The sequence below is a fragment of the Salinispora oceanensis genome, from assembly GCF_000383575.1.
GTDB classification, from domain to species: domain Bacteria; phylum Actinomycetota; class Actinomycetes; order Mycobacteriales; family Micromonosporaceae; genus Micromonospora; species Micromonospora oceanensis.
Map to the genome: position 1 here is coordinate 1,274,983 of NZ_KB911579.1, position 54,322 is coordinate 1,329,304.

The window sequence follows — 54,322 nt, forward strand, 5'->3', positions numbered from 1 at the left end:
ATCGAGGAAGAACATACGAGGCATCGACGGGCGACGTTCCGACTCGTCCGGTGCCTCGAAGGCGATGTGCTCGGCGAGAAGCGCGTGCCCGCTGCGGTTCCACGCCAGCACGTCCCCACGGCGCCCCAGGACAATCGCCGGCGTGGCCTCGCCGAGAGACTCCAGGAGCGCGAGGACACGCTCGTGGGGTTCCTCCGCCGGGGGTTCGGCGAGCCGTGGCGTGGCCGAGTGCCGAGCGAGATTGTGCAGGTGCGCCGTCTCGGTCGAGTCGAGCAGCAACGCCCGGGCGAGCGCGTCGAGTACCTGCTCCGACGCCGTCTCGGCCTGCCCCTGTTCCAGCCGCGTGTAGTAGCCCGCGCTCACTCCGGCGAGCTGGGCGAGCTCCTCCCGTCGCAGCCCGGGAACGCGGCGCCCCGTGCCATAGGTGCGCAGCCCGATCACTTCCGGGGTGACCCGGTCACGGCGACTCTTCAAGAACGTTCCGAGGCTCCCCACGTCGGCCAGCGTAAGCCGATCGTGAGTGCCACTGGGTATACCTGCCAGGTGTACCCACAGCAGGGGGGTGGCTGTCGACAGGCGATTGCCGACGATCGAGGCATGTCGGAAGAGCGCACACACAACTCACCCGGCCTGCGCGCGTGGCTGGGACTGCTGGTCGTACTCGGGCCGGTCCTGCTGGTTTCCATGGACGGGTCGATCCTGTTCCTGGCGATGCCGCGAGTCAGTCAGGACCTCACCCCCACCGCTGATCAGGCCCTGTGGATCCTGGACATCTACGGCTTCGCGGTCGGCTCGCTGCTGATCGCGTTCGGCAACCTCGGGGACCGGTACGGTCGGCTGAAGTTGCTGATGATCGGGGCGACCGTCTTCGGCCTGGCCTCCGCGGCATCCGCCTTCGCGCCCAACGCGGAACTTCTCGTCGCGTCCCGCGCCCTGATGGGTGTGGCCGGCGCGACTCTCCTGCCGTCGGCCCTGGCTGTGCTGAGCGAGCTGTTCAGCGACCCCAAGCGGCGCGCGCAGGCCATCGGTATCTTCGCCGCGGCCTTCGCGGCAGGGTTCGCCATCGGCCCCGTCGCGGGTGGCGTCCTGTTGGAACGCTTCTGGTGGGGCTCGGTCTTCCTGATCAACCTGCCCGTCATCGCCCTGTTCCTCGTCTTCGCGCCCATCCTGCTGCGTGAAGTGAGTACGACCCGACCCGGCCGCATTGACGGCCTCAGCCTCGTGGCCTCGGCGGCCGGCCTTCTGGGTGCCGTGTACGCCCTCAAGCACGCGGCCGCCGAAGGATTCTCCACGCTCTCCGTCGTCGTGGGACTGGGCGGCCTCGTGCTCTTGGCCTTGTTCGTGCGTCGGCAGCGGCACCTCGAGTACCCGTTGATGGACTTCTCCCTCTTCCGGGACCGGGTCTTCACCGTCGCGATCATCACCGGCCTGCTGCCGCTGGCGGCCTGGTCGGCGGCCGCCTACCTGTCGGGTGTCTACCTCCAGTCCGTCCTGGACCTTCCTGTCCTGCAGGCAGCCCTCCTGGCACTGCCCGGCGCGGTGGTCCTCATCGTCACCTGCGTCGTCACACCCACGGTGGTCGACCGCATCGGTAAGCGGACGGTCCTGATCATCTGTCACTTCTCCATCGCGACCGGACTGCTGTTCCTGCTGCCCACCACCATCACCGACGGGGTCGGCTGGTACATCGCGTCCACGTCCATCGCGGGTCTTGGCTACGGCATCTCCTTCAGCGTCGTCGCCGACACCGCGGTCGGCGCGGTGCCCGCCGAACGAGCCGGGTCAGCCGGGGCCATCGCCGAGACCAGCAACGAGATCGGCAACGCCCTCGGTATCGCGCTCATCGGCTCCCTCGCCGCGCTGCTCTTCCGGCTACAAGGGCCTGATCTCGCTCCCACGCTCGACGAGACCCTGCACCTGCCCGGTCTCACGTCCGCGGTGATCACGGACGCGAAGTCGGCCTTCGTCACCGGCCTGCACGCGGCGGTAGCGGTGACCAGCCTCCTGCACGTCGCACTCGGCGTCCTGGCACTTCGCTGGCTGCCCAAGGCCGCGACTGAGCAGCCGGCCTCGGACTCCCTGTCCGAGGAGAAGGCCGATCGCGTGGAGAGCACGCCTCGTTGACGACACCGGCTCCGGCGTCACCCGACGGGGACGGCTCACCCCGACGCCGTCCACTAGGAAGAGGTCAACTCCTGGACGGCGAGATCCCCCTCGGCGTACCGGGACCGGACCGCCTTCTTGTCGAACTTACCCACGCTGGTCTTCGGCACAGCGTCGATGACCGCCCAACGCTCGGGGAGCTGCCAGCGGGCCACCGACTCGGCGAGGAAGCCCCGCAGCTCCGCAACCCCGGCCTTCGCCCCCTCCCGGAACACCACGGTCGCCAACGGCCGCTCGCCCCACCGCCGGTCCGGGACCCCTACCACGCAGGCCTCGACCACATCCGGGTGGGCCATCAGCGCGTTCTCCAGCTCCACCGAGGAGATCCACTCACCGCCGGACTTGATGACGTCCTTCGCCCGGTCGGTCAACGTCAGGTAGCCATCCGGGGAGAGGGTGCCGACATCACCCGTACGCAGCCAGCCATCCCGGAACGTCTCCTCGTCCGGGGCCTCGTCGCCGACGTACCGCCCGGTCACCCACGGCCCGCGGACCTCCAGCTCCCCCACGGACGTGCCGTCGGCGGGCAGCCGCTTGCCCTGCGGGCCAACGATCCGGGCCTCGACCCCGGCCGGGACCCGCCCCTGGGTGTAGCGGTACTGCCACGCCTTGGCCTCGTCAACGCCGGCCGGCGGGCGGGCCACCGAACCGAGCGGAGAGGTTTCGGTCATGCCCCAGGCGTGAATGATCCGGATGTCGTGCCGCTCCTCAAAGGCGTGCATCAGCGCCGGCGGGCACGCCGACCCACCCACGATCACCTCTCCCAGGGAGCTGGTGTCAACCTCGTGACTGTCCAGGTGGGCGAGCAGATCGGTCCAGATGGTGGGGACGGCACCGGCGATGGTCGGCCGCTCCGCGGCGATCATCTCGGCGATCGGGGGCGCCTGGAGAAACCGGTCCGGCAGGAGCAGCGACGCGCCGCAGAGGAACGCCGCGTAGGGCAGCCCCCAGGACATCGCGTGGAACATCGGCACGATGCCCAGGACCCGGTCCTGCGGCCCGAGGCTGAACGACTCCGGTAGGCATACCTGGAGCGAGTGCAGGTAGATCGAGCGGTGTGAGTAGGCCACCCCCCTGGGGTTGCCGGTGGTCCCGGAGGTGTAGCAGAGCGCGGCGGCGGAGCGCTCGTCCACGTCCGGCCAGTCGTAGGTGTCCGGCCTGCCGGCCAGCAGGGCATCCCAGTGATGCACGGAGATCCGGTCGCCGGCCGCCGCGACCAGCGGGGCGGGGTCACCACCGCCGACCACCACCACGTGCCGGACGGTGGTCATGTCGCCGATGACCTTCGCCAGCAGCGGGATCAGGGTCGTGTCGACGAGCACCACCCGGTCCTGCGCGTGGTTGGCGATGTAGGCGATCTGGTCCGGGAGGAGGCGGATGTTGAGCGTGTGCAGCACCGCGCCCATGCTCGGCACCGCGAAGTAGGCCACCAGGTGCTCGGTGTTGTTCCACAGGAAGGTGGCGACGCGCTCGTCCCCGGTCACACCGCACTCGTCTCGCAGCGCGTGCGCCAGCTGGGCGGCCGAGCGCGCCACGTCGGCGTAGCTCATCCGACGCGGCTCGGCACCGGTCCAGGTGACCACCGTGGCCGCGCTGTGCACGGTGGCGCCGTGGTCAAGAATCCGGGAGACCTGGAGGGGGGCATCCATCATCGTGCTCCGCATGAGCAACAAAGTAGTGTCGCCGATCACATCTGGGAACCCCGGATCTCCATCTCGCCTCGGCGGCGGTGCGTAAATTAGCCGGGGTGAGCATTTCCTGGGCAGATTCCTACGTCGGACAGCTCCGTGCCCTCGCTGGTGACCGGACGCTGATGTTCGTCGGTGCGCGCGCGGTGGTGCGGGACAGCGCGAGCCGGATCCTGCTGATCCAACGCGCCGACAACGGGCACTGGGCCATGCCGGCGGGGGCGATGGAGCTGGGTGAGTCGATCGCCGACTGCGCGGTACGGGAGGTTCGGGAGGAGACCGGGCTGCGCGCCCTGCGGGTCAGTGCCTTCGCCCTCTACACCGGGCCGGATCGCACCCACACCAACATGTACGGGCACACGTACCAGATCTTCACCACCGCGTTCCGGGTGGAGGAGTGGGAGGGGGACCTCACCCGGATCACCGATGAGACCACCGATGCCGCCTTCTTCGACCGTGGCCAACTGCCCAGCCCGCTGTCGGCCAGCGTCCCGGAGACTCTTGCCGACCTGGATGTCTTCGAGCAGACGAACCGCCTGATCCTCAAATAGCCCGCCGCCGCTCCCGCACCGCCAGGTTTGGCCCGGCGGACCGGCGGGGACCCGGAGGGACATGGCAGGAGCAGCAGCGGAACAGCACCGACTGGCCGCCGTGGTGGAGAGCTGGCTGGGACGCCCCGTCCTGGTCGTCGGGGACGCGATGCTCGACGAGTGGCGATTCGCCGACTCGGATCGACTCTGCCGGGAGGCGCCAGCCCCGATCCTCACCCTGCGCCGACGGATCTCCGCTGCGGGCGGTGCGGCGAACACCGCCGTCAACATCGCCGCGCTCGGTGGACGGGCCGCGCTGGTCGCGCCGATCGGCGCGGACGTGGCCGGCGACGAGGTGCACGACTGCCTGGACCGGGCCGGCGTGTGGGACCGCACGGTCAGCCAACCGAGCCGCCCGACCCCGGTCAAACGGCGGATGCTCGCCGGCAGCCAGATCCTGCTGCGGGAGGACTCCGGTGGTCCCGTGGAGCCCCTGGACGACGCGGGAGTGGCGCGACTGCTCGACGCCCTGGCCTGCGCGACCACGGAGCTGTGCGCGGCAGGCGGTGCGGCGCCGACCCTGGTGGTCTGCGACTACGCGCTGGGGGCCCTGCCCGCGCCGGTGCGGGCGTGGCTGGTGGCAAACCGAGAGCGGTACGCCACGGTCGCGTTGGATGCGCATGACCTCGCCGACTGGCGTGGGCTCGCCCCGACCGTGGTCACGCCGAGCTTCGCCGAGGCGAGCCGACTCCTCGCCCACACCGCGGCCCGGCCCGGGGGCGGGGGCCTGCACCTGAACCACCCGGACCGCGCCCGCTCCGACGGCCCCTCCGAGCTGACCGTGGGTGTCGCACCCGGCGATGGTCGACCCGCCGACGGGGAGATCGAACCGGGAGCGCGCGGGGACGCCGTGGGACCAGACCGGGCGATACTCGCCGAGTCCCGCCTGGCGGAACTGCGGCAACACACCGGGGCGGACGTCGTGGCGGTGACGCTGGACACCGAGGGCGCGGTCGTCGCCGGCCCGGACGGCGAGCCCAGCCGCAGCCACAGCAACCCGATGCCGGCCAGCCACACGGTCGGGGCCGGAGACGCGTACCTGGCGGCGATGACCCTCGCCCTGGCCGCCGACGCCCCCCTACCGACCGCCGCGCAGCTCGCCCAGCTCGCGGCCACCATCACCGTCTCCGACACCGGCACCTGTGTCTGCCGGCGGGAGGACCTGCTCACCGCGCTCGACCGTGCCGAGGGCGGCGACCAGCCGACCCTCGTCAGCGCCGAGGAGCTGGCGACGATCGCCGGGGCACACCGCCGCGCGGGCCGCTCGGTCGTCTTCACCAACGGCTGCTTCGATGTCCTGCATCCCGGGCACGTCCGCTACCTGGAGCAGGCCCGTGCCCTCGGCGACCTGCTCGTGGTGGCGGTCAACGCCGACGGTAGTGTCCGCCGGCTCAAGGGCGCCGACCGGCCGGTCAACCCGGTCGAGGACCGGGTGGCCCTGCTGGCGGCGCTGACCCACGTTGACCATGTGGTGGTCTTTGAGGAGGACTCGCCCGCCCGGCTCATCGAGGCCATCCGGCCGGACATCTACGTCAAGGGCGGGGACTATCCGCCGGAGCTGGTGCCGGAGGCACCCCTGGTACGGCGGCTCGGCGGCCAGGTCCGCACCCTCGGCTACGTGCCGGACCGCTCCACCTCGGCGATCATCGACCGGATCCGCGCGTACGGCGGTGGCGCACCGGTGGCGGGGCAGGCGTGAGCCGACCCCTCGAACACGGCACCTCCGACGAGTTCCGCGCCGAGCGACACCTCGACGTGCTGGTCCCCACCCGGAACCGCCCCGCCGAACTGGCGGTCACCCTCTCCGGGCTCGCCGCCCAGGAAGGCGTGCCCGACTTCGGGGTGGTGGTCAGCGACCAGTCCGACCACGCCCCCGCGTACGCGCACCCGGCCGTGGCCGCGATGGTCCGGGTCCTGCGCCACCGGGGACACCCGGTCCTGCTGACCCGCCGGCTGCCCCGGCGGGGGATGGCCGAGCACCGGGCAGCGCTGCTCGCCGCCTCGACCGCCCGCTACGTGCTCTGCCTCGACGACGACGTGTGGTTGGCGCCGGGAGCCCTGCACCGGCTGGTCACCGCGATTGCGGAGCTGGGCTGCGGATTCGTCGGCAACGCCGTACACGGCCTGTCGTACCGGCAGGACATCCGCCCGGAGACGCACCGGCACTACGAGGAGTGGGACGGGCCGCCGGTGCCGGAGCGGATCCGCCCGGGCACCCCGCAGTGGGAGCGCGCACTGCTGCACCCGGCCGCGAACCTGCTCCACGTCACCGAGCGGCTGCGCCTGCCGCCGGGCTCCTGGCGGGCGTACAAGGTGTCCTGGATCGGTGGTTGCGTGCTGTACGACCGGGAAAAGCTGGTTGACGCGGGTGGCTTCGACTTCTGGCGACGGGTGCCGGAGCGGCACCAGGGGGAGGATGTCGCCGCTCAGCTCGCCGTGTTGGAGCGCCACGGCGGCGCCGGCGTCCTGCCCAGCGGAGCATTCCACCTGGAGTCACCGACCACCGTCACCGAACGTGAGGTTGAGGCGTGGGAGGTGCTCCTCGAACAGGCGTGACCGGTGGGCGGTAGACCACGGTCTTGCCCGCACCTCGGGGGCGGAGCCCGGCCCCGGATCAGGGCGTCGAGGCCGGCTGCGCTCCATCGGCGAGCAGGTCGCGGGCGGCTTCGAGGACCTCGATCACCGGGACCTCGGCCACGAACGAGTCACGGTGCGGGCACTCGCCGTCGCCGGGCCGGTGCGGATAGCTGCCCGGGGTGCAGTCGACCCCACAGACCGGGCAGTGCACCGTCCAGGACGTGATCGGGCGGTGCCGGCCCCGCAGCGGGCTCGCCGTGGTGATCAGGTTGCCGACCCAGAAGACACCCACCGTGGGAGTACCGACCGCGGCCGCCAGGTGCAGCGGCCCGGTGTCGTTGGCGACCACCAGCGCGCAGTCGGCGTAGCAGCCGGCCAGCCCCCCGAGGCTAAGCGTGCCGACCTGCGGCCGCAGGGGCACCCCGGCCGCCGCCACCACCCGCTCCACCACCTCCTGCTCCACCGGTGTGCCGGTGACCAGCACCTCGTACCCGTCCCGGTGCAGCTGCCGGGCGACGGCCGCGAAGTGTTCGACCGGCCAGCGTCGACGGGTGTCGGTGGCGCCCGGGTGCAGCGCCACCCGCGGCCGGTCGGGCGGGCCGAGCACCTCGGCCGCCTCGGCCCGGTCGGCGTCGGTGACCGCCAGGGTGGGGACGACCGTGGTTGCCGGGGCCCCCACCAGGGCCGCCACCTCCAGGTAACGAATCACCTCATGCTGGTAGTAGACGTACCGCAGCCAGCGGTCCAGCGGCGGCGCGTCCTCGGCCCGCAGACCGGCCGTCACCCGGGCACCGAGGCCGGCCACCACCGGGTTGGAGTTGGCCCCGCCGCCATGCACCTGCAGCGCCAGGTCGAAGCGCTCCGCACGGGCCCGGGCGAGGAAGTCCGCCAGCCCGGACTCCGGCTCGCCCGGCTCCGGGTGACGGATTCCGGGAGCCGGCGGGACCACCAGGACCCGGTCCACCGGACCCGACCGATCGCGCCAGAGCTTCGCGTGCCACGGCGCGCCGAGCAGAACGATCTCCGCCGCGGGGTACGCGGCCCGCAACGCGGCCAGCGCCGGCAGGACGAAAATGAAGTCACCGAGCGCGTTGGCCCGCAGCACGGCGATCCGCTCCACCTCGGGTATGCGCTGCGCGGCCGGACCGAGCAGGTGCGGGGCGACCATCGACGCGCTACGGCCGGTCGGTCTCGACGTTCGGGTGGTGCAGCTCCCGGCTGACGGCGGGGTCAGCCGGAAACGGAGGGTCACCGTCGGCGCCGCGCGCACCGCTGCGCCCGACAGTGATGGTGCGGGGCTCAGGTCGGGCAGTCCGGGGCAGCCGAATCCGGAGCAGACCGTGATCCATCACCGCGTCGATGGCCTCCGGGTCCACCCGGGACGGCAGCTCCACCCGGTACACGAACGCCCGGGCCTCGGAGCCGTCGAGGATCCCGTAGTCGGCGTTGACCTCGGCCTCCGACCGGGCCCGTACGCAGAGCTCCCGCTCGTCCAGCTCGACCGCCACCTCGTCGGGGGCCACGCCGGGCAGCCGGACGATCACCTCCCAGCCGTCCTCGGTCTCGTCCAGTTGGAGGTCCGTCGAGTCCGACCGACCCCCGACCAGCCGACCCAGTTCGGCGCGGAGCGAATGCCACTCGCCCGCCGGGTCCCACCCCTGCTGTCGGCCGCGCCTGCCCTGGCCGATCCCGCCGCCGGGTTCACTCATCACACTTCTCCTATTCACTGGGGTTTGCCGAGGGCCGCAGGGAGCTGGGCGCGTCCAAGTCGGCGTCCCGGTCGACGCCGACGCCGAGCCGGTCCACCAGTTCTCCGCCGAGCCACGCGCTGACCCCGAGGATGGCCAGGGCGACGATCTCGATCGCGACGAGCGCGCCGCCGGCAGCCCGGGAGTCGGCGTTGAGCCGGACCGCCCAGACCGCGGCGAAGAGCAGGATCAGCGCCACGTTCGCGGCGGCGTGGGTGAGCGCGACCCGCTTGGCGCGGGTGCCGGTCGGGATGGCGAGCAGGTCAACCATCCCCGCCGCCGCGGCCAGCAGGCCACCGACCAGGCCGACGGTGAGGTTCCAGTAGGCGACCTCACCGAGGAAGTCGGGCCCACCCACGATGTCGACCACGTCGAAGAGCACGGCGGTGGCGAGCAGGGCGACCGGGAACATCACCAGCATCGGGTGGAGGGGGTGACCCAGCACTTTGAGTCGGCTCTCCATACCCGGGCCTCCACTGTTCGGCAATTCTCGCCCCCGGCCGATGCCACCTAGGCTGTCGATGACGCACCGCCGCCATGGTCAACGGATGAGGGAGGGGCACGTGACGGTAGATATCACCACTCACGAGGAGTTGCGGGAGTTACTGGGCGTACCGACGGCTCGGGCTGCCACGAAGGAGCGAACGCACCTGCACGAGCGGGACCGGCAGTGGCTGGCCGCCTCCCCGTTCTGTCTGGTGGCGACGGCCGGCGCGGACGGCACCTGCGATGTCTCGCCGAAGGGGGACCCACCCGGCTTCGCCCTGCCGATCGACGACACCACCGTCGCCATCCCGGAGCGCCCCGGCAACCGACGGGCCGACGGCTTTCACAACATCCTGGACAATCCACACGTCGGGCTGATCTTCCTGATTCCCGGGCGCAGCGATACGTTGCGGATCAACGGCCGGGCACGGCTGGTGCGGGAGGCGCCCTTCTTCGACTCGATGACGGTCAAGGGCCATCGGCCGACCCTGGCGCTGGTGGTAGCGATCGAGGAGATCTTCTACCACTGCGCGAAGGCGTTCCTCCGGTCGCAGTTGTGGAGCCCGCAGACCTGGACGCCGGAGGTGCTGCCGTCGCGGGCCCGCCTGGTCAAGGAGGTCGAGGCCCGCACGGAGAGCCTGGCCGAGCTGCAGAGTCACTACGGCCCGGAGTACGCGCGCCGCCTCTACGCCTGAGCCACCCGCGGCGGGTCAGCCCACTTTCGGCGTGGCGCGGTCGATGATCGCGGCGAGGTCGATCCCGGCGGGGAGCGTGCCGTACGCGTAGCCGTGCGCGCCGCCCAGCCGGGACGCGCAGAACGCCTCAGCGACCGCCGGGTGGCCGTGTCGCACCAGCAGCGCCCCCTGCAGGACGAGGGCGAGCCGCTCCACCAGGTGCCGCGCCCGCAACTGAGCGTCGGTCGGGTCCGCCAGGCTCGCCCGCAGGCGCCGGACCGCGGCGTCGAGCCGGGCATCCGCACCGGCGGCGGCGTCCACCTCGGCCTCGAAGGCGGCCAGCACCCGCGGCTGGCGGGTCAGCGCCCGCAGCACGTCCAGGGCAGCGACGTTGCCGGAGCCCTCCCAGATCGAGTTCAGCGGCGACTCCCGGAACAGCCGGGGCATGCCGGACTCCTCCACGTACCCGTTGCCACCCAGACACTCCAGGGCCTCGGCGGCGTGGCCCGGCCACCGCTTGCAGACCCAGTACTTGCCGACCGCGACGCCGAGCCGCCGGAACGCGGCCTCGTCGGCGTCACCCCGGGCCGAGCGGTCCGTCGCACCGGCGAGCCGCAGCATCAGGACGGTCGCGGCCTCCGACTCCACTGCCAGGTCGGCGAGGACGTTGCGCATCAACGGCTGGTCGGCCAACGGGCGTCCGAACGCCCGCCGATGGTGGGTGTGGTGGATGGCGGTGACGACTCCCTGGCGCATCCCGGCGGCGGCCCCGATCAGACAGTCGAGCCGGGTGAGGTTGACCATGTCGATGATGGTGCGGACGCCGCGCCCCTCGTCGCCGACCCGCCAGGCCACCGCGTGCTCGTACTCGATCTCCGCGGAGGCGTTCGACCGGTTGCCCAGCTTCTCCTTGAGCCGCATCAACCGGAGCGGGTTGCGCGTGCCGTCGGGCAACACCCGAGGCACCAAAAAGCAGGTCAGCCCGCCCGGCGCCTGACCGAGAGTCAGGAAGAGGTCGCACATCGGTGCGGAGGTGAACCACTTGTGCCCGACCAGCCGGTAACTGCCGTCCGCCGCCGGCTGGGCGAGGGTGGTGTTGGCGCGTACGTCCGAACCGCCCTGCTTCTCGGTCATCGACATGCCCGCCAGCAGCCCGTGCTTGCCGAGGGCCGGACGCAACCCCGGGTCGTACGTGGTGGCGGTCAGCAGCGGCTCGTACTGGGCGGCCAACTCGGGGGCGTGCCGCAGCGCCGGCACCGCCGCGTAGGTCATCGAGATGGGGCAGCCGTGCCCGGCGTCCGGCCGCCAGGTGTAGAACTTCGCGGCCCGGGCGACGTGCGATCCGGGCCGGTCGTCGGCCCACGGCGCGGCGTGCAGGCCGTAGGTCACCGCGGTCCGCATCAGCTCGTGCCAGGACGGGTGGAACTCCACCTCGTCCACCCGGTGCCCGTAGCGGTCGTGGCTGCGCAGTACGGGCGGGTGCTCGTTGGCCAACCGGCCGTGCTCGACCGCCGCCTCCGCGCCGCCGAGCCGGCCGAGTTCGCACAGCTCGGCGCTGGCCCAGCCGGCTCCCTCCCGGGCCAGCCCGGAGCGGAGTGCCGGGTCGTCTGACACGTCGTAGTCGACCAGGGGTGGCACCTGGTTGAACACCTCGTGCGTGGACACAGTGGCCCTCCCCACCCGGGTCAGCTCAACCCGCTCGACACGGCTCGCACGTGGCCACGGTGGTGGCCGGTGCGGCTGCTCCGCATTCACTGTCGCTGAGGCGGAGGGGCAGCGGAAGGGGGGTCGGGGCCTCGGTGTCCCGGAGTCACCGCCCGTCGCGTCGCCGGCCGGCCTCCCCGATGCCCAGCCACCCACCCCGGCCGCGAATCCCTTTTAGGCATCTTTCTTCGTATTCATGTTTATTTGAGAGCAATGTCGGTTTAGGTTGCGGGTGGCTGCTACCGCCGGTTGGTAGCCGAGGAGCCGTCCGCTGCCCGGTGCGGTGGTGGGTCCTTGTCACTCACGGGGGGAAGGACATCGAGTTCACGATGAGGTACCAGGACCACACCCAGGGGCCGGTACGGCCGGGCGGGGGTCGGGCGAGGTCGCGGTGGTGGGCGGTGGGGCTGGCCGGGGTAACCGGTCTGGCCCTGAGCACCGTCGGCGTCGCCGCCAGCCCGGCCGCGGACGCGGTCGGGCGCACCCTGACCGCCGCCGACGATCACAGCGACGACCGCGGCAAGCACGACGACAAGGCCAAGTACGACGAGAAGGCCAAGGGCGGCGAGAAGGGCAAGTACGACGAGAAGGCCAAGGGCGGTGAGAAGGGCAAGCATGGGGAGAAGGGCAAGCGGGACGACAAGGGCAAGGGCTCGGAGAAGAAGCCGACCGGTATCCCGGTCCCGTGTGACGCCGACGCGTTGATCGCCGCGATCACCCTGGCCAACGCCCGCGGCGGCGCCGTACTCGACCTGGCCAAGGACTGCACCTACCTACTCACCGCCGACATCGACGGCGCAGGTCTGCCGATGATCGTCACCCCGATCACCCTCAACGGCGACAAACACACCACCATCGAACGAGCCGCCGCCGTCGACCAGTTCCGGATCTTCACCGTCGACGTCGGCGGCGACCTCACCCTCAACAAACTCACCATCACCGGCGGACAGACCGACGACGAGGACGGCGGCGGAATCCTCGTCAACGCCGGCGGAGCGCTGACCACCAACCACAGCACCATCACCCGCAACATCGCCAGCGGCGGCCTCAACTCCGGCGGCGGCATCGCCAACTTCGGCACCACCCGGATCAACCACTCCGCAGTCGTTCGAAACACCGCCAGCTTCCAGGGTGGCGGCATCTACAGCGCTGGCCTGCTGGAGATCGTCAAGTCCCACATCGACAACAACACCAGTGGCGACAACGGTGGCGGCATCTTCTCGACCAACAGCACCGTCACCGTCAAGGGCGGCAGCATCTCCGGCAACCAGGCATCCAACGGGGCAGCGATGTTCCTGTCCACCTCGATCAGCACGGTCACCGGCACCAAAATCACCGGGAACACCGCCAGCGGCAGCACCGGTGGTATCCGGGCCAGCATCGCGAGCCAGCTGACGATGCGGCATGTCAGTCTCGCTGACAACAACGCATCGGGCCTGGCCGGCGGCTTGTTCGTCTCCGCCGCCGGAGAGGGGGAAAGCTTCGCGACCGTCGAGGACAGCGTGATCAAGAACAATGTGACCTCGCTTATCGGCGGAGGAATCTTCAACGGGGGGCAGACGGTGCTGCGACACACCAAGGTGATCGGCAACCAGGCGAGCCAGGGTGGCGGCATCCAGAACGACGGTACGATCAGCCTCTACTCCACGAAGGTGGTCGAGAACATCGCCACCACCGACGGCGGGGGCATCTACAACAACGGCACGGTGAACCTCAACACCGCCACCGGCACCGTCGTGATCAAAAACCGACCCAACAACTGCGTCAACGTCCCCGGCTGCGCCGGGTAGCGATCAGCGGATTCCAGAGGGCCCGTTCCGCCGTCAACCGGCCGGAACGGGCCCTCCCCCAATCGCCGACTCGAGAGCGAACTTTCCCGGTACCCAGCAAAATCCATCGTGGCTGGTTGACGCCCCGGAGTCGCCTGCGAAAATTCGTCCGTGACTCGGAACCACACCTACGAGGTCTCCACCACCTGGACCGGCGACCGTGGGCACGGCACGACGGGCTACCGCTCGTACGACAGGTCGTACGACACGGCGAGCCCCGGCCGACCGCTCCTCGCCGGCTCCGCCGACGCGGCATTTCGCGGCGACCCACGACAGTGGAACCCCGAGTTACTCCTCGTCGCCTCGCTCAGCCAGTGCCACCTGCTGTGGTACCTACACCTGTGCGCGGTCAACGACATCGTGGTCGTCGGCTACCACGACGCCGCCCACGGCACGATGCACGAGGACGACACCGGGGCCGCCCGCTTCACCGACGTCCTGCTCCGCCCGCAGGTAACCGTCACCCACGCTGACATGGTCGAACGGGCGACCGCGCTGCACGTTGACGCGAACGCCCGCTGCTTCATCGCCGCCTCAGTGTCCTTCCCGGTACGGCACGAGCCACGCACCGTCGTCCGGTTACCACCACCAGAACCGGCCAGGTAGCAGCATCGATCTCGACGCTCGTTCCGTCGAAACTGGGTTCCTCCCAACGAGCCCGTCCTCAGTTCGAGGGCAATGAGGAGTTGTTCCCATGTCCGATCGGAATAGCCCACACCGCCGCCCGGCGGTGTTCTCGACCCGGCGACGCGTGCTGGCCGCTGTGACGTCCTTTGCCCTCGTCGGCGGCCTCGCCCTCAGTGGGGCCGTCCCCGCGGCGAGCGCCGATGCCGTCCGCCACCGCGACGGCGTGCAGGCCGACCTCGACCGCCTTGTGAGCGAGGAGAAGTTCCCGGCCGCCCTGGCCGCCGTTCGCACCTCCGACGGCCGGAACCGTAACTACACCGCCGGGGTGGCCGAACTCGGCACCAAGCGAAGGCCACCGGTCGACGGGCGGGTGCGCATCGGCAGCAACACCAAGACCTTCGTCGCCACCGTGGTCCTGCAACTCGTCGGCGAGGGCAGGGTCGATCTGGACGAGCCGATCGAGACATACCTGCCCGACCTGATCCGCGGCGACGGCATCGACGGCCGGCAGATCACCGTACGGCAGGTGCTGCAGCACACCAGTGGCCTTCCCCGCTATGTCGACGACATCGCCCCCGACTTCTTCCGCCTCCAGCACACCTATTTCGAGCCGCGCGACCTGCTCGACCTGGCCCTCGCGAACAAGGCGAGCTTCACACCCGGCACGAAGTGGGAGTACAGCAACACCAACTACCTCGTCGCCGGGCTGCTCATCCAGAAAGTCACCGGCCGTCCGGTGGCCGAGGAGATCACCAACCGGATCATCGTCCCCCTCAAGCTGCGCGACACCTACTTCCCGAACGTCGGCGAACAGGGCATCCGGGGCCGGCACCCACATGGCTACTACACCGACGACCCGGACAAGCCGCTGCAGGACGTCACGAAGATGGACCCGTCCTGGGGCTGGGCGGCCGGCGCGATGATCTCCAGTCCCAGCGACACGAACCGCTTCTTCGCCGCCCTGCTCGCCGGCGACCTGCTCCGGCCCGCCGAACTCGACCAGATGCGCACCACCGTCCCCGCCTTTGCCGGCCGCGGTTATGGCCTCGGCCTGATGAGCTGGGATCTGCCCTGCGGCGACCGTGCCTGGGGCCACGGTGGTGACACCCCCGGCTTCACGACCCGCGGCGGCGCCACCGAGGACGGCCGCGCCGTCACCCTCGCCGTCACCTCGACGCCGACAACCGAGACCAGCGCCAACCAGGTGGATGCGGCCACGAACGCGGCTCTCTGCGAGTAGTCCCTACCAAAGCTGCCGCGCCTCGGTCGCCGGAAGTTCCGTGCCTCGCTCCCTGGAGCGGGGCACGGAACTTCCGGCCGGGGCATCTACCCGACATCCTGCAGATCCTCCCGGGTACGGGTTCCAGCGTTGGGCCCAGCCGGCCGTCCCGCGGCCCCGGCGCCCAGGTCCGTCCAGGTGGCATCCCCGAGTCGGTCCGGCCCTGGCCGGGCGTACGTGTCCTGACGGATCAGGACCAGGCAGACGATCGTGAACACCACGAGCACGGCGACACTGCCAATGGCCAGGGCAGGAGTGAACGGCACCAGTAGGAGGGTGCTGACCAGCTCCGCGAAGATCAACACGAACAGCACCCCACGGATCGTCAGGGGCGTCAGCCGGGTACAGATCCAGGCCCCCAGCGGGGCTCCCACGGCCACCACCGGTGCGGCGGTGATCCAGTAGTCAACCACAAACCCGGTGAAATCACGGACGACGAAGACATGCGTCAGAAATGCCGCGATCGACACCAGCGTCATCATGACCACCGTGGTCGGAGTTGCCACCTTCTCCGAAACCCGAAAGAGCAACACGAGCAGCAAAAACATGACGCAGTTCTCACCCACCCCGGCCACGCCGCTGAGCAGTCCGCCAGCGAAGCCGGCACCCAGGACCAGATTACGCTCCCGGGCGCTCCACATCGGCACCACGAAATTTCGCCGATATCCACGCTGACGCAGTTGCACGAGTAGCGCTACCGCGAGCGCAACGAGCAGCATCGTGAACAACACCCGTACCAGCTTCAGCGGCACATGTGGAGCGATCATCGTCACGCTGAGTACCACGCCGAGCATTCCGGCGGCCGAGCCGTACAACACCACCCGTCGCTCTATCGGCACCCGGCACAGCAGGATTGACAGCGAAGCCGCGGTCATGCCGATCGACTGGATGGCAAAGGTAAAAATACGCGCCTGATCCGGCGGCACGGTCAGTACTTTTGTCATCACCGGAAAGGCGATCGCACCACCGCCCTCGCTGGTCCCACCGCCAACCAGTGATCCGAACACCATGGTGAGCGCCACCGGCCAGTGCTCGTCAAGTCGGGTAAAGTAGCTCCACCCCCACACTTTTGCCCAGATCAGCCACACGATCGCCGCGAGGATGGCGTTGACCAACAAAACTCGGGGCACTCGCACCATTTCCGCCGTCCCGCCTTCCACAGTATTCCCTGAATCATCTGCCACGGTCTAGTCGCTCACAGCCCCCGATGTTCGGCAAGGGCCAAAAAGAGCAAAACAAAAGAATTGAGCGGTGGGACGGTGCGGGCACAACTCGAGTTACGCACGGTGCCCTTCTCCGGCTGAGCTGGGCTGGACTGACCGACAGGGCCGGGAAGCCGCACACCGGCCCTTGGCGGACCGGGGCTCCGACCCTGGCGCAGCGGACGGCACAGCACGGCACTGACCCCACCGGGGCCACCACGAACGCGTGACCGTTTCAGGCATGTTTTTCGTGTTCATGCATTTATGGGGTCTGTGCCGGTTTAGGTTTCGGGTGGTTGCTGCCGCCGTCCGGTAGCCGAGGGCGATCCCCCGTTGGTGCGGGTGGTGGGTCCTTGTCGTTCGCGGGGGAAGGGCGTCGAGTTGACGATGAGGTATCAGGACCACACCCAGGGGCCGGTGCGGCCGGGCTGGGGTCGGGCGAGGTCGCGGTGGTGGGCGGTGGGGCTGGCCGGGGTGACTGGTCTGGCCCTGGGTGCCGCCGGTGTCGCTGTCGGCCCGGCCGTGGGGGCGCTCGGGCGTCCGCTGGCCTCCGCCGATGACCGCGGCGGTGACCTCGGTAGGCAGGAAGCGGGCAAGCACGACGAGGCCAAGGGCGGCGACACGGGCAAGGGCAGCGACGAGGCCAAGGCGGGCGACAAGGGCAAGGGCGGCGACACGGGTAAGCGGGGCAGCACGGGTAAGCGGGATGACGGGGGTAGGGGTTCGGAGAAGAAGCCGAGCGGTGTCCCGGTCCCGTGTGACGCCGACGCGTTGATCGCCGCGATCACCCTGGCCAACGCCCGCGGCGGCGCCGTACTCGACCTGGCCAAGGACTGCACCTACCTACTCACCGCCGACATCGACGGCGCAGGTCTGCCGATGATCGTCACCCCGATCACCCTCAACGGCGACAAACACACCACCATCGAACGAGCCGCCGCCGTCGACCAGTTCCGGATCTTCACCGTCGACGTCGGCGGCGACCTCACCCTCAACAAACTCACCATCACCGGCGGACAGACCGACGACGAGGACGGCGGCGGAATCCTCGTCAACGCCGGCGGAGCGCTGACCACCAACCACAGCACCATCACCCGCAACATCGCCGGCGGCTCGGGCGGTGGCATCGCCAACCTCGGCACCACCCGCGTCAAGTACTCCACAGTCGACCGCAACACCGCCGCCGAAGCAGGTGGCGGCATCTACAGCACCGGCCTTCTGGAGATCGTGAAGTCCCATATCGACAACAACACCAGTGGCGACGGTGGTGGCGGCATCTTCTCGACCAACAGCACCGTCACCATCAAGGGCGGCAGCATCTCCGGCAACCAGGCATCCAACGGGGCAGCGATGTTCCTGTCCACCTCCATCGGCACGGTCACCGGCACCAAAATCACCGGGAACACCAGCAGCGGTAGCGGTGGTGGTATCCGAGCCGGCATCGGGAGCCAGCTGACGATGCGAAAGGCCGAACTGGCGGACAACACCGCAACCATCCTCGCCGGCGGCTTGTTCGTCTCCGGAACCGAGGAAGGGGAAAGCTTCGCCACCATCGAGTACAGCGTCATCAAAAACAACGTGACCTCGGCTTCCGGTGGAGGAATCTTCAACGCTGGGCAGACGGTGCTGCGACACACCAAGGTGATCGGCAACCAGGCGAGCCAGGGTGGCGGCATCCAGAACGACGGTACGATCAGCCTCTACTCCACAAAGGTGGTCGAGAACATCGCCACCACCGACGGCGGAGGCATCTACAACAACACCGGCACGGTGAACCTCAACACCGCCACCGGCACCATCGTGATCAAAAACCGACCCAACAACTGCGTCGACGTCCCCGGCTGCGCCGGCTAGCGATCAGCGGATTCCAGAGGGCCCGTTCCCACCGTCAACCGGTCGGGACGGGCCCTCTTCTGTGCGCCAATTCGAGATCGAGGACGTGCCAAATCCGTCCCCGCTGCGGCATCACCGATGACGGCGCGTCGGCGTGGACGCCGCGCGCCACCGGAGCGCCACCAGAGAAACCGCCCGTTTCAGGCATTTTATTCATGTTCATGTTCTTTTGAGTGCCGTGTCGGTTTAGGTTGCGGGTGGTTGCTACCGCCGTCCGGTAGCCGAGGGCGATCCCCCGTTGGTGCGGGTGGTGGGTCCTTGTCGTTCGCGGGGGAAGGGCGTCGAGTTGACGATGAGGTATCAGGACCACACCCAGGGGCCGGTGCGGCCGGGCTGGGGTCGGGCGAGGTCGCGGTGGTGGGCGGTGGGGCTGGCCGGGGTGACTGGTCTGGCCCTGGGTGCCGCCGGTGTCGCTGTCGGCCCGGCCGTGGGGGCGCTCGGGCGTCCGCTGGCCTCCGCCGATGACCGCGGCGGTGACCTCGGTAGGCAGGAAGCGGGCAAGCACGACGAGGCCAAGGGCGGCGACACGGGCAAGGGCAGCGACGAGGCCAAGGCGGGCGACAAGGGCAAGGGCGGCGACACGGGTAAGCGGGGCAGCACGGGTAAGCGGGATGACGGGGGTAGGGGTTCGGAGAAGAAGCCGAGCGGTGTCCCGGTCCCGTGTGACGCCGACGCGTTGATCGCCGCGATCACCCTGGCCAACGCCCGCGGCGGCGCCGTACTCGACCTGGCCAAGGACTGCACCTACCTACTCACCGCCGACATCGACGGCGCAGGTCTGCCGATGATCGTCACCCCGATCACCCTCAACGGCGACAAACACACCACCATCGAACGAGCCGCCGCCGTCGACCAGTTCCGGATCTTCACCGTCGACGTCGGCGGCGACCTCACCCTCAACAAACTCACCATCACCGGCGGACAGACCGACGACGAGGACGGCGGCGGAATCCTCGTCAACGCCGGCGGAGCGCTGACCACCAACCACAGCACCATCACCCGCAACATCGCCAGCGGCGGCCTCAACTCCGGCGGCGGCATCGCCAACTTCGGCACCACCCGGATCAACCACTCCGCAGTCGTTCGAAACACCGCCAGCTTCCAGGGTGGCGGCATCTACAGCGCTGGCCTGCTGGAAATCGTCAAGTCCCACATCGACAACAACACCAGTGACGACAACGGTGGCGGCATCCTCTCGACCAACAGCACCGTCACCATCAAGGGCGGCAGCATCTCCGGCAACCAGGCATCCAACGGGGGAGGGATACTCCTGTTCAGCTCCATTGGCACGGTCATCGGCAGCCGAATCGCCGGGAACACCGGCGGTCAGGGTGGCGGTATCCGAGCCGACTCCGTGAGCCATCTGACGATGCGAAAGGTTGAGCTGGCGGACAACACCGCAACCGTTATCGGCGGCAGTTTGTTCGTCTCCGGAACCGGGGAAGGGGAAAGCTTCGCGACCATCGAGTACAGCGTCATCAGAAACAACGTGGCTTCGACGTCCGGCGGAGGAATCTTCAACCTGGGGCAGACGGTGCTGCGGCACACCAAGGTGGTCGGAAACCAGGCCGACCTGGACGGCGGCATCTACAACGAAGGCACGACCAGCCTCTTCACCACGAAGGTGGTCAAGAACATCGCCACCACCGACACCGGGGGCATCTACAACGACAACGGCACGGTGAACCTCAACACCGCCACCGGCACCGTCGTGATCAAAAACCGACCCAACAACTGCGTCAACGTACCCGGCTGCGCCGGCTAGCGATCAGCGGATTCACGAGGGCCCGTTCCCACCGCCAGTCGGTGAGAACGGGCCCCGCTGCTGGGCGGCCCGCCTCCGGCCTCGCACCACAAACCCGCCGTGGCGAGCCAGGCCGTGCGGAAGGAGAAGATTGGGCGGTTGGGGTGTTGGGGGCCCCTACCTGGGTACGGTCAAGGGATGGTGTATATGCCGTCGCTGCCGCAACCACAGCGGTTGCTCCTGGCTGAGCTGGCCGGCATAGCCAACCGGTACAGCATCGGGGAGGGCCGGGGCCTTCCGCCGGAGGTGGCTATCGCCGCGGTACGGGCGATCACCGACGACCCGGTGCTGCTGGGCATCCAGGCCGGGGTGGCGATGGCGGATCCGTACGGGGTCAGCCAGCCGACGGTGGAGCTACTTCAGGCCGCCGGTGCTGACATGACCATCGCACGGCAGCACGCGACCGAGGTGCGGGAACGCCTGGAGCGGATCGGAATCGCCAGTTCGTCCGCGGGTGGCGTAGCCGAGGGCCGGCCCGGCGAGCATGGGGACGGGCGGCCGGACGGCGAGCGTGGGTAGACTCCTGGCTCCGCTCCGTCGTCCCGGCCGACAAATCCGGTGTCGCGGCAGCGACGCGGTCGCTACCGTCCTACCCCGTGGCGAGCACGAACCTCCGCACCGAACGCCTCGAGCTTCGGCCGGTACGCGACGACGACGTCGACCGCATTCTGGAGTACCGCAACCTGCCGGAGGTCAGCCGCTGGCTCCTGCGCACCGAGGTCGATCCGGTCGCCTTCCGGGCGCGCTGGCGCCGCTCGGCGAAAGACCCGAACGACCACAGCGTGGCGGTGACCCTCGATGGCACCGTAATCGGGACGGTCTCGCTCGACGTACACGACAGCATGGGACAGCCCGGCACTCCGCCGAACACGGAGGCCCAGATCGGCTACATCTTCGACCCGGGGTACGGCGGCCACGGCTACGCGACCGAGGCGGTCACCGCGATGGTCGCGTACTCCTTTGACCGGTTGGGCGTACGCCGGATCACCGCTGGCTGCTTCGCGGACAACCTCCCCTCGGTGCGCCTCCTCGAGAAGATCGGCATGCGGCGGGAGCAGCACGGGGTCGGCGACTCCTGGCACGCCGAGTTGGGTTGGGTGGACGGCTACACGTACGCCCTGCTCGCCGAGGAGTGGCGCCAGCAGCCGTAGATCCCTACCCCACCGGCTGTCCGGGGGTCTGCCGAATCGTCAGCGGCACCGCACCGCGACGGTAGTGGACGACCGCGAACGGCCACCCGTCTCGCAGCCACGCCCCCACGATCTCGGTCAGCGGAGTGTCCAGCTCCGCTCGCGCGGGCGGTCACCCACGACGAGGCAGCCACCTCCTGCTCCCCCGTCGGCGACGGCTCAAAATAGACGCAGCCGATCACGTCCCCGGTGGCGATCTCGATGACCGAGTACGCGAAGTCCACCCGCTGCCGTGACCGCTGCGCATGCCCCACCAGGTCCTCGCGGTTCTGGGCGAGCGTCATCCCGGCCGCCGGTGGCCAGCCCTGGTCGAAGCCCGGCGTTGACCGGATGTGCGCGATGCTCGACATCCAGGCGGCGTGATCCGCCTCGTTGTGCTGCGGCCCGAGCAACTCAAGCCTCAACCCGTGGGCGACAAGCGTCTCCGGCACCACGAACGCGTCCTCAACCAGCGGCAGTTCGGTCATGCCGGGAGCCTAACGGCTCCGACGTCGCGGTTTCGGGCCACAAGGGTCGAGCCAATCCCTGCCCCGCAGGCATGAATGGTGGGAAAAGCGGAGGTCCCGAACCGCCGCACTCGGCAGGAACGGGACCCCCCCAGGTCCAATGCGCTCGGATCGCTACCCGGCGCAGCCGGGAACGTCGACGCAGTTGTTGGGTCGGTTCTTGACCACGATGGTGCCAGTAGCGGTGTTCAACTCGACCGTGCCGCCCATCGCGTTGAAGATACCCCCGCCGTCCACCACGGCCGTGTTTTTGACAATCTGCGTATCGAACAGGCTGACTATGCCCCCGGCGTTGTAGATCCCGCCACCCTGGTTGGCCAGGTTGTCGATAATTTTCGTCTCCCGGATCACCAGTTCTCCGACGTTGTGCACCCCGCCGCCGGTGTCTGCCGAGAAGTTGCCCCTTATGAAGCTCTTCTCGATCACAACAGCGGATCCGGCCGTGACGAAGAGCCCACCTGCCTCATCAATCGTGGAGGCGTTATCCACGAGTTTCACCCTGCGCAGGGTAGCTTGCCCGTCAGCGTATATTCCGCCATATGCGGTTGCGGTATTCCCGCTGATCTCAGTATCGGAAACCACGCCAATACCGTCGCCCAGGATCAGCAGCCCACCGGCCCGGCCAGTTGCGTCATTCTCCACAAGCCGGCTCCCCGCCACCGTCACCACGGCAGCAGGTCCGGTGCTGGACACGGCCCCACCACTACTGGCGACATTCGCCCTCAACTCTGACTTGAAGATCTTCAAGTTTCCGTCGAAATTGAAGACACCGCCGCCGCCACCGTCGGAAATGTTACGACTAACGGTAGCGTGTTCGAGAACCGTGACACCGAAGCTGGCGATTCCACCGCCATCCCCCTCAGCGATGTTGCGGGTGATGGCGCTGTGCCTCGCGGTGAGTTGGCCGCCGGCGTTCACCAGGATGCCGCCACCACTGTCGTCGGTCTGTCCGCCGGTGATGGTGAGTTTGTTGAGGGTGAGGTCGCCGCCGACGTCGACGGTGAGGATGCGGAACTGGTCGACGGCGGCGGCTCGTTCGATGGTGGTGTGTTTGTCGCCGTTGAGGGTGATCGGGGTGACGATCATCGGCAGACCTGCGCCGTCGATGTCGGCGGTGAGTAGGTAGGTGCAGTCCTTGGCCAGGTCGAGTACGGCGCCGCCGCGGGCGTTGGCCAGGGTGATCGCGGCGATCAACGCGTCGGCGTCACACGGGACCGGGACACCGCTCGGCTTCTTCTCCGAACCCCTACCCCCGTCATCCCGCTTACCCGTGCTGCCCCGCTTACCCGTGTCGCCGCCCTTGCCCTTGTCGCCCGCCTTGGCCTCGTCGCTGCCCTTGCCCGTGTCGCCGCCCTTGGCCTCGTCGTGCTTGCCCGCTTCCTGCCTACCGAGGTCACCGCCGCGGTCATCGGCGGAGGCCAGCGGACGCCCGAGCGCCCCCACGGCCGGGCCGACAGCGACACCGGCGGCACCCAGGGCCAGACCAGTCACCCCGGCCAGCCCCACCGCCCACCACCGCGACCTCGCCCGACCCCAGCCCGGCCGCACCGGCCCCTGGGTGTGGTCCTGATACCTCATCGTCAACTCGACGCCCTTCCCCCGCGAACGACAAGGACCCACCACCCGCACCAACGGGGGATCGCCCTCGGCTACCGGACGGCGGCAGCAACCACCCGCAACCTAAACCGACACTACGTCGAAATGAACATGAACCCGAAGAATGCGCTCAAACCGGACGCTGGGCCAGCGGCCGGCCCGGCACCAGGGGTCGACGCAGCGGCCCTCCGAAGGGCGTGGCGGCACCCAGCGGACCCCGCGGCAGGTCAGTCCGCCCGGGCCCCGCCCACCTGTCGGGCCAGTAGTGCACGGTGGAGGGTCAGCCGGCGCAGGACGGAACGTTCACGCAGTTGTCTGGTCGATTCTTGGCGACAGTGGTGCCGGTAGCAGTGGAGAGATCGACCGTGCCGCCCACCTCGTTGAAGATGCCGCCACCGTCGACGCCGGCGACGTTCTCGGTGACCTTCGTGCGCAGCAGGGTGAGCGCGCCACTCGCTCCATTGAAGATTCCGCCACCCGACTCGGTAGCCTGATTACCGGTGACCTTCGTATGCAGTAGTGTCAACATGCCGAGGTTGTGCACGCCACCACCGTCCACTCCGACATTGTTCTTGATGACGCTGTCCTCAACGAGTACGGCTCCACCTAGCAGAAACACCGCACCCTGACCACCGCCGGTTGCGGTGTTGTTGGCGACGGTAACCCGGGACACCGTGAGCTGGAAAGGTGCACCGGCGATGGCGGAGCCGCCCAAGCCAGTCGTCGTGTTCCTTTCAATGCGCGTGTCGCCGATGGTGCCGGTCGACGCGCCAAGGATGAAGATGGCTCCACCCTCGGCGGCCTGGTGACCGACCAACTCGCTCCGGGTAACCGTCAGGTGACCACTGACGGTCAGGGCTCCGCCAGTCAGCGCGGTATTGGCGTCGAACCGTGACTTGTCGATGGAGATTGCGCCGATACTGAAGATCCCGCCACCGATATTCGCTGCGGTATTTCTACTGACGACCGAGTGCTCTATGCGCAGCGCGCCGCCAATATTGCCAATCCCGCCGGCATCACCCTCACTGGAGACATTTTCGACAATCCTGCTCTTCTTGATTGTGGCGCCGCCACCCGGGTTGATGAGGATCCCGCCGCCGTCAGTGTCGCCGGATATCCTCCCACCGGTGACCGTAAGGTGGTTCAGAGTGAGTCGACCGTTGGCCTCGACGGTGAGGATTCTGAATTCGTCGGCTGCGGCGGAGCGTTTGAGGGTGGTGTTCTTACCGCCGTTGAGGGTGATGGGAGTGGTGATCGCGGGCAGACCGGCACCGTCGAGGTCAGCGGTAAGCAGGTAGGTACAGCCCGCGGCGAGGTCGAGGACGGCACCGCCCTGGGCGTTGGCTCGGGTGATCTCGGCGATCAGCCGACCCGTGTCACAGGGCACCTGCGCACCCTTCGACTTTCCGAGCCGGTCATCGGCGACGGCGCGGCCGACAGCGTCCACGCCGGGAACGGTGATGCCGGTGGCGGCGGCGGTGGTGAGCGCTAGACCGGCCGCTCCGGCCAACCCGACTGCCCGCCACCGTGACCTCACCCGGCCTTCATTGGGATGCTCCGAGTCGGCTCCGGTCGTATGGCGCTGATGGTTCATCGCGGTCTCGATGCCCTTCCCCGTGAACGACGAGGAGCCCGATGGCCCGGGCCTTCCTCGGCTACCAGGCCGGCGGTAGCAGCCACCCGCACGCTAGACCGACACCAACCTCACACACGCATGATTCTGAAAAAGCTACTCAAATCGGTTGAATAGGTATCCTACGGACATAGAGCTACCGCGCACATTCGTCGGGCTGGAATGCAGACGGAACCACGCGGCGATGGTCAGCGGCATCAGGAGGTAGCCGAACCGGGTGGCGGGGGCCAGGCAGATGGCCACCGCGAGGGCGAAGGCGAGCCGGTCGGCGGCGGCGAGCAGCGTCCGTGGTGGTCTCGTCACCAGTGCGACGGCGATGGCCACCGCGGCCCAGGCGAGCAGTACCAGGGCGAGCGGGCGCCCGCCCGGCAGCAGCGTGGCGATGAGGTGCCCGGGCAACGGACTCGCGGCGGGCGAGGCGACCTGGCCCGCTCCCAGCGGATAGCGCAGAACATGTTCAACGAAGGCCCCCGGCGAGGCGAGGAAGCTCGGAACCGTCAGAACAACGAGGACCACGGCGGCCACGGCGCCCGCACCCGACGCGGCCCGTCCGCCCCGGCGTACCGCGAGCAATACCAACGCCACCACCAGTACGGGCCAGGCCGTCCACTTCATCGCTGCCGCCGCGCCGGCGGCCAGCCCGGTCTTCGCGGGACGGCCCACGGCGGCGGTCGCGAGGGCGAGGCACATCAGCGCCGTGACCGGCAGGTCGATGCCCCCGCTGGCCAGCGGCAGGGCCAACAGTGGAAATGCGGCCAGGAGTGCGAGGGCCCGGGGAGCACAGTGACCGACGGCGACCCGGGCGGCCACCGCCAGGGCGAGCCCGAAGACCAGCGCGAACCCCCAGCGCGCATCGGCCACGGGGCTATCACCGAGCAGGGCGTACGGCAGCCCGAACAGCGCCATCGCCGGCAGGTACGGGTTGTAGTCCTCGAGCTGGGATGGCTCGGGCAGGTACGGGCTGCCGGTCTGCAGCAGCAGCACGCCGGAGTGGTGCACGACATCGACCTCAAGCTGCCCCTGCCGGTGCACGACCAGCCACATCATGGGTACGACGGCGGCACCCACGGCCGCGACGAACGGCGCGGCTCGGCGCAGCCGACTCGACGGACCGGCGGCCAAGATCGTGGCCACCGCGTAGCCGATGGTCGCGCAGAGCCCCCAGATCCGGTGCGGCCCCTCGTCAGTCACGGCGGCCATAAGCGCCGCCGCCACGGCGCTCCCCGCCCAGAGCAGCGGCCACGGCGTGGTGCGGGCAGGGCTGAGGGACCGCCGCCGGGCTGCGGGCACGGCAAGCGGCTGACGTAGTAGCGGAGTCCTGGTCATTTACGGCGCCTTCCATATTGGATAAACGCCAGTGTCGGAAGGCGACGGGCCCCGATCGTCACCCCAGAGTACGAACTTCGGCGTCAACCCGGAGTGTGACACCGGCACAATAGATCAGGCCCGGCGGTGATACGTCCAGTGGGACGGCTCCAGGGACACTCGGCACCTGCTCCGACTGCGCCGCCCCGCCGCCCTGTGCCGGGCAGACACACCACATGAGCCCTGACATCCGGCCCTGAACGCAAGCGTGGTCGCCGCGCTGCTCAGCTTCCTCGTTCAGCCCGAGCTGCTGCTCCGCACCGGCCGGACCGGGCCACCTACGCCTGCCGCGGCGATGCTGCGATCTGCTCAACCGCTTCCTCACCGATCACCTGGGCCGCGCCCCAGAGCGCTCTGCCAGCACTCGAGAGCCGAGGAACAACGCACCACTCAGTCATGAACCAACCGAGTGCGGCTAGGTCGACTGTCGAGGTGGCGCTGGATTTCCGCACGGTAGGGAACGAGCTGGCTGGTGTGGTTGGCGGTGAGCGCGCCGACGAGTGCGCCGTTCCGGTGGTAGGCCACGATGAGGCGGTGTGCGGCGGGGTCGTGGTCGACCACCTCGCTGGAGTCGGCAAGGTGCGGCAGCCCGACCGAGCGGATTCGCGTCCCGTACAGGTCTGACCAGAACGACGGCACGGGCCGGTAAGCGGGGGCTGTGCCGGGCTTCAGCAGAGTCTGCGCTGCGGCGGTGGCCTGCTCGACGCTGTTGCTCCAGTGGCCGGGTGAGATCAGCTCATTTCCCGCCAGCGGATGCGGCCACTGGGTCACATCGCCGGCGGCAACCGCATCCGGCGCGGGCAATCGGTCGTCCCGGAGCGGCTGGCAGTGCTCGTCGCAGACCAGCCCCCTGTCGGTGACCAGGCCGGACCCGGCGAGCCATTCGATGTTCGGCGTGGCGCCGAGCGCTAGGACTGCCAGGTCCGCTTCGACGTGGGTTCCGTCGGTCAGCTCGGCTCCGGTCAGCTCGTCCCGCCCGTTGCTGGTGAAACCTTGCACCCTCGAGCCGAGGTGTAGGTCGACGCCGTTGGCTCGGTGCAGGGCGGCCACGAACCGCCCGACGTGCGGCCCGGTTGGCGCGAGCAGCGGAAGTTCCTGGGGCTCGACGAGTGTCACCGCGACGCCGAGGGCTCTGGCCGCCGCGGCCACCTCGCCGCCGAGAAAGCCGGCACCGACGATGAGTAGTCGGCGGGTGCGGGACAGCGCCTCGGCCACCGCCGCCGCGTCGTCGAGCCCCCGGATGGTGTGCACTCCGGCGGGTGTCAGGTGGCCGGGCCAGGGCCGAGCGCGAGCGCCGGTGGCGAGGACCACCCCGTCGTAGTGGAGCAGCGAACCGTCAGCGAGCCGCACCGCGTGGTCGGCCACGTCGAGTCCGCTGGCGGGTACGCCCAGCCGCCACGTGATGTCGAGCCCCGGTGCAATGGGCAGCGCGATCTGCTCGGGTCGCCACCCATCATTGAGGAACTGCTTGGTGAGCGGCGGTCGGTCGTACGGCAGGTGTGGCTCGTCGCCGACCAGCACGAGTTCACCCGCGTGGCCGTGTCGGCGCAGCGCCTCGGCGGCGCGCAGCCCGGCGAGTGAGGCACCGACCACCACCACCCGGCGAAGGGGGCTCATGGCTCACTCACCAGGATGGCGCGGACGGGGCAGGCGGCGACGGCGGCGCGCACCCTGTCGTGTTGCGACTCCGGAGGCTCCGGTTGGTACGTCAGGTTTTCCTCCTCGTCGAAGGCGAACACCTCGGGTGCGGCGTACACGCACTGTCCGTGGCTTTGGCACAGGTTGAGGTCGACGATCACGGTCATGGCTTGTCCGCCTGCGGGTCGAGGGTGGGGTTGAAGCGTGAGTACTTCGGCGCGCTCCAGGTAAAGGGGCTGTTGTTGTCGATCTGGACAACTCGTTCCACGTAGAAGTCGACCGTCCGCCGTGCACCGGGCATCGGGATAGCCGGGTCCCAGTCGACCTCGGCGGTGCCGGTGAGCTGCAACGTCGTAGCGGAGTACCAGTCGACCAGCAGCACGCCGGCGGCCGGGTCCTGCTGGAGATTGCCCAGCGTCATCAACATCGCGTTGCCGCCGTAGTCCGGCCAGCGCAACCGGTCGGGTGAGAGCACGTGCGTGAAGCCGGGGTTGCCGCCTCGGTGCGAGGCGTCGCATGCGCCCGATGCGGATCGGGTGGCCACGAAGAAGGTGTCGGCCCGCCGGACGATCTCCTGCTGTCTCGGCGTGAGCGTCTTGCTGATGACCGGTGGCGTGGGTGGTCGGGTGTGAGTGGCGCACTGCGGGGTCCGCTGCTGGATGTATTTGGGGCAGTTGGCATAGACCTGCTCGGCCCGGACCCGGAGCCCACCGGGCTTCGGGTGGCTGACCCCGTTGAGCCGCATCCGACGCCGCGTGCCGGGCTCAATGGCGATTGAGCCGACCTCCGTCGGGTGGGCGAGCACTGGGGCGAGCGGATCGCCAGGCACCGGCCGGACGCCGATGTCGATGCTCCGCTCGTCGGAGGCGCTGATGAAACCGGGCGGCCCGGTGAGCAGGCTCGCCCACATGCGCCCACCGGCGTCCGCCGCACCGACAACGATCATGGGTTGTTCGGCCAGGAACTCCACGGCCGGCGGCGGAAGGGTCGTGCCGATCCCAAGGCGGGAATGCTCCGCCTGTTCGACGACTCCGGCCCGCCGCTGCGCGGCGAGTTCCCCGGGGTGGTAGTGGACCATGGCAGCCTCTCTGTGGCGCTGTCGCTTGGCGGGGCGCTGGTGCCGGGCCCGGAGCAGCGGACCCGGCACCACGGGGTCGGCTTAGAAGAAACCGCAGGTGGGGGCGCCGTTGACCGGGACGGCGACCGCATCGGCACCGGTCGGTGCGTATACCTCGAGTCGGATGCCGTCGGGGTCGGTGAAGAACACTCCGCCGGAGGTCACTCCCTCGCCGTGGGGAACGACACCCTCGTAGGCGAACTCGACCCCGAGCGCCCGCAAGGTCGCTTGGATGGTCTGCACCTCGGCGATCGTCTCCACCTGGAAGGACAGGTGATGCAGCCCGGGACGGTCGGTGGGGAAGCGGCCGTCCGACTGCTGCCAGAGCGTCACGAGCAGGTGTCCGTCTCGGCCGAGGAACGCCCAGCGCTGCGCCCCCTTGGCGCCCGTGGCCTGCAGGTCAAGCCCGAGCGCGGCTCGATAGAAGTCGATCGAGCGGGCGAGGTCGGTGACGTTGAGCCCGATGTGCCCGGTCTTCAGGGCGATCGGTGTGGTGATCGTGGTCATGGGCTACCTCCGTAACGGCGCGCGCCAAAATGACGGCGCTTCTAACCGGTGAACACCACGCTAGGGGTTAGCATTCGACCTGTCAACCCGCCTTTATCGGTTAGGGTGGCGGGCATGAGTGACACCGGTCTGCCGCGCGATCCACGCCCACTCATCGGCGAGCCGCTCGGCCTGGACCTGCTCAACACGATCTGGGTGGACGCCGAAGGCCCCCATGACCTGCTCGGCGATCTTGTGGGAACGCGGCTATGGCTCGCCAGCAATGACCGCTCGCACTGGCCGGCCACCGAGCCGGTCCGCCAAGCGCTGCTCGTCGCGCGCGAGGCGATACGGGCACACCTCACCGACCCGGCCTCCCCGGCAGCGCTCGCCGCCCTGAACTCCGTACTCGCCTGGGGACACGTCACGCGGAGCGTCGGGCAGGACGGTCCGACCACCGTGGTGCGGGTCGAGGACCCGGTTCATCTGGCGGCCTGGCACGCGGCGGACAACTACCACACTCTCTTGACCGAGCGCGCCGATCGGCTGCGACGCTGCGCTCACCCGGACTGCGTCCTGCACTTCCTGGACACCAGCCCGAAAGGCAATCGCCGCTGGTGCTCAATGGCGGGCTGCGGGAACAGGGCCAAGGCAGCCCGGCACTACGCCCGCAGCCGCCACGCGGCCAATTGAGCGCCCAATACTGGAAATCCCTCAATCGGAGTACCGCCAGTCGCGGAAGGCCACGCGGCTGCGTCGTCCCTCCAGAGTGCGATCTTCGGTGTCAATCCCGGGTTTGACGCCGGTGCCACAGATCAAACCCGACGGTGACGTGTCCGCTGCGGCTGGTCAGGAGAATCGGCACATGCCTCGGTTGCGCCGCCCCGCCGCCCTACGCCTGGCCGACGTACCACGTCAGCCCTGGTACCCGGCCCTCAGCACAGCCATGATCGCCGCGGTGGCGATTGTGGAGATCACCATGGCTCACCTCACCTCGCCCACCGTCGTTGTCACCGCAGCCGCTGCGGTCGTACCACTGGCTTGGCGGCACCGTCGTCCCTGGCTCGCCGCCGCCGCGACGGCCGCCGCGCTGATCAACTTTCTCGTCCAACCCGCGTTGCTGCTCTGCGTCGGTCTGGCCGGCGCAACCGGTCTCTACGCCACCGCGCGAAACCGCCTGCTTCCCCCGGCTGTCCTCACCGCCACCGGGATCGGCGCCGCAGTCCTGGTAAACCTGGGTCACCTCGCACTCGGCGCCTACAACCTCGACGGAGCCCGCCCAGAGCTGGGCGCCGAGGGTTCGCTCTCCTACTTCGCCGAGTCGTTCGTGCTGGCCTGCGCGATCACCGCCACCGTGGTGCTCGCGGACTCCGCCCGCAGCCGCGAGCAGCATCGCCGGGAGCGCGACGCCGCCCAGCGGCGCCTGGTGGCGCTGGAGCGCCGTGCGGCCGCGGCAGCCGAACGAGCCCGAATCGCCCGCGAGCTGCACGACATCGTGGCCCACACCGTCTCCGTGATCGCCGTACAGGCGGAGATGCACCGCCACACCATCCCGGACCTGTCCGCCGACGCCCGGGACGGCTTCCAGTCCATCGCCACCTCGGCCCGCGACTCGCTCGCGGAGCTGCGCAGCCTCGTTGACGTCCTGCGTGAGAAGGACGGGACCGCGGCCACCACCCCGCAGCCGACCCTGGCGGATCTCACCGCACTGCTCAAAGCCCACCGCGCCGCCGGTGGGACGGTAGAACCGGTCACCACCGGCCCCCGACCCCGCGTCACCGCCGCGGTGGGGTTGGCCGCCTACCGCATCGTCCAGGAGGCACTGACCAACATTCGTCGGCACGCCCCCGGCGCCCATGCGACCTGCCGGATCGACTACGCCCCGCGGCACATCCGGGTGCACGTCGCCAACACCGCTCCCAGCCGCCCACCGGCCTGCCGACCCGGGAACAGCCACGGCTACGGCCTCGACGGCATGCGCGAACGGGCCACCCTGCTCGGCGGCCACCTGGACTGGTATCCGACGTCCGACGGGGGCTTCGTCGTGACCGCGCTCCTACCGGTTACCGCGCCCGACGCCGCGGTCCGCGCCTTCCACCCGACATCGTCGAGGCCGGCGAGGTCAGCGGGGTCCGCAGCCAGCAGGCCGAGCCGCACCCTTGATCATTGGGGGGCCCGGCCCCCGGCCGGCCGCTGTGGGCCGTAGCGAAGGGAGTCCCGTAATGGTGATCCGCGCGGTGGTGGTGGACGACCAGGCCGTTGTCCGCGCCGGCTTCGTCAAACTGCTCGCCACCCAGGAGGACATCACCGTCGTCGCGGAGGGCGCGGATGGCCAGGACGCCATCCGACTGGTCCACGAGCATCGCCCGGACATCGCCCTGCTCGACATCCGGATGCCGCGCACCGACGGGATAGCCGCCACCCGGGCGCTCCTCGCCGACCCCGACCTCGCCACCCGCGTACTCATCCTGACCACGTTCGGCCTGGACGAATACGTCTACGACGCCCTCGCCGCCGGAGCCAGCGGATTCCTGCTCAAAGACGCCACCTTCCCCGAACTGCTGCACGCCGTACGGGTGGTGGCCGCCGGCAAAGCCATGCTCTCCCCCGACATCACCCAGCGGCTCATCACCCACTTCCGTCACCGGCGCCCCGCTCCACCATCCCGACCTGAGGCCCCGAACCTGACCGGACGCGAAACCGAGGTCCTGCTTCTGGTGGCGCGGGGCCACTCCAACGACGAGATCGCCGAGCATCTCACCATCACCGACCACACCGTCAAGACCCACATCAACCGGCTCTTCGCCAAACTCGGCGCCCGCGACCGCGCCCAGGCCGTCATCGCCGCGTATGAACTCGGCTACATCGCTACGGGTAGGCGAACCAGGCAGAACGGATGCCCCGCGGGGTCAGCGTAGACACGCCAACCACGCCCAGCTGCTCCATCGTCCAGCAGGGTCGCACCCAGGGCCAGCACCGGCACCTGGGCGCCTTCCAGGTTGTTCCAGCTACAGCACCTCGATCGGTGCGCTCGGCGCGCGTTCGCGCGCGCTGGTCGGGCCCACCTGCACCAGCCGGTGGACCGTCCGATGAAGTCGGACGGCTCGCTGGTCACCTGTTGACCGATATTCCAAACGGGTCGTCCCGTATGGCAAATAGAAGGAGTGACATCCTCACCTTCCCCCCGCGGCCGTCCGAGAGACGATCGCTCCCACGCGGCCATCCTCGCCGCCACCGCCGAACTCGTCCGCGAGGTCGGCTACACCGCGATGTCGATCTCGGCGGTGGCCGCACGCGCTCGAGTCGGCAAGGACACGATCTACCGTCGCTGGTCCGGCAAACCGGAGCTGGTCTACGAAGCGGTGTTCACCACCACCGATACCGCGCCAGTCCCCGACACCGGAACACTCCAGGGGGATCTGATCTCCATCACCGCCGGCCTGGTGGAGGAGTTCAGCTCCCCAGCGGCGGTCGCGGCGTTACCGGGCCTCCTAGCCGACATCACCGCGACCCCCGAACTTCGCGACAGACTCCTCTCCGCGTTCTTAGCCCCGGCCAAGGCCCGCCTCCTGGTGGTGTTCGACCGAGCGCAAGCGCAGGGTGAAACCGGCGGCGACGTCCCTGTTGAGCTGGTCCTGGACATGCTCGTCGGCACGGTCCTCCTTCACCTGGGCGTCCTCGGACAACCCAGTGATGCCCTACTGGCCTCTCACATCGCCACCACCATTGCCAAAGGAATCGAGGTTCGATGAACGGATGGTTGCTGGCCGGTGGCTCGCTCGCGTGCGTCACCGGCCTCATTCACGCCATCGGCGGTGGGCTCGATACGGTGCGCCCCCTGCTTGGCAGCGGCATCCCCGACGAGCCGAAGCGAACGTTGCACGCCGTCTGGCACATGGTCACCGTCGACTTGCTACTCAGTGGAGTAGCCCTGCTTGGCCTCGGCCTGGCCAGCGCTTCCAACGCGCCACTCGTACTGTTCATCGGGGCACGCTTCCTCGCCTACTCCGCAACGTTTATGGTGATCACCTTCCGAGTCGGATGGCCACGGCCCTTACTCCGGCTGCCCCAGTGGATACTTCTGCTTCCGGTGGCGATCCTGACCGGGGCGGGAATGACATGAACAGCCGTAATCCTGGGTGCAGGCGGGCCCCACACTGCCGACCCTTTCCCTGGCACCACAAGGTTGGCCTGGGCATTCCCATCGACGATCACCCGCCTTGGACCTGAAGTCCGATCATTCACAGGGGCTTAACAGGGACCGCCTACAGTCATCTATAGGAATCAAAAGACCCATCGTGTCAACTGGAGGTTTTGTGCGCTCCGTTCGTCAGACCGCGTCCCGCCTGATCGCCACTGTCGCCTTGGTCGTCGCTGGCCTGGGTACCGTGCCGGCCGCTGCTCACGGTGCCGAGCACCCCACCGAATCGGCCACACAGGTGAGTGGCTTTTGGGCCTGTTCTGTACCATCCGGGTATACCTACTCTTCCGTGCGGCGGGAGTTGGGTGTCTGCAGCCCCAGCGGCTTCGCCAACTCCTACTACGTCGTCGCCCCCAGCGACGGAATCTGGACCTGCACGGTGCCGTACGGATACACCTACTCGTCCGTACGAAGCCAACTGAGCGTCTGCTCGACCAGCGGCTTCGCCAACTCCTACTACCTTCGGGTGCCCCAAACCGGAATTTGGGCCTGCACCGTACCGCCCGGCTTCTCTTACACCGATGTCCGGCGGCAGTTGGCCGTTTGCACCCCCAATGGTTTCGCCAACTCCTATCGCCTGGTCGGCTGAGTAATCGTCAACAACATCCTTGGCCCGGAAAGTGGCAGTCAGCGGCCTTGACCCCAATGCTGTTTGAATAGAAGCGACCGACAACAGGTCCTAGATCGGGACAGTCGGGGTAACCGCAGCCAGCAAGGTGGGCATGAGCTCCTTAATCACCGAGGTTCTTTCGATGGTGATCTACAGAGTCTCATGCCCATCTTGTCGTCGTCGCTCGAACGAGCCGGGTCACGCTCACCCCGCCGCCAAGGCCGGCTTCCCCCGTAACGGCGCGACAGGCCTCCCGACCGTCCCGCAGCCGCAGCACGGCAGGGCTACTCGACCGACTACCTGGCTACCCGTTGCGGTCCATGAAGCCTTCGAGGTCGAGTTCACCAGCACGAGTCTGTAGGCCGGCGTCGAGGTATCGGCGAGTCCTCTCCAACGCTTCGTCGGGTGCCGGGTACACGAGTCCGAGCGCTTGTCCCTCCGCGGCCAATCCGGCTTCCAGGGTGTCGCCGCCGGTTGCGGCGTCGATCGCCGTCTTGGCGGCGGTGATCTGTTGTGGAGTGAGGGCGGTGATCCGGTGGGCGAGGTCGTCGACGAAGGCGTCGAGTTGCGCGGGTGGGAGGGCCCGGTTGATCCAGCCGTACTTCTCGGCGGTGTCGGTGTCGTGCAGGCCGGCCCCGAGGATCGCTTCCAGTGCGCGTGAGCGGCCGATCAGCCGGGACAACAGCTGGGTTCCGCCGCCGCCGGGGATGATGCCGATGCGCGTCTCCAGCTGGGACATCCAGGTCTGTCCCGCCGCGGCGAACCGCATGTCCATCGCGGTGGCCAGCTCGTTGCCACCGCCGCGTAGACGTCCCCGCAGCTTCGCGATCGTCACCTGGGGTAGGGACCGGATCGACAGCATAAGGTGCTGCATGGGGTTGAGCGCAGGTGCGCCGGTGTCCTCGGCGCCCAGCTGCATAAAGCCCTCAGCATCAAAGGCGAAGGCCATGTCGACGTGCGCGGCGAAGAAGTCCGGATCATCGCTCTGCACGATGATGACCCGCACCTGGTCGTCGTCGCGGACGGTGCGGACGAATCGCTTCAACTCCGGCACCAACGTCGCGTCGAGCAGGTTCACGGGCGAGTTGGCCAGGGTTACCCAGGCGATGCCGTCGTCGACCTTGACCCGCATCGCGGTGTAGTCCGTGTAGTTCATGTCGCACTCCCTTGGAAACGGCCGATTCTGCGTCGACCGGGGCTGGTGTGTTGCTGTCGCGGCAGGACGCCGTCTGCGGTGCACCCGTTCGCTCAGCAGCACCCACGCTAAAACCTGCCGTTGACGTCAAAGGCAAGATTGAGTGAGTGAGATCACCATGCCGCACGGACTTTAAGATGCCGACTAGGCATGAGTTGTTCCGCGAGGGGCGGGCTGTCACACCCCGCGCACTACGGGATGACGCAAGCCCAGCAGGGCCGGCTCGCGAAGCGAGCCGGCAACCGAATCTTGGCTGATCAGCTAGCGGGAGCAACCTGGGTCGCGGCGATGATCTCGTCAAGGCGGTCCCGGGTTCGCGACAGCTCGCGCAGTTGGGTGTCGAGGCGCTCCCGTTCAGCCGTGAGCCGCGTCATCATCTCGGGGGTGGCGAAACCAGTATTGACGCAGGGCAGGATCCCCGCGATGACCTTGCTAGTCAGACCGGCGCCGTACAACGACTGAATCAATCTCACTCGCTCCACCGCGACGGCCGGGTAGTGCCGCTGTCCGCCCGCACTACGGGCAGAAGACAACAGCTGCTGCTCCTCGTAGTAGCGCAGCGCGCGAGTGCTCACACCCGTCGCGGCCGCGACCTCGCCGATCCGCATCTGTGTCCTCCCCGCCGGTCGACGGCGAACCGGAGCGGTCACGCCGTGACGGTCGACCTTAACCTGACGTTCACGTCAATGATACAGGGAGGCTCGGCCCACGCGGCCCTGCTGCTCACGACCCCGATGGGCCCAGATCGAACGGCGTCTTGACGGCCTAGCCGAGCCGCTGCCAACGGTGGCATAGCGCCCAAGGACCAGGTCGACCAGATCCCGGTGCTGAAGACCGAGCCCCCGGGAGCTGATCGCCGGCGGGCAGGCGGTCGCCGACGGCTGCGCCTGTCTTGTCGCCGAAGGTCGCCCGCCGGGTCAGCACACACTTCAGCGGCGGTACGACCGGCGAGCCCGTGGCCTATGGCGCGGTAGCCTGCCAGCGCTCAAGGCACTCACCAACCGGGAACGCGACGTGCTGTGGCTCGTTGACGCGGGGCGATCCAACCCGGAGATCGCAGCGGAGCTCCGTCTCGTGGAAAGCAGCCGACCCAAGCCGGGCCTTTCCCGCAGCGAGCCGACCAGCCTGGCTACCGGGCGGACCAGCAGCCCCGACACGATCAGCGTCACCGCCGCACCGATCAGGAACCCGGCCGCCACGTCGTGCGGATAGTGCACACCGACGAAGATCCGAGAGAAGCCGGCCAGCACGGCGAGCGGCAGCGCGAGCAAGCCCAACCGCCAGGAGACCAGGAAGATCGCTACGGCCAGCCCAAAGGCGATCGTGCTGTGGTTGCTGGGAAATGACCAGTCCCCAGGCGATGGGCACCTCGCCGCGATGATCGGCAAGCCCGAGAACGTCCGGCAGGGGCGCTCCGCGTCCAGATAGGTCTTGGCCCACTCGCTGATGCCGTAGGCGAGCACCACAGCGAACCCAGCGACCAACGTCAGCGCCATCAGCCGGGTCGGCCCTCGACGAGCGTGCCGGAAGACCAACAACCAGGTCGCCGCCAGGAGAACGATGCCGAGATCGGTGAAGTGCGCCATGAACCCCTGGACGATGCCGGGGGTGGTGTCGGCCCACTCGACGATATCGAGGTACCACTCGCCGACGATATCCGGGACATCTTTGATTCCGTCGGCACCGACGCCGGCAGCCGCCTGAGCCGGGTTCGGGGCTGCGGCGGCCACCGCTGTCAGCACCACCGCAGCTACGGCAGGGGCCATGTACTGCGGTTTCGTCCTCATATCCCCATCCCCTGATCCGGCACCACCATCCCGTTCGCGGTGTTCGTTCCCATCGTAGGCGCCGGTAACCGTTGGGCTATTTGGCTGAAGTCAGGGGTGTACCCCCACCAAAGTAGGGCCGGGACCTTCGCCATCTCTTGTTGATCCCCGTAGCCAGCCCCGAGCACCGCGCCAAGGAACCCTGAGGCACGCCCGCCGCCCAGCTTGGAACCGAAGTCGCGTCGGTCAGCAGCGCGGGTAGCCGACGGAAGGAAATGCTCTTTAACCACCTTTTCCGCGACCCCGGAGTGATGCAGGATGGCGGCAACCGGAGCCGCGGCGATGACACTGACGAAAACTGCAAATCCCGGTGGCATCGCTGAAACGGCATTCAGTAATACAAAGAACGCCGTAGACCGATCCAGACCAACCAAAACACGCCAGCCCTGACGCCCTTCAGTGACTACCCCTCGTCAGTCATCCTGGACGGTGAGCGCGTCGATCACCCGCATCGTGAGCTCGGGCTGGTTGATCCCGGCGGTTGCGAGCGCTCGCGGCACGACGCCCTCCTGGGCCCGCAGAATACCGAGCAACAGGTGTAGCGGTCGCAACTCACTCTGACGCTTGCCCAGACCACGCTCAAGGGCCAGTTTGGCCGAGGCACCGAGCTTGGTGGGACGGGCGTGACTCGCCCCGGGACGGGCCACCGCGCCGAAGGCGGCCAGGGAAACTCCGGCCACACCGAGACTCTGCTCGAACTCCCGCTGCAGCGCGGTACGAATGCTCTGGTAGTCGAGACCAGCCGCGCTCAGCACCTGCCGCGTGTTCGCCTCCGGTTCCGCGGCTATCGCCAGGAGAAGGTGCTGAGCCTCAATGGATGCGGCACCTTCCTTCTGGGCCTCGGTCCCGGCCTGGTCGATGACGGCCTGCACGTACCTACGGATTGTCGTGGACATGGTCAACGCCTCCTTAGTGCGACGCCGGCAGCAACAAGCCGCTTGGCATGCTTTTTGTGCACCGCCTGCCGTGTCACACCAAGCGCCTCCGCGACCTGCGGCCAACTCCAGCCGGATCGCATGGCACGCTCCACGGCAGCATCTTCCAACTGGTCAGCCAGGCGCCGCAATGCCGTGACGGCGGCGAGTGCAGCGCCGGGATCCTCCGAGGACTGGACTTCAACCGACATGCGAGCAACCTTAGTTGACTAGTAATAATAGTCAACCAATGTTGCTCTGAGCAGGACGCCAACCGCGAGTCCCCTGGTGACGGACGACCACGTAGCTGTCGCGCAGCAGACCTCGACCTGGTCAAGGAAGGGGGTCGCCCGGGATAGCGACTACAGGAGCCGCGCACCCGGCTTGGGTTAGCCGACGCCCTTAACCGTGGTCCGGGAGCGTCTGCGGCGCACGACCCGAGAGAGCAGAATCGGCAACACCAGACAGACCTGGACCGCAGTGCACCAGCAACACGCCGGCCAGAGTGGGGCCGCCCAGTCGTGGGCAACTCGCCGGGGCGCCAATGTCGATGACGAACGGCTGCACCAGCGCGCGGACGATGGGGTAGACGGCCACGACGAAGCCACCGCATCCCACCAGGTCACGCCAGGTCACGCCACCAGTGGCGGCTGCCGCAGGGGACGGTTCCGCGACAGCGAGCACCGGTCAAAGCGATCTGGACGAGTGGTGGTTCGAGTTCGGGCTGGCCCGGTGACCAGGCTCGTCTGGCGCTCGCGCCATCACACCAGCCTGGCCACCTCGGCTCGCAGCCGCACACCCTGCCGAAACACCTCGGCCAGCAACAGCACAGTCGCACCGATCGCCAGCGGCACGAACGAGAATGAGAAGGCGACGTCAACGATGCCAGCCGCGGCGGAGCGGGCGACGATGGCCTTGTGAGCGGCGAAACCGAGCAACTGGACAGCGCTACCGCCAACCGCCACCACCAGGCCGATGCTGACTATTCGACGGACGTTGGCAGTGGTGAACACCTCGCCGGTAGGCACCGTGCGGACAATCCGCCACAGCAGCCAGAGCACTAACAGGATCAATGCCTGCGCCGCGAGCTCCGGCCCGGCGATGCCGATCCGATCGTCCCACGTCGGCCCCCAAATCGAGAGTCGCATCGTCGGGGTGAACAGCTCGACCGGCGGCAGCCCGGTGGCGGCATCCCGAGTGCCGTCGGAGGTGTCCTTCCACGCGAACAGCTCGTGGTGCTCGTGCGCGGTAGCCTGCCACCGATCGCCGAACCCGTCGTCAGGCAGCACCGCAACAGACAAAACCGGCTGTGGCGCGGGCATCGGGACCATGCCGCGCCCTAATTCCAGTCCCGACGAGCCAAGCAGAGCCGGCCACACGCCGAACACCAACACGGCCGCTGCGGCCGTACCGAGCAGTCCGGTCAGCAGGCGCACGCGCACTCTCACAGTCATACTCACCGACGCTCTCTCATCGACTCTCGTTGTGGCCTCGAGCGTGCATAGCGAAGATCGATAAGTCAACGATGGTGCTCCGCCGCCCAGCAGGCCATGGGCTAGCAGAAGATCGGGCCGCCATCGGCCATCACTCGCTGCGGGAGATCACCCGAGAGCAGGTCCTCAACGCCCTGCCGCCCTCCGGAAGCGCGCGTTCCACCGCAGGGCAGGGCCTCAAGTCCAGCTGCCGGCTGCTCAAGGGCCGCAAAGTGCTGTTCACCGAGCCATCCTCGACGAGGCCCACGCCACCGGCGGCGACGTCCGCCGCCTCGCCGACCTGTTCGGCCTGAGCATCCAAGCCGGCACCCGCTACACCCCGTCCTGGATCACCCCGACCTCACCAGCGACGAGCACGCCTGACCGAGAACACCGAAAGTCCGTCGCCGACAACCCGTCTGCGCTGCGAGGATGCGGGGCGTGTCTGTGGGCTTCGTCTCCGGCGTCGAGCTGTCCCGCCGCCTTTACGACGACGCGGTCCAGCCCCTGCTGTCTCGTTACCTTCCCGGCCTCACCTACAGCGCAGCGTTGATCGGCGTGGGGTCCGAGGTCCTCGGCTTCGACACGCAGCGGTCCACCGACCATGACTAGGGTCCCCGGCTGCACCTGTTCCTCACCGCCGACGACCTCGCCCGCCACGGCACCGGGATCGACGACCTGGGGTTGGTGTTCTGCCAGCCCAACGGGCGGCCCATCGACCCCCGGGCCGACCTGGACTGTCCTGTCTCAATGAATGTGGTCCGGGCTGCGGGCCGCTGAGCAGGGCGAGACCAGATCCAGTGAGACGCTGCTATCCGGCTGGGTCTCGTCGAATCTGGTCTGTGAAAGCGGTTTGCGCCAGGTTGTCTCGCTGAATCTGGTCTAGTAGTTGCGGAAGTGTCCCTGTCGGATCAGAGTCTTTGGAACCAGTCACGTGCGGCTTTGACTCCGCCGTTTGGGCCGAGGGCGACCATCAGGGCGCTGCGTGCCTTTCCGGGGGCGAGGCTGCGGGCTCCGATCGCACCGACTTTGGCGGCAAGGCCGCTGCCCAGGGGCAGCTCCGCCAGGTCGATGTCGCGGGTGCGGCATCGGGAGGCGATGACCACGGGGATGTCCCATTCGGTCAGGTCGCTGATGGCTGCGAGGAGACTGACCGGGACGTTGAACATGCCGGTGCCCTCCAGCAGGATCCCGCGCGCACCGGCGTCCACTACTGCGGTGAGTAGGACTGGATCGATGCCGGGGTAGGTCTTGATGAGGGCGACGTCGGATTCTGGCTCGCCCCGCGGCTCGGGTGGCCGCGGTGGCGGGGATGCCAGCATCTCGACCCCGGTGCCGATCACACGGCCGACCGGCGGGTGTGGCGCCGAGGAGAATGCGGTCACGCTGGTGGCGTCGACCTTGGCGACCCAGCGGGCGGCGTGCAGTTCGTCGTTGAGGCAGGCCACGACGCCGACCCCGGCGAGGGCGGGGTCTGCCGCGGCGGTGATGGCTGAGGCGAGGTTGCGTGGGCCGTCGGTGGACAGGTCGTCCAGGTGGCGCATCGCCCCGGTCAGAACGATCCCGCCGTGCAGGGCGGCCGGTCCGGCTTGTAGGTCGATGAGGAAGGCCGTGTCCTCCAGAGTGTCGGTGCCGTGGGTGATCACGACGCCGTCGAAGCTGTCGTCGAGGATGGCGGCGCGGGCCCGGCGGGCCAGTGTCAGCATCGTGGCTGGTGACATGTCCCAGCTCGGTTCGGCGAGTACGTCCTCGACGGTCACGTCGGCGGTCAGCAGGTCCGCGGGGATGGTCTTGAGGAGATCCGCACCGGATGCGACGGCCTCGTGGCCGGGTCGGCGGGAGTAGGCGATGGTGTCCTTGGTCGCCAGGAGCAGCACACGTTTGGTCACGTACGGTTCCTTCACCTGTCCGGTCGGGGCGTTACCGGGTTTCGGCCAGCAATGGCAGCAGAAGCAGCAGGAACATTGCCGTCGCGGCGATTGCGGCCAGGACAGCACGCGCGTTTGGGCGCGGTCCCCGCGTGCGGGTCAGACCGGCGTCCGGCGGGTTACCGGGCCACTGCTGCGACGAGCCGGGTGAGTGGTCGAGGCCGGTTTCAGCTCTCGGTGACCACACCTGCCCGCTCCTCCAGCCGTTCGATTCGGCGCACGATGGGCTGCAGTTCCTGACGGACCGCGGCGGCCAACGCCGCCGCCGTCTCCGTCGTCCCGCTGTCGGCGGCTTGCGGTGTCTGGGCCCGCAGGTGCACGTAGCCGGCGAGGGCTGCCACCACCGCGCGGCGGGTCAATCGCAGTTCCGCACCCAACGAGCGCAGGACCTGCCCGGCGGTGCCCTCGGGCTCGGCGATCAGCCCCAGCAGCAGGTGTTCGCAACCGACGTAGTTGTGTCCGAACGCGGTCGCTTCCGTGACGGCCAACTCCAGCGCGTTGGACGCCGGACCGCTGAAGCGCTGCGATGCGTCCGCGGCGACGCCGGCTTCTGTCAACGGCTGGCGGGCAAGCTCGCGGCCGACTCGGTCGGGTTCGATCTCCACCGCCCGTAGGACGTGTAGGGCCAGGTTGCCGCCTTCGGTCAGCAGGCCACCGAGCAGATGCCCACTGCCCACCGCCGGCGCCTCGGCCGCTTGCGCTTGCTCGATGCCGAGTTTGAGTGCCGCACGGGTCCGCGCCGTGAAGTGCGGCAGCCTCACGGCCAGGTCCGCGTCGTCCAGATCACTCAGAGCCGTTTCCCGAATCGCGGTGACCCGTCGCACGGCCTGTTCCAGCGCCCGTTGGCAGACGGCGGAGACGGGCACCCCGGCTTCCTTCACCGCTTCGGCCAGTTCGTCGGGCAGGTAGACGTTGATCTTCGGCATTACTGGAACCCCTCTCGCGCACGCCTTCAGGAAGAGCATAACCCTTGTGTACCCCCCGGGGGGTTATCTGTCCAGGATGCGGTTTTCGGCGTACGAGGTCGTGGATGTAGTCCAGGCCACGGTCCTGGTTCAGCGACTGGCGGGTTGCGCTGCCCTCCAGCGATGACGCAGCCTGGGCAGGGCCAGGTTCCGTTGAGTGCCGGCCAGAAGCGAGTCAGTCGAACACACGTACGGATGGATGGGAAGGTTTTCGCGGCCGACAACCCCTGTCGATTGACATGCGACGAGACGACCGCAACCCATGCGGCGCAACCCCCGTCACCGTGATCACTAGGCGACTAGCGGTAATAGCGGTTCCACAATCGACACGTAAAGACGGTTAATGGTATTTGCGCCTTTTATGATTTGTGGAATGTCCGACACGCATAGGCTGCGACGAAATCTGCCAGCTCCAGGAATTCGTACGGCGCGACGCGCCCGAGGCGACCACACACGGCCGGATGGCGGCGTCACATGCGGGCAGGGAGTACCGTCGATGGCGGCGGCCCGCCGGGGTTGAGGCCGGCGGCCCGCCGCCCAGTCCTCAACCTGGGGGAACCCAATGCCGGCGATCGTTGACCCCTGTTTCGGAGCCGAACTACGCCAGCTGCGCACAGTCGCGGGAGTCAGCCTCCGACAGCTCGCGTCCTTTGCCCTGTCCAGCCGAGGGCATCTGCATGACATTGAAACTGGCCGTCGACAACCCACCCTGGATCTCGCTAAACGGTTGGACGACGCACTCAACAGCGACGACCGGCTTACCAGCTTGATCCGTCCAGCCCCGCCGACAGGCCAGTCGACTGACCGCCTGGCCTTTACCCAAGAGCGCCCTCGCCGAGTTGAGCCAGCCACTCTCGACGCCCTCGCCGATACACTCACCGCACACCGCCGCCTCGAAGACAGCATTGGCGCTGCCGCGGTGCTCCCAGCAGTCCGCATCCAACTTGACTTCCTCGCCACCCTGATCACCGAAGTGCGCGGTGACTCGAGGGCCCGTCTCGTGGATCTAGCCGCCCAATGGGCCCAGTTCGGAGGCTGGCTAAACGCCGCCGCCGGACATCCGCGCGTGGCTGGTCGCTGGTACTCCGCTGCTTTGGAATGGGGCACCGAGACCGGAAATTCGGACATGATCGCCACAGTGCTCAGCATGCGTGGACACCTGGCATGGCAACACCGCCGACCAGGACCTTTGATCGGGTTGTCGGCAGCAGCCCTGCGCCAACCAGCCAGCCCAGGCGTACGGGCGCTCGCCGCTCAGCAGGAGGCGCGAGGTCATGCTCTGGTCGGAGCGGCTTCCACCGCGATCGGGCTACTCGACCAGGCTATTGATCTCGCCACGCAAGCGACCGAGGCCCCAGACCGGGAGCCACCATGGATCTATTTTCACTCTCTGGACTACCTGAAGATGCAGCGCGGCCTGGTCTATCGGCTGCTCGGCGACAACGCCCTGGCAGTCGAGCACCTTCGCACTGGCCTGCACGGATTGCCGCCGTACGCGAAAGGTGCGGCATGGACCGTCCCCTACAGATTTGACCTCGCGGCGACGTTGGCCGAACTCGGCGACGTCAGCGCCGCACTCGAAGCGTACGAAAGCGTACAGGCCATCGCGGAGACGACCGGAACAGAGCACCTGGCTAGGCGCGTCGAGTTCGCCGTCCGCAGCCTGTCCGCAGGAAACCTGCGGACATACACCACCTAGCAGTAGTCTCCCCCTCACGGAAAGCTCCCAAATAGGGGTGGCCACAGCTAGAGAACGGGCCGTCTCACCTCCATCGAGGGTGAGGGAGCACGCGCATGATCCGGCTACTCCGCCGACTCCGCCGCCGGCCCACACGGCTGGACGCGGTCGGCCCCGCCACCCGGTACGCGGCGCGGGCCGGCGCCTACTCCCCGCTGCACAACCAGCCAACGGTGCTCCTCGATACGCGGCCGTTGCTGACCCCGCTGGCCCGACTACGGGCGAACCGCCGGTGATGGCCACCCACACCCGGCCCAGCCCGGCCAGCCTTTCGGTGGCGCAGCTACGCGCCCGGATGATCCTGTCCGCCCGGCGGATCATCCGCGAGCACTGGCCCCGGGTGGACCGGTGCCCTGTGTGCGGTTGCGGATGGCCGTGCCCACCCACCGAGACCGCATACGACTACCTCGCCACAGTCGGGCAGGGCAACTGGGCGCCCCCGCAACGCGCGCGGGCGCAGCGATGAAACCGGCCGACGCGACCGTCCACCGGTGGTGGCGGGACCTGAACGAGCACCGCCAGGTCGATGGACGCTGCCCCGTGTGCGGCACCCCGCGCCGCTGCTGGCCCTGGGCGGACGCGTACGCCGGGCTACTCACCTATGACCTACTCGGAGCGCCCCCCACCACCCCGTACAGATGTCCGGCCGCATGAGACGGCCGGCGAACGAAAGGTTGAAGCATGAACAAGCTGACCTGGAAGAAGCCGATGCGCTGCGACAACTCGTCGCCGAACCGCGTCGAGGTCGTCGTGGACGAGACCGGCCAGCGGTTCGTGCGCGACAGCAAGAACCCCACCGGCCCCGCCCTTGCCTTTACCCCCGACGGGTGAGAAGCATTCGAGGGCTCGACCCCGCGACGGGCAGACCTCTGACCCACAAGGCCCGGGGTCAACTTCACGCTGGCCCCGGTTCACCCTCGTGGCCCGGAGGCGACGTGAAGCCGGCTGCCACGAGCCATTTGTGAGTCCTGTATAAACTAACCCGTACGATGGTGTGGCAGCGACTGCTGAATCGCCGTAAGGGAAGTTGTCATGCGCAATAGTGCTATCCCGCACCTTTTGGGCGCGGTTGTGGCCTGGTCGATGTTCGTCGCGCAGGGGGTGGTTGTCTACTTCGGGCTGATCGCCTTCGCGCTGTTGACCGATAGACCGCTAGGTGGTCCGCTCGGCGGACTAATGATGGTGTTGCCTGCGGCCCTGCTGGGCGCCATCTTAGTGCCGTCGCTGTTCTTCCCAGCCAACTTGGTCGGCGGGGTCGCGACGAAGCACGCAGGCCTCTTCTTGAAGTTGCTGACCACATCCGCCGTCGCCGCCGCGCTGGCCACGATCTACGCTGCCGTCGTGGCCGTGGTGGCCGACGTGTCGGCAACCGGCACAATGTTGGCGTGTCTCGGCAGCGTGGTCGCTGTGCTCATCCCCACCGCGGTCCAGGTCGTCGTTACTCAGGCCATTTTGAGGGCGAATTCAATGCGGCGTCATGGCCAGTCGCCAGCACTCGCCTCGGTTAGCACCTAACCCCATCTGGGTGGGGCGCATGTCGTAAGGCTGCGGCGAGACGATATCGCCGCAGCCGCCAGTATGGCATCGGCCCGGCTATACCAGATCCTCAACGGGCACCGATGGGCACGGACGAAGGGGCCCCGGTCCTACAGATCGGAGCGCTCGCGTTGCAGGTCGGCGTCGGCCGGGACGTCACCGACGGTAGCGCATCGACGATCTTACCCTGCCTTCTACGAATGGCCGTGGAAAGGCTGGCGGCGTCGTCCGCACCCTCGCGTTGTCGCGCTACCACCGGGGAGGGCTCAGCTCCTGCGCGAACACCGGCAGTTACAAAGAGCGGAGATGCGGGAAGCCGGTACGTGGTGGAAAGCAAATGATCTCGTCTTCTGCCGTCCCGATGGTCAGCCAATCGACCCACGCATGGACTGGGCGGAGTGGAAGGTCGTCCTTCAGGAGGCCGGCGTCTCGGATGCCCGGGTGCACGTGATGCGGCACTCGGCAGCAACCGGTATTTGCGCCTTTTGTGACTTGTTCAATGTCCGACACGCATAGACTGCGACGAAATCGGACAGCTCCAGGAATGCGGCACGGCGCGACGCGCCCGAGGCGACCACACGGACAGGTAACGGCGTGACGTGCAGGCGGGGAGTACCGGCGATGGCGGCAGGGCCGGGGTTACCGCCGCGAGGCGGCCTGCTCCACCTCACGCAGCATGAGTGACAGGCTCTGCGACCGTCGGTCGGCTGGTAGGGCATCCATTGCCCGCCAGGCGTAGGCGACCCCGCCCGCGCTGTCACCGGCTTTAACCATCGTGAGTCCACGATGGAGCTCAATATGAGTAGCGAAACGCGGTAAATCAACAGGTCGTGTGCGGTCGGCCGTCTCCTGTGCCTCGGCCCCCGGGTCAGGCATCCCGAGACGGGCATACAACATGCTCCGGAACGTGACCATCCGCCACGGCGGAACGGCAGTATCAGACACCTCGCCATCCGCCGATGCGACGTAGTCGAACACCCGCCGAGCATCGGTATCGAGCGCGACAGCGCCGCTCCGGTCCCCGCGTCCGGCCGCCACGTGTGCCTGCGCCATCAACGCCTGGACGCGCCCGAGTGACGGCCGGTCTGACAGCGCGACAGCCTGATCGGCGTACCGCCGCGCCGTGGTCAGCGCCGCCCCCTCGTAAGCCAACACGATCGCGGCCCGGCCCCGGACCCACACCCGCACGGCGAGGTCGCCGGAGCGGTCGGCGGCCACCCCGGCTAGGTCATACCAGCGTTCGGTATGTGTTGTCCGGTCGCCTGACGTCAGGGCAGTGCGCCTCTCCAGCTAAAGCGGGTCCTCGTTTGATAGCCGCAGCACCAGCACGTCCATGTCCGGGATCATTTTGGGTCTGATTTGCCCGTACTGTCGCCAGCCCATCCGCTCGTACAGGCGTCGCGCTGGCGCCTGCGGGTTTGCGGCCAGCACTGCGTATGGTTCGGGCCGCGCATCGAGCAGTATCGACATCAGTCGTCGGCCCACACCCCGGCCGCGGTATGCGCGGTCTACCATCCATTCCGGTACGAGAACTTTGTCGGCGGCCCGCAAGCGCGCGGGTGGCTCGTCCGCGCCCGGTTCGATCCACTGACCGCCCGGCAGGGTGTGCCCATAGGCCACCCCTGCCACTCGACCGGCATCGGCGGCGTAGACGAGGGTAAATCCAGGCTGCCGGAGATGGTTCGACCACCAGCGGCGGAACTGCCGCACATGCTCTGGCCCCTCGTTGTAGGGGGGCTCGAAATAGACGGCGGCGTACAGGTTCCTCACGTCATCGGTGCGTTGACGGGCGCCGACAGCGTCGGTAGTCGTGTACGTCAGCCCATTCATGCCGCAACAGCCTAGCCCGATGGCAGCTCGGCGAGCCGTTGTCGCAGCTCTACTACCTCAACCCGGCGCAGATCTTGCTCTGGCACCTGAGTGACGACTGCGGTAGCCACCTCGTAGAGCAGCGCGTTGTGATCAGACTGCGGTAAGGCGTCGAGGACATCGGCTGCGTACCTGAGGCCGTCACCGATATGCCCGTCCTGGATGAGGCATGACGCTCGGTGCATTAGCATCTGCGCACGCTCCCGGCCGAGGTCGGCGGGGTATAGTTCCAGCGCCCGGTCCTGTGCTGCTAGCGCCTGCTGGGTGTGGCCGAGGTGGGTGTAGACGTACGACTCGGTGTGCCGCAGTCTGACCTCGGGCCAACCGAACATACTGGCCGTGTCTCGCATCGCTTCGGCAGGCATGCGGTCGGTCATGGCGGCAGTGGCTTGCACCGCCTTGAGTGCCGACTCTGTTTGCCCAGCCACGGCTAGAGCCTGCGCGCGCCCAGCCAACACACCCGCATGCCCGACACACGCCCGGTCGCCCGCGATAGCGGTGGCCTCATCCGCGCGATCAAGGATCTCCCTGATGGGCCGGCGCTCGTAGGTGCCGTTGACGACTTCCCAGTTCCGCACCCATACTCGCGTGTCCGTGCAGCCTGACTGGTCGGCGTGTGTGCGTGCGGTGCGCCACCAGCGTCGAGCCATCGTGTTCTGCCCCGTTGCGGAGAGGGCCATGGTCATGACCACCGACAGGCTGCCGGCTGCGCGAAGCAACGTTCGATCGGCCGGGGCGGCGGCGAGTTGGTGTTGTAGCACAGTCAGGTCGCCCCGCAACTGCTCGACCAACTGGGCAGGGGAAGCAACGTAGAAGTCGTGACCGTAGTCGGCTACTACCTGCGCCCACTCGCTGTAGCCAGTCGCAGCGGCTAGGCCATGACGCAGCGCCTCCAACTCGGCAAGGCTCTCCGCCGCCGGGGTAGCGGCGAGCGCGCCCATGGCATGTAGCAGGGATCGTCTACGCATAGTGGCATCGCCCGTCTGATCCTGTCGGTAGGTATCTACAAGAATCCCACCGGTGTCTAGGGCGTCTTCGCATGCCTGGGCGAACTGGAGTGTGGGACGACGAGCACCTCGCTCGATCTGAGAAATGTAACTGTAGTCAAACTGGATCTTGCGTTGCAGATTACGGAGAGACAGATGTCGCTGCCGGCGATGCCGTCGAAGGATCTCACCAAACGAGGTCATCTCGCCTCCTGCGCTGGAAGTGTGGGCAATCCGTGTGCACACAGCGCACGCCTACCACTACGCGCAGCCTAACGGCGAATCTTGGTCTGTCCATGCACCGTTGCACCGGGGATCAACCCAGTGCCGACGCTCACCGTGACGACAGGGAGCACGCGCATGTTCCGGCTTTTTCGCAAACGACGCCGTTCCGCACGGTTGGACGCGGTCGGTCCCGCTACTCGGTACGAGGCGCGGGCCGGCGCCTACCACCCGCTGTGGGACCAGCCGACGGTGCTCCTCGATACGCGGCCGTTGCTGACCCCGCTGGCCCGGCTACGGGCCAACCGCCGCCGGTGATGGCCACCCACGACCGGCCCAGTCCGGCCAGCCTTTCGGCGGCGCAGCTACGCGCCCGGATGATCCTGTCTGCCCGGCGGATCATCACCGAGCACTGGCCCCGGGTGGACCGGTGCCCGATCTGCCGATCCGCATGGCCGTGCCCGCCCACCGAAACCGCCTACGACTACCTCGGCTCGGTCGGGCAGGGCAACTGGGCGCCCCCGCAACGCGCCGGGAGTGAGCGGTGAAATCGACCTGCGCCCGATGGGAATCCGATGCCAGCGTCTGAACCCCCCGAACCCCCGACGGCTAGGGAGAAGCTGATCACAGCGGTGGTGTTGGTGATCGTTGTTGCCGCTGTGGTGATCGGGCAGTTGAGGTGATCGTCCAGTCCGCGCCGACCTAACCCGGGTGGGCGTGGGTAAAGGGCTACGAGTTGGACGGACCGGACGGCAAGGCGGTCCGAAAGCGGCAATTTTCGTCAACCTTGGAGGACGCAATGGGTGAAGGTCAGGACCTTATCAACCACTATGTACACAACTATGACGAAGCCGGTCGGCTGGAGGCAACTATCCGGGGTCGGCTGGAGGCAGCCCGGTTGCGCGAGCTGCTGGACCGCTATCTGCCGTCGGCGCCCTGTCGGGTCGCCGACATCGGGGGCGGGCCGGGTGCGCACGCAGCGTGGATGAGAGAGCGGGGATACTCGGTCGAGCTGCTCGACCCAGTAGCCCATCACGTCGCGCAAGCCCGCAGGGCCGGGGTGGTGGGGGTTGTTGGGGATGCTCGAAGCCTGCCCTGGGATGAAAATTCGTTCGACGCCGCGCTTCTGGCGGGGCCCTTGTACCACCTGACCGACTCGCGGGAGCGGCGGGTGGCGTTGGCCGAAGCGGTGCGGGTGACCCGCCCCGGCGGCCTGGTGGCGGTGGTGGCACTGGGACGGCACGCTAACCTTTTCGGCGCGTCCATTGCCGGGCAACTGGTCCAACGTCGGGTTATTGTCGAGGACATCCAGCTCCAGGGATGGAGCTCCAGGAACGACCGATGGCCAGCAACAACGTACTACCACACCATCGACGAGTTGCGCGATGAGCTGACCGGGGCAGGGCTGCAGGTGCTCTCCGTACATGGGGTCGGTGGCCCGGGTGGGTGGCTCGCGGTCGCAGCCGACCGGTACGACCTGGATGACATGGGAGGCGGCATGTTTGACGCCGCGCTACTAGGCGCCCGGATGGGCGACCACTGTCCCGAGCTGATCCACGCCAGCGCCAACCTGCTTGCCATCGGTCGGGTTCCGCAGGCAGGCGCGTGATGACCGCCAGGGTGGCTCGCGCTATCGCCGAGTACACCGCCCACGGCTGGCCAGCACAACCGCGCCCGTGGGGGGTTGCGTTGCAGGCGCTACGGTTCGATGCGTTGGAGATCGCCTCGCCGATCGGGGCGATCATCCACCACCGGCTACTCACCCGCGTACCTACCGCCACCATCCGCCCGCCGTGGTGGTCAATGCTGCTGGGCCCTGGGGACCGGATGCGGTGGATGTTCTTGTTCGCCCCGGGCTTTCTGGACCCTGACCAGATCGCCCGGGACGGTGGTCGGCTGCATCGTGGACCGGATGCCTGGGTGCCGGCGCCGCCAGGGCTCGCCCCTGATGGGCTGACGGTCGGCTGGGTGGTGCCGCCCGCACAGGCACGCTGGCGACCATACGAGCCGGACGGCGTTTTCGACAGTCTCGGCTGGCTGCTGCGTTCCCGAGTCAGGCCATGACACTTTCTGTTGCCCCGAGTCCCGAGGCCAGTGCTGCCGCCCGTTGGTGGGCCAACAAACTGACCAACGGTAAAGCGATGCTGCGGCGACGCTTCACCCCCGACCAGGCCCACCGGTTCGCCGCCGCTCTTGCCGAGCTGATCGATCAGCGCCTCGGTAGGGAGGCGCCTCAGCAGGGCTCCGCCCTCACGATTGACTGCGACTACAGGCTGCACCCGTTGCTCGCCGAAGCGGCGTGGCGGTCTGGGCTGCTGGTGAGCATGTGGGACTTGCCGATGCGGACATACATGCGGATCAACCCCGGTCGAGTGACCGTATCCGAGGGGTACAGGGCCCCCGAGGAGATCGTCTGGGCAGCGTGACCAGCTTGGCCCCTCCGGCGAACTTGGTGGCTGCCGTGAGCACTTCTGCGCCCCTGGTCAGAGCGTGAGTCTCGGTCAGGCGAGACGTGCTGCGGAGGCGGCGGAGACGGCACTGTTCCGCCCCGTGTCCGATCTTGCTGCGCACCGGGCTCGGAAGAGCGCCGGGTAGCTGTGTGTCCTCAGATTTGTCCTCAGATAGTGATCACACGATGTACTTGATCGCCACCGGTCGACCACTGACATGACGAAGGGCCTGGTCAGCACTGTGACCAGGCCCTTCGTCGTCCCGAGCCGCCTGACGGAATCGAACCGTCGACCTACGCATTACGAGTGCGTCGCTCTAGCCGACTGAGCTAAGGCGGCAACGATCAGCAAGTGTACGCCACCCGGCCGGACCCGCCGATCGGGATCCCCACCGGGACCGCGCGGCCGAGCCGCGGCACCTTCCCGGACCGGAGCGCCGTGACCTGACGTTCTCCAGACAGCGCCGCCGACCCGACCGCACTACGCTGCGCAGATGACGGACGACCATGCTGCTGGCCTCCCAGACCAGCATCCCACTCCGCACGGGTCGGACGGCAACGGTGACCAGGGCGAGCCGGACCCGGGCCACCGGGCCGCTGGTCCGGAGCTGGCAGCTCCGACGCCCGGGCCACCGCCGAGTGGCCCACACGCCAGCGAGGCGGCCGGTGGCGAGCCGGCGCACCGCCCCCGCAGCGCCGACCCGCTCGAGCTGGGCTTCACCCCACGCAGGCCGGTGCCGTGGCTGGCGCCGCTCCTGCTGATCAGCACCGGGCTCCGGACGCTGCTCGCGCTGCTCTTCGGCGCCTACCTGGACAAACGGGAGCTACAGCACACCTTCGACGCCACGGTGACCCGGCAGGTCGGGTCGGACGGTGGGCTCTGGCTGGACTACGTCGCCGACCTGGGTGACGGCTTCGACGCGACGTACTCGGTGGCGTACCTGCTGGCCCAGCGGGAGCTGACGGTGGACGGGCACCGGCTGCCCCGGGCGCAGGTGCTGGTGCTGGGGGGTGATCAGGTCTACCCGACAGCGGCCTTCGACACGTATGAGGACCGGTGCAAGGGCCCGTACCAGGCGGCGCTGCCGGTCACCCCGCCCGAACAGCCGACGCTCTACGCGATCCCCGGCAACCACGACTGGTACGACGGCCTCACCGCGTTCCTGCGCCTCTTCGTCCGGTCCCGGGACCGGCACTTTGGCGGCTGGAACACCGCGCAGACCCGGTCGTACTTCGCGGTGGAGTTGCCGGCGGACTGGTGGTTGTTCGGCCTGGATGACCAGTCCGGCTCATACCTGGACGACCCGCAGCTCAGCTACTTCGACTCGGTGGCGGAACGGCTGGGGCCGCAGAGTCGGGTGATCCTGGCCGTCCCGATGCCGACCTGGGTCAAGGCCACCACGAAAGACCCCTCGGCGTACGACTCGATCGACTATTTCATCCGCACCATCGTCGCGCCGACCGGTGCCCAGGTACGCCTGCTCATCTCCGGCGACCACCACCACTACGCCCGTTACGTGGGGCCGGGCCGCCAGCTGATCACCTGTGGTGGCGGCGGCGCGTACCTCTATCCGACGCACCTGTTGCCCCAGCGTATCGAGGTCCCGCCGAAGGGGACGCGAGCGCGGCGGGCGAGCGCCCCGCACTCCTACGAGCTGGCGGGACGCTATCCGGACGCGGCGCGGTCCCGGCGGTACGCCTGGGGCATCTTCCCGCGGCTGCCGTGGCGCAACCCGGGCTTCACCACGCTGCTCGGCGCCCTGTACACGCTGCTGATCCTGTCGATGGTCGGCGTCTCCACGAACCACAACGGCACCCAGCTACGGCTGTTCAGCGTTCCGTTGGTGGCGATGCTGCTGGTGACCCTGACCGCGACGGTCCTCTTCGCCGAGGCGCCCGGTGCCGCGCAGCGACGGCTCCGGCACTGGCTGCTCGGCCTGGGGCACGGCCTGGCCCACCTGGGGTTGGCGGCCGCCGGCACCTGGGCGTGGCTGGCGCTGCCGTACCACGACTGGCCGTGGCCGCTGTCGGTGGTCGCCGCGGCCGTCTTCTTCGGCTCGGTGGGCGGGCTGGCGGCCAGCCAGCTGGTGGCGGCGTACCTCCTGGTGGCCAGCGCCTTCGGGGTCAACGCCAACGAGCTCTTCGCCGGGCAGGGGATCGAGGACTCGAAAGGTTTCGTCCGTATGCGCATCGCCCCGGACGGGACGTTGACGATCTACCCGATCGGGGTGGATCGGGTGGGCCGCCACTGGCAGGTCAACCCCGACCAGTCGGCTGAATCGTCGTGGCTGGTCCCGCGGACCCCACTGGAGCCCCGCCTGGCCGAGCCCCCGGTGGTCCTCCGCTGAACTACCGGTCGCGCCGGGGTCGCGGTCGAAATCCGCGCCACGGTCGCGCCGCGGTTGTGGTCAGTCGCGGTCGCGCGACTCGTACGCCTGGCGCGATCCGCAGACGTCGGAGAGCGCGCACCGGCGGGTGGATCCGTCGGCGATCTGCCGGACAGTGACCGTCTGGCTGGGTGGATGCCGAGACACGACCTTCGCGGTGCCCGCTGGTGTCTCGACTCGCTGACCCGAGGCGGGGTAGGCACCGCTGTCGGAGTAGAGCGGATGCTCG

Annotated in this window: 56 protein-coding genes, 1 tRNA gene and 6 pseudogenes (2 of these 63 running past the window's edge); 32 read left to right on the top strand and 31 right to left on the bottom strand. The window is 68.4% G+C overall.

The window, feature by feature from the left end; genetic code table 11:
* Positions 1-495, bottom strand: partial view of a helix-turn-helix domain-containing protein gene (locus SALPAC4_RS0105780; protein WP_019869502.1) — the 5' portion only. It extends 372 nt beyond the left edge of the window; only the first 495 of its 867 coding nucleotides appear in the window; it begins with the start codon at positions 493-495; its stop codon lies off the left edge, out of view.
* A 102-nt stretch (positions 496-597) separates the two neighbouring features.
* On the opposite strand from SALPAC4_RS0105780, the gene SALPAC4_RS0105785 reads away from it, so the two are divergent.
* A complete protein-coding gene (locus SALPAC4_RS0105785; RefSeq protein WP_019869503.1) occupies positions 598-2,124 on the top strand; it encodes an MFS transporter in 1,527 nt (508 codons plus the stop codon).
* A 53-nt stretch (positions 2,125-2,177) separates the two neighbouring features.
* Here SALPAC4_RS0105785 and SALPAC4_RS0105790 read toward each other — a convergent pair whose 3' ends face one another.
* Positions 2,178-3,827, bottom strand: a complete 1,650-nt coding sequence (locus tag SALPAC4_RS0105790; RefSeq protein WP_019869504.1) for a fatty acid--CoA ligase — start codon at positions 3,825-3,827, stop codon at positions 2,178-2,180.
* Between the two features lie 83 nt (positions 3,828-3,910).
* On the opposite strand from SALPAC4_RS0105790, the gene SALPAC4_RS0105795 reads away from it, so the two are divergent.
* The 3 genes from SALPAC4_RS0105795 to SALPAC4_RS0105805 all read left to right on the top strand — a co-directional run bounded on the left by SALPAC4_RS0105795 (position 3,911) and on the right by SALPAC4_RS0105805 (position 6,997).
* On the top strand, positions 3,911-4,402 hold the full coding sequence (locus SALPAC4_RS0105795) for an NUDIX domain-containing protein (RefSeq protein ID WP_018729068.1): 492 nt from the start codon (positions 3,911-3,913) through the stop codon (positions 4,400-4,402).
* A 61-nt stretch (positions 4,403-4,463) separates the two neighbouring features.
* On the top strand, positions 4,464-6,140 hold the full coding sequence (rfaE2, locus tag SALPAC4_RS0105800; protein WP_019869505.1) for a D-glycero-beta-D-manno-heptose 1-phosphate adenylyltransferase: 1,677 nt from the start codon (positions 4,464-4,466) through the stop codon (positions 6,138-6,140).
* Positions 6,137-6,997, top strand: coding sequence for a glycosyltransferase family A protein (locus SALPAC4_RS0105805; RefSeq protein WP_019869506.1), 861 nt, complete (start codon positions 6,137-6,139; stop codon positions 6,995-6,997). Before rfaE2 ends, SALPAC4_RS0105805 begins: the two co-directional genes overlap by 4 nt.
* 58 nt (positions 6,998-7,055) lie before the next feature.
* Here SALPAC4_RS0105805 and SALPAC4_RS0105810 read toward each other — a convergent pair whose 3' ends face one another.
* The 3 genes from SALPAC4_RS0105810 to SALPAC4_RS0105820 are packed head-to-tail and all read right to left on the bottom strand — an operon-like array spanning position 7,056 to position 9,229.
* Entirely contained in the window at positions 7,056-8,186 is a 1,131-nt protein-coding gene (locus SALPAC4_RS0105810) for a glycosyltransferase family 9 protein (protein ID WP_019869507.1), read from the bottom strand.
* Positions 8,187-8,193: 7 nt separating this feature from the next.
* Entirely contained in the window at positions 8,194-8,727 is a 534-nt protein-coding gene (locus SALPAC4_RS0105815) for an Hsp20/alpha crystallin family protein (RefSeq protein WP_019869508.1), read from the bottom strand.
* A 10-nt stretch (positions 8,728-8,737) separates the two neighbouring features.
* Positions 8,738-9,229: a DUF2231 domain-containing protein gene (locus tag SALPAC4_RS0105820; RefSeq protein WP_019869509.1), complete on the bottom strand. Its 492-nt coding sequence runs from the start codon at positions 9,227-9,229 to the stop codon at positions 8,738-8,740.
* Between the two features lie 100 nt (positions 9,230-9,329).
* On the opposite strand from SALPAC4_RS0105820, the gene SALPAC4_RS0105825 reads away from it, so the two are divergent.
* The gene (locus tag SALPAC4_RS0105825) at positions 9,330-9,947 is read left to right on the top strand and encodes a pyridoxamine 5'-phosphate oxidase family protein (RefSeq protein ID WP_027644375.1); all 618 of its coding nucleotides are present in this window, start codon (positions 9,330-9,332) and stop codon (positions 9,945-9,947) included.
* 15 nt (positions 9,948-9,962) lie between these two features.
* Here the strand turns inward: SALPAC4_RS0105825 and SALPAC4_RS0105830 are convergent, their stop codons facing one another.
* Positions 9,963-11,591 carry an isovaleryl-CoA dehydrogenase gene (locus tag SALPAC4_RS0105830; RefSeq protein WP_019869511.1) on the bottom strand — a complete coding sequence of 543 codons (1,629 nt, stop codon included), beginning with the start codon at positions 11,589-11,591 and terminating at the stop codon, positions 9,963-9,965.
* A gap of 440 nt (positions 11,592-12,031) precedes the next feature.
* Between SALPAC4_RS0105830 and SALPAC4_RS0105835 the strand changes: the two genes are divergently transcribed.
* The 3 genes from SALPAC4_RS0105835 (at position 12,032) to SALPAC4_RS0105845 (ending at position 15,326) form a co-directional block, all read left to right on the top strand.
* Positions 12,032-13,420 (top strand): autotransporter outer membrane beta-barrel domain-containing protein, encoded by a 1,389-nt coding sequence (locus SALPAC4_RS0105835; RefSeq protein ID WP_029127492.1) that lies wholly within the window; start codon positions 12,032-12,034, stop codon positions 13,418-13,420.
* Between the two features lie 150 nt (positions 13,421-13,570).
* The gene (locus SALPAC4_RS0105840) at positions 13,571-14,065 is read left to right on the top strand and encodes an OsmC family protein (protein WP_019869514.1); all 495 of its coding nucleotides are present in this window, start codon (positions 13,571-13,573) and stop codon (positions 14,063-14,065) included.
* A gap of 88 nt (positions 14,066-14,153) precedes the next feature.
* Positions 14,154-15,326, top strand: coding sequence for a serine hydrolase domain-containing protein (locus SALPAC4_RS0105845; protein WP_027644877.1), 1,173 nt, complete (start codon positions 14,154-14,156; stop codon positions 15,324-15,326).
* Between the two features lie 86 nt (positions 15,327-15,412).
* Here the strand turns inward: SALPAC4_RS0105845 and SALPAC4_RS0105850 are convergent, their stop codons facing one another.
* On the bottom strand, positions 15,413-16,504 hold the full coding sequence (locus tag SALPAC4_RS0105850) for a sulfite exporter TauE/SafE family protein (RefSeq protein ID WP_019869516.1): 1,092 nt from the start codon (positions 16,502-16,504) through the stop codon (positions 15,413-15,415).
* Between the two features lie 522 nt (positions 16,505-17,026).
* On the opposite strand from SALPAC4_RS0105850, the gene SALPAC4_RS0105855 reads away from it, so the two are divergent.
* From SALPAC4_RS0105855 to SALPAC4_RS0105870, 4 genes are all read left to right on the top strand, one after another.
* On the top strand, positions 17,027-18,421 hold the full coding sequence (locus SALPAC4_RS0105855; protein WP_020113462.1) for a right-handed parallel beta-helix repeat-containing protein: 1,395 nt from the start codon (positions 17,027-17,029) through the stop codon (positions 18,419-18,421).
* A 403-nt stretch (positions 18,422-18,824) separates the two neighbouring features.
* Positions 18,825-20,225: an autotransporter outer membrane beta-barrel domain-containing protein gene (locus tag SALPAC4_RS0105860; protein WP_019869518.1), complete on the top strand. Its 1,401-nt coding sequence runs from the start codon at positions 18,825-18,827 to the stop codon at positions 20,223-20,225.
* A gap of 177 nt (positions 20,226-20,402) precedes the next feature.
* On the top strand, positions 20,403-20,783 hold the full coding sequence (locus SALPAC4_RS0105865) for a hypothetical protein (protein WP_018738489.1): 381 nt from the start codon (positions 20,403-20,405) through the stop codon (positions 20,781-20,783).
* A 77-nt stretch (positions 20,784-20,860) separates the two neighbouring features.
* Positions 20,861-21,415: a GNAT family N-acetyltransferase gene (locus SALPAC4_RS0105870; RefSeq protein ID WP_019869520.1), complete on the top strand. Its 555-nt coding sequence runs from the start codon at positions 20,861-20,863 to the stop codon at positions 21,413-21,415.
* Between the two features lie 4 nt (positions 21,416-21,419).
* On the opposite strand, the pseudogene SALPAC4_RS25070 reads toward SALPAC4_RS0105870, so the two are convergent.
* The 8 genes and pseudogenes from SALPAC4_RS25070 to SALPAC4_RS0105910 form a co-directional block, all read right to left on the bottom strand.
* A pseudogene (locus SALPAC4_RS25070) lies at positions 21,420-21,921 on the bottom strand (N-acetyltransferase).
* A gap of 153 nt (positions 21,922-22,074) precedes the next feature.
* On the bottom strand, positions 22,075-23,538 hold the full coding sequence (locus SALPAC4_RS27705; protein ID WP_162562166.1) for an autotransporter outer membrane beta-barrel domain-containing protein: 1,464 nt from the start codon (positions 23,536-23,538) through the stop codon (positions 22,075-22,077).
* Positions 23,539-23,836: 298 nt separating this feature from the next.
* Positions 23,837-25,150: a right-handed parallel beta-helix repeat-containing protein gene (locus SALPAC4_RS0105885; protein ID WP_080640849.1), complete on the bottom strand. Its 1,314-nt coding sequence runs from the start codon at positions 25,148-25,150 to the stop codon at positions 23,837-23,839.
* A gap of 135 nt (positions 25,151-25,285) precedes the next feature.
* Positions 25,286-26,404: a glycosyltransferase 87 family protein gene (locus SALPAC4_RS0105890; RefSeq protein WP_027645090.1), complete on the bottom strand. Its 1,119-nt coding sequence runs from the start codon at positions 26,402-26,404 to the stop codon at positions 25,286-25,288.
* A 540-nt stretch (positions 26,405-26,944) separates the two neighbouring features.
* The gene (locus SALPAC4_RS0105895) at positions 26,945-28,171 is read right to left on the bottom strand and encodes an NAD(P)/FAD-dependent oxidoreductase (protein ID WP_027645091.1); all 1,227 of its coding nucleotides are present in this window, start codon (positions 28,169-28,171) and stop codon (positions 26,945-26,947) included.
* Entirely contained in the window at positions 28,168-28,359 is a 192-nt protein-coding gene (locus SALPAC4_RS0105900; RefSeq protein ID WP_019869525.1) for a ferredoxin, read from the bottom strand. The genes SALPAC4_RS0105895 and SALPAC4_RS0105900 overlap by 4 nt, the downstream gene beginning before the upstream one ends.
* Positions 28,356-29,270: a pyridoxamine 5'-phosphate oxidase family protein gene (locus SALPAC4_RS0105905; protein WP_019869526.1), complete on the bottom strand. Its 915-nt coding sequence runs from the start codon at positions 29,268-29,270 to the stop codon at positions 28,356-28,358. Before SALPAC4_RS0105905 ends, SALPAC4_RS0105900 begins: the two co-directional genes overlap by 4 nt.
* A gap of 81 nt (positions 29,271-29,351) precedes the next feature.
* Positions 29,352-29,816 carry a VOC family protein gene (locus SALPAC4_RS0105910; RefSeq protein ID WP_019869527.1) on the bottom strand — a complete coding sequence of 155 codons (465 nt, stop codon included), beginning with the start codon at positions 29,814-29,816 and terminating at the stop codon, positions 29,352-29,354.
* A gap of 114 nt (positions 29,817-29,930) precedes the next feature.
* On the opposite strand from SALPAC4_RS0105910, the gene SALPAC4_RS0105915 reads away from it, so the two are divergent.
* The 3 genes from SALPAC4_RS0105915 (at position 29,931) to SALPAC4_RS0105925 (ending at position 32,713) form a co-directional block, all read left to right on the top strand.
* Positions 29,931-30,488, top strand: coding sequence for a CGNR zinc finger domain-containing protein (locus tag SALPAC4_RS0105915; protein WP_019869528.1), 558 nt, complete (start codon positions 29,931-29,933; stop codon positions 30,486-30,488).
* Between the two features lie 172 nt (positions 30,489-30,660).
* A complete protein-coding gene (locus SALPAC4_RS0105920; RefSeq protein WP_223874690.1) occupies positions 30,661-32,001 on the top strand; it encodes a sensor histidine kinase in 1,341 nt (446 codons plus the stop codon).
* 16 nt (positions 32,002-32,017) lie between these two features.
* Positions 32,018-32,713: a response regulator gene (locus SALPAC4_RS0105925; protein WP_019869530.1), complete on the top strand. Its 696-nt coding sequence runs from the start codon at positions 32,018-32,020 to the stop codon at positions 32,711-32,713.
* Here SALPAC4_RS0105925 and SALPAC4_RS28240 read toward each other — a convergent pair.
* A pseudogene (locus tag SALPAC4_RS28240) lies at positions 32,656-32,784 on the bottom strand (VOC family protein); the annotation flags it as partial. The gene SALPAC4_RS0105925 and the pseudogene SALPAC4_RS28240 sit on opposite strands and share 58 nt — an antisense overlap.
* A gap of 175 nt (positions 32,785-32,959) precedes the next feature.
* Here SALPAC4_RS28240 and SALPAC4_RS0105930 point away from each other — a divergent pair.
* The 3 genes from SALPAC4_RS0105930 to SALPAC4_RS0105940 all read left to right on the top strand — a co-directional run bounded on the left by SALPAC4_RS0105930 (position 32,960) and on the right by SALPAC4_RS0105940 (position 34,585).
* Positions 32,960-33,547, top strand: coding sequence for a TetR/AcrR family transcriptional regulator (locus SALPAC4_RS0105930; RefSeq protein ID WP_019869531.1), 588 nt, complete (start codon positions 32,960-32,962; stop codon positions 33,545-33,547).
* The gene (locus SALPAC4_RS0105935) at positions 33,544-33,918 is read left to right on the top strand and encodes a hypothetical protein (protein ID WP_019869532.1); all 375 of its coding nucleotides are present in this window, start codon (positions 33,544-33,546) and stop codon (positions 33,916-33,918) included. The genes SALPAC4_RS0105930 and SALPAC4_RS0105935 overlap by 4 nt, the downstream gene beginning before the upstream one ends.
* Before the next feature lie 193 nt (positions 33,919-34,111).
* Positions 34,112-34,585, top strand: a complete 474-nt coding sequence (locus SALPAC4_RS0105940; RefSeq protein WP_019869533.1) for a hypothetical protein — start codon at positions 34,112-34,114, stop codon at positions 34,583-34,585.
* A gap of 325 nt (positions 34,586-34,910) precedes the next feature.
* Here the strand turns inward: SALPAC4_RS0105940 and SALPAC4_RS0105945 are convergent, their stop codons facing one another.
* From SALPAC4_RS0105945 to SALPAC4_RS0105970, 7 genes and pseudogenes are all read right to left on the bottom strand, one after another.
* On the bottom strand, positions 34,911-35,762 hold the full coding sequence (locus SALPAC4_RS0105945) for an enoyl-CoA hydratase/isomerase family protein (protein ID WP_019869534.1): 852 nt from the start codon (positions 35,760-35,762) through the stop codon (positions 34,911-34,913).
* 296 nt (positions 35,763-36,058) lie between these two features.
* Entirely contained in the window at positions 36,059-36,409 is a 351-nt protein-coding gene (locus tag SALPAC4_RS0105950; protein WP_019869535.1) for a MerR family transcriptional regulator, read from the bottom strand.
* A gap of 432 nt (positions 36,410-36,841) precedes the next feature.
* Positions 36,842-37,588: pseudogene (locus SALPAC4_RS0105955) on the bottom strand (phosphatase PAP2 family protein); the annotation flags it as partial.
* 452 nt (positions 37,589-38,040) lie between these two features.
* The gene (locus tag SALPAC4_RS0105960) at positions 38,041-38,523 is read right to left on the bottom strand and encodes a Clp protease N-terminal domain-containing protein (protein WP_033665059.1); all 483 of its coding nucleotides are present in this window, start codon (positions 38,521-38,523) and stop codon (positions 38,041-38,043) included.
* A gap of 2 nt (positions 38,524-38,525) precedes the next feature.
* Complete coding sequence (locus SALPAC4_RS26110) at positions 38,526-38,753, bottom strand: hypothetical protein (protein ID WP_080640851.1); 228 nt, start codon at positions 38,751-38,753, stop codon at positions 38,526-38,528.
* Between the two features lie 190 nt (positions 38,754-38,943).
* Positions 38,944-39,177: a hypothetical protein gene (locus SALPAC4_RS0105965; RefSeq protein ID WP_019869538.1), complete on the bottom strand. Its 234-nt coding sequence runs from the start codon at positions 39,175-39,177 to the stop codon at positions 38,944-38,946.
* 125 nt (positions 39,178-39,302) lie between these two features.
* The gene (locus SALPAC4_RS0105970) at positions 39,303-39,995 is read right to left on the bottom strand and encodes a DUF2975 domain-containing protein (protein WP_027645092.1); all 693 of its coding nucleotides are present in this window, start codon (positions 39,993-39,995) and stop codon (positions 39,303-39,305) included.
* A 450-nt stretch (positions 39,996-40,445) separates the two neighbouring features.
* Between SALPAC4_RS0105970 and SALPAC4_RS0105980 the strand changes: the two genes are divergently transcribed.
* The gene (locus tag SALPAC4_RS0105980; RefSeq protein ID WP_019869541.1) at positions 40,446-40,625 is read left to right on the top strand and encodes a hypothetical protein; all 180 of its coding nucleotides are present in this window, start codon (positions 40,446-40,448) and stop codon (positions 40,623-40,625) included.
* Positions 40,626-40,924: 299 nt separating this feature from the next.
* On the opposite strand, the gene SALPAC4_RS0105985 is transcribed toward SALPAC4_RS0105980, so the two are convergent.
* Together SALPAC4_RS0105985 and SALPAC4_RS0105990 are read right to left on the bottom strand one after the other, a co-directional pair.
* Complete coding sequence (locus tag SALPAC4_RS0105985; RefSeq protein WP_223874692.1) at positions 40,925-41,902, bottom strand: asparaginase; 978 nt, start codon at positions 41,900-41,902, stop codon at positions 40,925-40,927.
* A gap of 206 nt (positions 41,903-42,108) precedes the next feature.
* Positions 42,109-42,867 (bottom strand): Clp protease N-terminal domain-containing protein, encoded by a 759-nt coding sequence (locus SALPAC4_RS0105990; protein ID WP_019869544.1) that lies wholly within the window; start codon positions 42,865-42,867, stop codon positions 42,109-42,111.
* Between the two features lie 601 nt (positions 42,868-43,468).
* Here SALPAC4_RS0105990 and SALPAC4_RS29095 point away from each other — a divergent pair.
* The 7 genes and pseudogenes from SALPAC4_RS29095 to SALPAC4_RS0106015 form a co-directional block, all read left to right on the top strand.
* A pseudogene (locus SALPAC4_RS29095) lies at positions 43,469-43,606 on the top strand (helix-turn-helix domain-containing protein); the annotation flags it as partial.
* 219 nt (positions 43,607-43,825) lie between these two features.
* Positions 43,826-44,605: a tetratricopeptide repeat protein gene (locus SALPAC4_RS0105995; protein WP_027645093.1), complete on the top strand. Its 780-nt coding sequence runs from the start codon at positions 43,826-43,828 to the stop codon at positions 44,603-44,605.
* Between the two features lie 95 nt (positions 44,606-44,700).
* Entirely contained in the window at positions 44,701-44,880 is a 180-nt protein-coding gene (locus SALPAC4_RS0106000; RefSeq protein WP_019869547.1) for a hypothetical protein, read from the top strand.
* Entirely contained in the window at positions 44,880-45,110 is a 231-nt protein-coding gene (locus tag SALPAC4_RS28250) for a hypothetical protein (RefSeq protein ID WP_027645094.1), read from the top strand. The genes SALPAC4_RS0106000 and SALPAC4_RS28250 overlap by 1 nt, the downstream gene beginning before the upstream one ends.
* Positions 45,107-45,298: a hypothetical protein gene (locus tag SALPAC4_RS26125; protein WP_080640854.1), complete on the top strand. Its 192-nt coding sequence runs from the start codon at positions 45,107-45,109 to the stop codon at positions 45,296-45,298. The genes SALPAC4_RS28250 and SALPAC4_RS26125 overlap by 4 nt, the downstream gene beginning before the upstream one ends.
* Positions 45,299-45,325: 27 nt before the next feature.
* On the top strand, positions 45,326-45,475 hold the full coding sequence (locus SALPAC4_RS26130) for a DUF397 domain-containing protein (protein ID WP_019869548.1): 150 nt from the start codon (positions 45,326-45,328) through the stop codon (positions 45,473-45,475).
* A 201-nt stretch (positions 45,476-45,676) separates the two neighbouring features.
* Positions 45,677-46,159, top strand: a complete 483-nt coding sequence (locus SALPAC4_RS0106015; protein WP_019869549.1) for a hypothetical protein — start codon at positions 45,677-45,679, stop codon at positions 46,157-46,159.
* Between the two features lie 660 nt (positions 46,160-46,819).
* Here the strand turns inward: SALPAC4_RS0106015 and SALPAC4_RS25080 are convergent.
* The 4 genes and pseudogenes from SALPAC4_RS25080 to SALPAC4_RS28255 all read right to left on the bottom strand — a co-directional run.
* Positions 46,820-47,425 (bottom strand): annotated as a pseudogene (locus SALPAC4_RS25080) (XRE family transcriptional regulator); the annotation flags it as partial.
* Between the two features lie 45 nt (positions 47,426-47,470).
* Positions 47,471-48,010 carry a GNAT family N-acetyltransferase gene (locus SALPAC4_RS0106025; RefSeq protein WP_019869551.1) on the bottom strand — a complete coding sequence of 180 codons (540 nt, stop codon included), beginning with the start codon at positions 48,008-48,010 and terminating at the stop codon, positions 47,471-47,473.
* Between the two features lie 11 nt (positions 48,011-48,021).
* The gene (locus tag SALPAC4_RS0106030) at positions 48,022-48,990 is read right to left on the bottom strand and encodes a tetratricopeptide repeat protein (protein WP_019869552.1); all 969 of its coding nucleotides are present in this window, start codon (positions 48,988-48,990) and stop codon (positions 48,022-48,024) included.
* 72 nt (positions 48,991-49,062) lie between these two features.
* Positions 49,063-49,239, bottom strand: a pseudogene (locus SALPAC4_RS28255) (helix-turn-helix domain-containing protein); the annotation flags it as partial.
* Between the two features lie 156 nt (positions 49,240-49,395).
* On the opposite strand from SALPAC4_RS28255, the gene SALPAC4_RS0106035 reads away from it, so the two are divergent.
* From SALPAC4_RS0106035 to SALPAC4_RS0106060, 5 genes are all read left to right on the top strand, one after another.
* Positions 49,396-49,575, top strand: coding sequence for a hypothetical protein (locus SALPAC4_RS0106035; protein ID WP_019869553.1), 180 nt, complete (start codon positions 49,396-49,398; stop codon positions 49,573-49,575).
* Positions 49,575-49,805: a hypothetical protein gene (locus SALPAC4_RS0106040; RefSeq protein WP_027645095.1), complete on the top strand. Its 231-nt coding sequence runs from the start codon at positions 49,575-49,577 to the stop codon at positions 49,803-49,805. The genes SALPAC4_RS0106035 and SALPAC4_RS0106040 overlap by 1 nt, the downstream gene beginning before the upstream one ends.
* A 251-nt stretch (positions 49,806-50,056) precedes the next feature.
* Positions 50,057-50,866, top strand: coding sequence for a class I SAM-dependent methyltransferase (locus tag SALPAC4_RS0106050; RefSeq protein ID WP_019869555.1), 810 nt, complete (start codon positions 50,057-50,059; stop codon positions 50,864-50,866).
* On the top strand, positions 50,866-51,321 hold the full coding sequence (locus SALPAC4_RS0106055) for a hypothetical protein (protein WP_019869556.1): 456 nt from the start codon (positions 50,866-50,868) through the stop codon (positions 51,319-51,321). Before SALPAC4_RS0106050 ends, SALPAC4_RS0106055 begins: the two co-directional genes overlap by 1 nt.
* Complete coding sequence (locus tag SALPAC4_RS0106060; RefSeq protein WP_223874693.1) at positions 51,318-51,683, top strand: BTG family protein; 366 nt, start codon at positions 51,318-51,320, stop codon at positions 51,681-51,683. Before SALPAC4_RS0106055 ends, SALPAC4_RS0106060 begins: the two co-directional genes overlap by 4 nt.
* A gap of 289 nt (positions 51,684-51,972) precedes the next feature.
* On the opposite strand, the gene SALPAC4_RS0106065 is transcribed toward SALPAC4_RS0106060, so the two are convergent.
* Positions 51,973-52,046 (bottom strand) — tRNA-Thr (locus SALPAC4_RS0106065).
* Positions 52,047-52,200: 154 nt separating this feature from the next.
* On the opposite strand from SALPAC4_RS0106065, the gene SALPAC4_RS0106075 reads away from it, so the two are divergent.
* On the top strand, positions 52,201-54,054 hold the full coding sequence (locus tag SALPAC4_RS0106075) for a metallophosphoesterase family protein (RefSeq protein ID WP_019869558.1): 1,854 nt from the start codon (positions 52,201-52,203) through the stop codon (positions 54,052-54,054).
* A 60-nt stretch (positions 54,055-54,114) separates the two neighbouring features.
* Here the strand turns inward: SALPAC4_RS0106075 and SALPAC4_RS0106080 are convergent, their stop codons facing one another.
* Positions 54,115-54,322, bottom strand: the end of a protein-coding gene (locus SALPAC4_RS0106080; RefSeq protein ID WP_018738518.1) for a PSP1 domain-containing protein. The gene runs 626 nt beyond the window's last position; 208 of the gene's 834 nt are visible here — the last part of the coding sequence; its start codon lies off the right edge, out of view; the stop codon is at positions 54,115-54,117.

Coding starts and splice junctions, on each gene's coding strand:
- SALPAC4_RS0105785 (WP_019869503.1), top strand. CDS start 598: ATGTCGGAAGAGCGCACACACAACTCACCCGGCCTGCGCGCGTGGCTG.
- SALPAC4_RS0105790 (WP_019869504.1), bottom strand. CDS start 3,827: ATGCGGAGCACGATGATGGATGCCCCCCTCCAGGTCTCCCGGATTCTT.
- rfaE2 (WP_019869505.1), top strand. CDS start 4,464: ATGGCAGGAGCAGCAGCGGAACAGCACCGACTGGCCGCCGTGGTGGAG.
- SALPAC4_RS0105810 (WP_019869507.1), bottom strand. CDS start 8,186: ATGGTCGCCCCGCACCTGCTCGGTCCGGCCGCGCAGCGCATACCCGAG.
- SALPAC4_RS0105815 (WP_019869508.1), bottom strand. CDS start 8,727: ATGAGTGAACCCGGCGGCGGGATCGGCCAGGGCAGGCGCGGCCGACAG.
- SALPAC4_RS0105820 (WP_019869509.1), bottom strand. CDS start 9,229: ATGGAGAGCCGACTCAAAGTGCTGGGTCACCCCCTCCACCCGATGCTG.
- SALPAC4_RS0105845 (WP_027644877.1), top strand. CDS start 14,154: ATGTCCGATCGGAATAGCCCACACCGCCGCCCGGCGGTGTTCTCGACC.
- SALPAC4_RS0105850 (WP_019869516.1), bottom strand. CDS start 16,504: ATGGTGCGAGTGCCCCGAGTTTTGTTGGTCAACGCCATCCTCGCGGCG.
- SALPAC4_RS0105865 (WP_018738489.1), top strand. CDS start 20,403: ATGGTGTATATGCCGTCGCTGCCGCAACCACAGCGGTTGCTCCTGGCT.
- SALPAC4_RS27705 (WP_162562166.1), bottom strand. CDS start 23,538: ATGAGGTATCAGGACCACACCCAGGGGCCGGTGCGGCCGGGCTGGGGT.
- SALPAC4_RS0105885 (WP_080640849.1), bottom strand. CDS start 25,150: ATGAACCATCAGCGCCATACGACCGGAGCCGACTCGGAGCATCCCAAT.
- SALPAC4_RS0105895 (WP_027645091.1), bottom strand. CDS start 28,171: ATGAGCCCCCTTCGCCGGGTGGTGGTGGTCGGTGCCTCACTCGCCGGG.
- SALPAC4_RS0105900 (WP_019869525.1), bottom strand. CDS start 28,359: ATGACCGTGATCGTCGACCTCAACCTGTGCCAAAGCCACGGACAGTGC.
- SALPAC4_RS0105905 (WP_019869526.1), bottom strand. CDS start 29,270: ATGGTCCACTACCACCCCGGGGAACTCGCCGCGCAGCGGCGGGCCGGA.
- SALPAC4_RS0105910 (WP_019869527.1), bottom strand. CDS start 29,816: ATGACCACGATCACCACACCGATCGCCCTGAAGACCGGGCACATCGGG.
- SALPAC4_RS0105915 (WP_019869528.1), top strand. CDS start 29,931: ATGAGTGACACCGGTCTGCCGCGCGATCCACGCCCACTCATCGGCGAG.
- SALPAC4_RS0105920 (WP_223874690.1), top strand. CDS start 30,661: ATGCCTCGGTTGCGCCGCCCCGCCGCCCTACGCCTGGCCGACGTACCA.
- SALPAC4_RS0105925 (WP_019869530.1), top strand. CDS start 32,018: ATGGTGATCCGCGCGGTGGTGGTGGACGACCAGGCCGTTGTCCGCGCC.
- SALPAC4_RS0105935 (WP_019869532.1), top strand. CDS start 33,544: ATGAACGGATGGTTGCTGGCCGGTGGCTCGCTCGCGTGCGTCACCGGC.
- SALPAC4_RS0105945 (WP_019869534.1), bottom strand. CDS start 35,762: ATGAACTACACGGACTACACCGCGATGCGGGTCAAGGTCGACGACGGC.
- SALPAC4_RS0105950 (WP_019869535.1), bottom strand. CDS start 36,409: ATGCGGATCGGCGAGGTCGCGGCCGCGACGGGTGTGAGCACTCGCGCG.
- SALPAC4_RS0105960 (WP_033665059.1), bottom strand. CDS start 38,523: ATGTCCACGACAATCCGTAGGTACGTGCAGGCCGTCATCGACCAGGCC.
- SALPAC4_RS26110 (WP_080640851.1), bottom strand. CDS start 38,753: ATGTCGGTTGAAGTCCAGTCCTCGGAGGATCCCGGCGCTGCACTCGCC.
- SALPAC4_RS0105970 (WP_027645092.1), bottom strand. CDS start 39,995: ATGACTGTGAGAGTGCGCGTGCGCCTGCTGACCGGACTGCTCGGTACG.
- SALPAC4_RS0105980 (WP_019869541.1), top strand. CDS start 40,446: ATGCGGGGCGTGTCTGTGGGCTTCGTCTCCGGCGTCGAGCTGTCCCGC.
- SALPAC4_RS0105990 (WP_019869544.1), bottom strand. CDS start 42,867: ATGCCGAAGATCAACGTCTACCTGCCCGACGAACTGGCCGAAGCGGTG.
- SALPAC4_RS0106000 (WP_019869547.1), top strand. CDS start 44,701: ATGATCCGGCTACTCCGCCGACTCCGCCGCCGGCCCACACGGCTGGAC.
- SALPAC4_RS28250 (WP_027645094.1), top strand. CDS start 44,880: ATGGCCACCCACACCCGGCCCAGCCCGGCCAGCCTTTCGGTGGCGCAG.
- SALPAC4_RS26125 (WP_080640854.1), top strand. CDS start 45,107: ATGAAACCGGCCGACGCGACCGTCCACCGGTGGTGGCGGGACCTGAAC.
- SALPAC4_RS26130 (WP_019869548.1), top strand. CDS start 45,326: ATGAACAAGCTGACCTGGAAGAAGCCGATGCGCTGCGACAACTCGTCG.
- SALPAC4_RS0106015 (WP_019869549.1), top strand. CDS start 45,677: ATGCGCAATAGTGCTATCCCGCACCTTTTGGGCGCGGTTGTGGCCTGG.
- SALPAC4_RS0106025 (WP_019869551.1), bottom strand. CDS start 48,010: ATGAATGGGCTGACGTACACGACTACCGACGCTGTCGGCGCCCGTCAA.
- SALPAC4_RS0106030 (WP_019869552.1), bottom strand. CDS start 48,990: ATGGGCGCGCTCGCCGCTACCCCGGCGGCGGAGAGCCTTGCCGAGTTG.
- SALPAC4_RS0106035 (WP_019869553.1), top strand. CDS start 49,396: ATGTTCCGGCTTTTTCGCAAACGACGCCGTTCCGCACGGTTGGACGCG.
- SALPAC4_RS0106040 (WP_027645095.1), top strand. CDS start 49,575: ATGGCCACCCACGACCGGCCCAGTCCGGCCAGCCTTTCGGCGGCGCAG.
- SALPAC4_RS0106050 (WP_019869555.1), top strand. CDS start 50,057: ATGGGTGAAGGTCAGGACCTTATCAACCACTATGTACACAACTATGAC.
- SALPAC4_RS0106055 (WP_019869556.1), top strand. CDS start 50,866: ATGACCGCCAGGGTGGCTCGCGCTATCGCCGAGTACACCGCCCACGGC.
- SALPAC4_RS0106060 (WP_223874693.1), top strand. CDS start 51,318: ATGACACTTTCTGTTGCCCCGAGTCCCGAGGCCAGTGCTGCCGCCCGT.
- SALPAC4_RS0106075 (WP_019869558.1), top strand. CDS start 52,201: ATGACGGACGACCATGCTGCTGGCCTCCCAGACCAGCATCCCACTCCG.